The sequence below is a fragment of the Pseudoxanthomonas spadix BD-a59 genome (assembly GCF_000233915.3).
Taxonomy (GTDB): Bacteria; Pseudomonadota; Gammaproteobacteria; order Xanthomonadales; family Xanthomonadaceae; genus Pseudoxanthomonas_A; species Pseudoxanthomonas_A spadix.
In genome coordinates, this window is record NC_016147.2 from 3,237,106 (window position 1) to 3,292,379 (window position 55,274).

Consider the following 55,274-nt stretch of genomic DNA (forward strand, 5'->3'; position numbering starts at 1 on the left):
TCGGATCGAAGCCGGCCTTGACCCGCAGCGGGCGCCCGGCCTGCAGGCGCTGCTGCAGTTCTTCGCGCTTGAGGATTTCATCGGCACCGCGGCCGATCAGTTGCAGTGCTTGCGCCTGTGACACGTGACTTCCCACTCAAGGTGAATACGACAGACGTGCAACGACAAAGTTGAACGCCTGGTTAAAGCAAGGTTAACGATGCGATGCAGAAAAAAATCAAACGCCTCAAGGGTTTGACCTGCCCGACATGCCTGACTATGGTAGCCCGATTGGGCCTTCCACTTGGGCCTCAGGGTGAAGACATCGATGCAGACACACGGGGATGGCGGCCGCCGCAAGCAACGGTTCCGCGAACGACTGGACGTTCTTCGAGAGTCGGCGCTTCATCACCACGTCAGGCAGCACCTTCCCAGCGGGCGCTGGACGCGGCGGCAGTGGATCCACGCTTCGCTGTTCACCACCATCGGCATCATGGTGGCCACGATCGTGCCGGGTTTCTCCACTGCCCTGCAGCCGCAGATCAAGCCGCTGGCCACCGTGCCGCTGATGCTGCCGCAACAGGATGCGCACAAGCTCACCAGCGCCCCGGTCGACAACTGGCGGACGGTCAATGTGCGCCCGGGCCAGACCCTGAGCGCGATGTTCGCCGAGATGGGCGTACCGGCGGCCACCCTGCACCGCATCCTGCAGAACAAGGACGCCGCACGCACGCTGCACAGACTGCATCCCGGCGACGAATTGGCCTTCGACCTGCCCGACGGCGGCGCGTTGCGCGCCCTGCGCTATGACCGCGACATGGCCACGCGCATCCAGCTGGACCTCACCGATGACGGTGTCCGTGAGAAGCTCATCAAGCGCGACGTCAGCATCCGCACCGCGGTGCTCAGCGGCAAGGTCGGCAGCTCGCTCAACCGCGCTGCGCGCAAGGCCGGCCTGACCGCGGCCAACATCAACGCGCTGACCGACGACATCTTCAAGTACGACATCGACTTCGATTCGGATCTGAGCCCGAATGATCGCTTCAGCGTGGTGGTCGAACAAACCTGGCGCGAAGGCCAGCTGGTGGCCACCGGCCCGGTGCAGGCGGCGACCTTCACCGTCAATGGCAAGCTGCATTCGGGGTTCCGCTTCGCCCGGCCGGGCGGGCGGGCGGAATACTTCACCGCCGCCGGCAAGCCACTGAAGAAGAGCTTCATCCGCATGCCGATCCCGTACGCGCGCCTGAGCTCGCGCTTCGGCGCGCGCAAGCACCCCATCCTGGGCAGGATGCGCATGCACAAGGGCGTGGATTACGCCGCCGCGACCGGCACGCCGATCATGGCCGCCGGCGACGCGCGGGTGCAGTTCGTCGGCCGCCAGAATGGCTACGGCAACGTGGTGATCCTGGACCACGGGCAGGGCCGCACCACCCTTTACGGGCACCTGTCGCGCTTTGCCAGGATCCAGCGCGGTGACCGTATCGCCCAGGGCACCCTGATCGGCTACGTCGGTTCGACCGGCATGGCCACCGGGCCGCACCTGCACTACGAATTCCGCGTCAATGGTGCGCATCGCAATCCGCTGCAGGTAACCCTGCCGCCGCCCGAGCCGCTGGGCGGGCCGGTGCTGGCGCAGTTCAAGACCCAGACCTCCAGCGCGCTGGCGCGTATCCGCACGGTAGAGAGTGCAATCTACGCCGACGCCGCCCCGGCCCCCCGTGCTGGCGCCAAGATGACGCTGGCCGAGGCGCTGGATGCCTCGCGCGTGCCCAGCAGCAAGCAGTGACGCCGGCGGGCGGGCGCCGTTCCGGCGGGCCGCTGGCGCGCAAGCCGGCGCTTGGTGACCTGTACCTGGGCATGATTTCCGGCACCAGTGCCGACGGCATCGACGTGGCGCTGGTGCGCTTCGATCCCGAGCCCCAGCTGCTGCTGGGCCGCACCTACCGCTGGGACGACCAGCTGCGCAACCGGCTGATCGAGCTGGGCCAGGGTGGCCAGGCGACCTCGCTGGACGAACTGGGCGAACTGGACGTGCAGGTCGGCCAGGCCTTCGCCCACGCCGCCGGCCGGCTGATCACCCAGTCCGGGCTGGACCGGACCCAGGTGCGGGCGATCGGCTCGCACGGCCAGACCGTGCGGCACCGGCCCGATGGCACCTTTCCGTTCACCTGGCAGATGGGCGATGGCAACGTCATCGCCGAGCGCACCGGCATCGCCACCGTGGCCGACTTCCGTCGGCGCGATGTCGCCGCCGGTGGCCAGGGTGCGCCGCTGATGCCGGCCTTCCACGCGGCGATGCTGCACGCCCCGTCCGAGGACCGGGCAGTCCTCAACCTGGGCGGGATCGGCAACCTGACCCTGCTGCCGGCCAGTGGCGCGGTGCGCGGCTTCGACACCGGTCCGGCCAATGCACTGCTGGATGCCTGGTGCGAGCGCCATACCGGTCAGGCCTTCGATGCCGGCGGCGCGTTCGCGGCCAGCGGCCAGGTCGATGGCGCCCTGCTGGACACGCTGCTGGGCGAGCCGTGGTTCGCCCTGCCGCCGCCCAAGAGCACCGGCCGCGAACAGTTCCACCTGGCCTGGGTACAAGCCAAGCTGGGAAAATCCGGGGCCGCTGCGGCCGACGTGCAGGCCACGCTGCTGGAGCTGAGCGCGGTCACCGTGGCCGACGCCCTGCGCGCCACCCAGCCGGACACCAAGCGGGTCATGGTCTGCGGCGGCGGCGTGCACAATCCGCTGCTGATGCAGCGCCTGGCCACGCACCTGTCCGGGATCACGGTCGAGTCGACCCAGGTCCACGGCCTGCATCCGGATTATGTGGAAGCCATGGGCTTTGCCTGGCTGGCCCGCGAAACCCTGGCCGGCCGTCCCGGCAACCTGCCCAGCGTCAGCGGCGCCAAGGGCCTGCGCGTGCTGGGCGCGCTTTATCCGGCTTGAGGCGCCTCATCAAGCCCCGGCGGCGTCAGGCCCAGTCACGCAACTTGGAGGTCTTGCCGATGCCGGGATTGAAGGCGTTGTGCGGGTCCAGCTGGCGAAAGAACGCCACCTGCGATTGTGGTGCGTGATACAGGTGGCCGACGTTGTGTTCGGCCGGGTAGCGCGCGCCGCGCGCATCGAGTACCGCCAGCATCTGCTGCTCCAGCGCATGGCAGTCGGTGCCGGCCTTGACGATGTAGTCCTGGTGCAGGACGTGGCAGAAAAAGTGCCCGTAGTAGAGCTTGTGCAGTACCGGCGCATCCAGCTCCGGCGGCAGGCGCTCGAACCAGTCGCGCTCGTTGCGGCGCAAGGCGATATCCAGCGCAACGATGTCCTGGACCTGGGCCGGATGCACGGCGCGATAGCGCACCGCGGCGCCGGCTACGGCAAAGCGCAGCAGGAAGGCCCTGGCGCCCTCGCCCGGGGTGCAGGCAAACCAGTCGCCGCTGGCGCCTGAAAAAAAGCGTTTCAGATAGGCCGCCGCTTCATCGATCCCGGTGCCGGACATCCTCAGCAGCAGGTGGTGTTCATAGCGCTGGCGGAAGTCGCGCATGCGCCTGGGCAGGTGATCGGGGAAGCGTCCGGACAGCCACTGCAACGCGCGGTCGCTGAAGTGTTCGGGGAAAACCCGCAGCCGCTCCAGAAGCGCGTCCAGCCGCGACTTGGCCGCGAAGAAGCTGGGCAGGCGCTGGGTGCCGAGGGTCCGGATGGCGAGGAAGGTGTCCTTGCCGTAGCGATCGCCGATGTCGAAGGCATCGCGGTGCAGGTATTCGCCGGCCACCGGCAAGGACTGGAACCCGGACAGGATGTCGCGGCGGATCCGGGTCAGCTCGTCCGGGTCGTTGCTGCCGATGTAGAAGACCGCGGTCCTGTCGTGGCGGGGGAAGGTATCCAGGCGCACGGCGAACACCGCCAGGTGTCCGGCCGAGCCGGCGGCCTCGTGCAGGCGCCGCGCATCGGCGTTGAACCGCGCCGGCGTGTCGGCCTCGATGTCACGCACGTAGGTGGCGTAGTCGTGGTCCGAGGCGCAGCCGCCGGGGGTGACATCGCGGGCATGGTAGTGGCCACGTTCCAGCCTGGACAGCGCGATTTCCGGGTCATCGCCCAGCACGATGCCCAGGTGGTTGACCAGTTCCAGCGCGCCGTGGGCGTTGACCCGCGCGAACAGCGCCATCTCGGTGTACGCCGGCCCGCGATGGATCAGCGCCCCGCCGGAGTTGTTGCAGATCCCGCCCAGCACCGAGGCGCCCAGGCACGAGGAGCCGATCACCGAATGCGGCTCGCGCCCCAGCGGGGCCAGCAGCCGTTCCAGCTGATGCAAGGTGGCGCCAGGCAGGCACAGCACCTGGCGGCCTTCGTCAAGCAGCTGCACCTGGCGCATGCGCAGGGTATTGATGATCACCACCGGCCGATCGTAGTCGGCGCCATCGGGGGTCGAGCCACCGGTCAAGCCGGTATTGGCCGCCTGCATGATGACGATGACATCGGCCGCCACGCAGGCGACCAGTACCCGCCACTGTTCGACCAGCGAGCCGGGCCGCACCACTGCCAGCACCGGCCCGCCGCCGAAGCGGAATCCAGTGCGGAACCGGCGGGTGGGGCCATCGCCGGTGAGCAGGTGGCGCCGCCCGACCACCCCGCGCAGCGTCTCCAGCAGGGCAGAACGATCGAACGAGACAGACATGCGGCGCGGGACGTCCATGCGGGGCCGATCAGCAAGCCTGATCAGGGGAGGGTTGCCCCAGGTTGGCATTGAGCTCAGGCTGCACGATCTCGATCCAGTAGCCATCCGGATCCTTCACGAAGGCCACGTTCTTCATCTTGCCCTGCTCCGGGCGCTTGACGTATTCCACGCCGTTGTCGTCGAGCCACTTGACCGCCTTGACCAGGTCCGGCACGGCAAAGCAGATATGGCCGAAGCCCTGCGGCTGGGTGTTGCCGTCGTGGTAGGCAAAATCGGCCTGATCCTCGGTGCCCCAATTGTGGGTCAGCTCCAGGATGCCGCGTTGGGAAAAGGTCCAGCCGGTGCGCGCGCCGGTCTCCTCGGGCACCTGGTCGGTGTCGTTGAGCTTGGCCAGGAAGAACAGCGAGAAGCGCATCTCCGGGAAGTCGAGCTTGCGCAGCAGGACCATGCCGAACACGTGGGTATAGAAGCCCAGCGACACCACCGGATCCTTGACCCGCAGCATCGTGTGGTTGAGGACAAAGCCGTCGGTGGCGGCCGGTGGCGGCCTGACGCCGGGGTGCGGTTCGGAGGTGAAGGTCATGGGGGCCTCGTGTGGAAGTACCTGCAGTGCCCTGCGCACGGCAGGGCGACAATCTACCGCAGCCATCCCCAGGGCCGTCAGCGCCACGGACCGCTTCTCCGGGTTCAGAAACTGGCGCCCTGAGGCACCGCGCGCAGCGCGGCGATGGCATCGGCCAACGCGTCCACTTCCGGGTCGCTGAACCCGCCGCGCACCTCGGCTTCCATCGCGAACAGGCCGTGCTCGATCAGCCGCGAAATGGTTTCGTCGATACTCCAGCCGCGCGCCGCCGAGAGCCGCTGGATGCGCTCGGTCAGGATCGAATCGAGATCACGGATGAGCAGGTCGGTCATGGGCGTGGGCTGAACCAGCAGTCCTGGGCACGGGCTCCTTGATACGACGCCACAGCCAGGCGAGCAAGCCCAGGGTCGGCACGACCGTCAGTGCACTCAGGGTAAAAAAGGCGGAATACGAGGTCGCCTCGACCAGGTAGCCCGACACGCCACCGGCGAACTTGCCCGGCAGGTTGGCCAGCGACACCAGCAGGCCGTACTGGGTGGCGGTGAAGTTGCGGTCGGTCAGCGAGGACATGAAGGCCACCAGCACCGTCCCGGCAAACCCCTGGGCGACATTGTCCGCGCTCAGTGCTGCATAGAACGCCCACAGATGGCCGGGATTGTGCGCCATCAGCAGGAAGGCCAGGTTCGACAGCGCCACCGCCAGCGCCGCCACCAGCAACATGCGCCGGAAACCGAATGCGGCAATGGCCAGCCCGCCGCCAAAGGCGCCCAGGATGCTCATCCAGATGCCAAACAGCTTGGACACCGTGGCGATATCGGCCTTGGTGAACCCCGAGTCCAGATAGAACGGCCCGGCCATCACCCCGATCACTTGGTCGGGAAACTTGAACAGCCCCACGAACAGCAGCAGCCCCAAGGCCAGCTTCCAGCCATTGGTGGTGAAAAAACTCACGATCGGCTGCCAGAACGCGCCGAGGAAGTCGATCCGCCGCACCACCGTGGCTTGCGGCCAGACCGGTTCGGGGCTGAGCAGGGTGGTCACGATCGGCACCAGCATCAGCGCTGCCATGCAGAAGTAGGAAACGGTCCAGGATTGGAACTGGGCCAGGTACAGCGCCCCAGCGCCAGCGACGATCAGGGCGATGCGGTAGCCCAGGATGTAGGTCGCGGCCAGCGCGGCCTGCGCGCTTTCCGGGGCGATCTCGATGCGGTAGGCATCGACCACCGAATCCTGGGTCGCACCGGCGAAGGAGCCGACCAGCACCCAGCCGACCAGCCCGGCCACGCCCAGCTCCGGGCGCATGCTGCCCAGCGCGAACAGGCTGACGGTCACCAGCACCTGCGCGGCCAGCAGCCACGAGCGCCGGCGTCCCAGCCACGCCAGCAGCGGCAGCGCCGAGCGGTCGATCAGCGGCGCCCACACGAATTTCAGCAGATAGAAGAAGCTGGCCAGGCTGATCAGGCCGATCTCGCCCAGCTGCAGGCCCACGTCGCGCAGACGCGTGGACAGGGTCTGCGAGGCGATCAGCAGGAACGGCAGCCCGCTGCCGAATCCGAGCAGGGCCATGGTCAGCGCCGAAGGCGTGGCAAAGGCGGCACGGATGCCGCGCCAGCCCCGGTAGGACAGCTTTTCTGCAGATTCGCCCGCCTGGTTCATCCGGCGTAGTCCACGATGAAGGGCGCGTGGTCGGAAAAGCGCCGCTCGCGATGGATCGAACACCCCTGCAGCCGCGCGCGCAGGCCCGGGGTCAGCAACTGATAGTCGATGCGCCAGCCCACATTGTTGGCACGCGCCGCGCCGCGGTTGGACCACCAGGTGTAGTCCTGGCCGGTCGGATGCAGCACGCGGTAGGCGTCGACCCACCCGCGGCCGCTGGCGATGTCCGCCTCGCCAGTCGCATCGGCGCACAGGCCGTTGAGCCAGTCGCGCTCGGCCGGCAGGCAACCGGAGTTGTTCTGGTTGGACTTCCAGTTCCTGATGTCCAGCGCGGTGCGCACGATGTTCCAGTCCCCGCACAGCACGTAATCGCGGCCGCTGGCCAGCCACTGGTCCAGGATCGGCCGCAGCCAGGCCATGGTCTGGAACTTGTAGTCCTGGCGCAGCTGGCCCGACGAGCCGGACGGGATGTACAGCGACACCACGCTCAGGTTGCCGAACCGGGTCTCCAGATAGCGGCCTTCCTCGTCGAATTCCGGCCTGCCCAGCGCGGTGCGAATTTCGTCGGGTTCGACCTTGCTGTAGATCGCCACGCCCGAATAACCCTTTTTGGTGCTGGCGTCACGGAAGTACGCCCTGTAGCCGGCGGGGAGGAAATCCGGGCCGGCCAGCTGGTGCTCCTGGGCCTTGGTTTCCTGCACGCACAGCAGGTCCGCGTCCTGATCGGCGAACCACGAAAAAAATCCCTTGGAGGCGGCCGAGCGCAGGCCGTTGGCGTTGAAACTGATGATGCGCATGGACGAAGAGCGGGTCTTGCAGCCAGACAAGAGGGCAGCATACCGCCAGGGCCGGCCTGCGCCGCCTGTTACCCTGTGCCATCCCACCGGTCCATTGCCTGCCCATGTCCGACTACCGCGCACGTTTCCTGCAGCTGGCCCTGCATGCCCGTGCATTGCGCTTTGGCCAGTTCACGCTCAAGTCCGGGCGCCTGAGTCCCTACTTCTTCAACGCCGGGCGCTTTGACAGCGGCGCGGCGCTGGCCGAGCTGGCCGGCTGCTATGCCGATGCGATCGAGGCGTCGGGCGTGCAGTTCGACCTGTTGTTCGGCCCGGCCTACAAGGGCATCCCGCTGGCCACAGCGATCGGGGTGGAGTTCGCCCGCCGCGGCCGCGACCTGCCGCTGGCCTTCAACCGCAAGGAAGCCAAGGACCATGGCGAAGGCGGCACCCTGATCGGCGCGCCGCTGGACGGGCACCGGGTGCTGATCGTGGACGATGTGATCACCGCCGGCACCGCCATCGGTGAGGCGCTGGGCCTGATCGCCGCCGCCGGCGGCCGCCCGGCCGGGATCGTGGTGGCACTGGACCGCCAGGAAGTGCTGGGCGAAGGCGGCCAGCGCCAGTCGGCGGCCCAGCGCGTTTCCGAGCAGGCCGGCGTGCCGGTGATCGCGGTGGCCAGCCTGGACGACCTGCTTGCATTGGCCGGGGAAAACGCCGAACTTGTCGGCCATCGCGAGCAGTTGCTGGCCTATCGGGCCCGCTACGGCTCGGCCGCGAGGTAACCGACAGCAGGGGGCTGTCCATGGCCAGGTCCGCACTTCATTTGTTGCTGGTTCCGCTCGCCGCCGCGGCCCTGACCGCCGCGGCGCAGGACCCGCCCAAAGCCAAGAAACTCTACTGCTGGAATGACCCCGACAGCGGGCGCACCTGCAGCGATGCGCTGCCGCCTGACCGGGTCAACAGCGCGCGCGACGAATTCAGCGTCAACAGCGGCGCGCGGGTGGGCGCGGTCGATGCGGCAATGACCGCCGAGCAGCGCGCCGATGCAGCCGCAGCCGCCATCCAGGCGCGCGCCGACCAGGCCGCGGCCGACACCCGTAAGCGCACCGAACAGGCCATGCTGCTGTCCTACGCCAGCGAGGACGACCTCAAGCGCGTGTTCACCGAACGCAGCACCCTGGTGGACAACAGCGTGGACACCGCCCGCTACAACGTGGCCAGCATGCGCGCCGCGCTGATCACCAAGCTGCAGCAGGCCGGTGACGCCGAACTGTCCGGCCGCCAGGTCGATGCCAAACTGGCCCAGGACATCGGCCAGCGCCACGCCGAGCTGGTCCGTCAGCAGCGCCTGTTGAACAGCTTCGAGCAGCAACGCGCCCAACTCAGCAGCGAAGTGCAAGACACCCTGCAGCGCTACCGCACCCTGAAGGGCGCCGCGCAGCCGCCCGGTTGAGCCACGGCACCTGCACAGGGCGCCCGCATCGAACTCAGAAGGTGAGCTTCAGTTCCGGCGCCACGGCCTGCAGCTGGCGGCGGAACACATCGCGCACCCGGTCCAATGCGGCCTGGTCGTCGGCCTCGAAGCGCAGCACCAGCACCGGGGTGGTGTTGGATGCGCGCAGCAGACCCCAGCCGTCGTCCCAGTCCGCGCGCAGGCCGTCGATGGTGGAGATGCGCGCGCCATCGAAACGCGCCATCTCGATGAACTGCTCGACGATGGCGTGGGCCAGCCCGCTGGGCACCTCGACCTTGATCTCCGGCGTGGACACGCCATCAGGCAGCGCGTCGAGGACTTCGCTGGGCGTCTGCTCACTGGCGGCCAGGATTTCCAGCAGGCGCGCGGCCGCATAGAGGCCGTCGTCGAAGCCGTACCAGCGTTCCTGGAAGAAGAAATGGCCGCTCATCTCGCCGGCCAGCTCGGCGCCGGTCTGGCGCATCTTGGCCTTGATCAGCGAATGCCCGGTCTGCCACATCAGCGGCGTGCCGCCGTTGCGCAACACCCAGCCCTGCAGCTTGCCGGTGCACTTGACGTCGTAGATCACCATCGCGCCCGGGTTGCGCTCCAGCACGTCGGCGGCGAACAGCATCAGCAGGCGGTCGGGGAAGATGACATGGCCTTCCCTGGTGACCACGCCCAGGCGGTCGCCGTCGCCATCGAAGGCCAGGCCGAGGTCGGCGTCGAAGCGCTTGACCGTCTGCTCCAGGTCCTTGAGGTTGTGCGGGTCGCTGGGGTCGGGATGGTGGTTGGGGAAGGTGCCGTCGATGTCGCAGTACAGCGGGATCACCTCGGCGCCGATGGCCTCCAGCAGCCGTGGACCGATCTCGCCAGCCACGCCGTTGCCGGCATCGACCACCACCTTGAGCGGGCGCGCCAGCTGCACGTCGTCGCAGATGCGCTGGATGTAGTCCCCGGCGACCTCGCGCTGCTGCAGGCTGCCGCGTTCGGCCTCGTGCAGGCGCGACTGGCTGATGCGGGTGTAGAGGTCGGTGATCGCCGCACCGGACAGGGTCTCGCCGCCGATCACGATCTTGAAGCCGTTGTAGTCCGGCGGGTTGTGGCTGCCGGTGACCGCCACGCAGGTGCCGGTGCGCAGGTGGACGGCGGCAAAGTACGCCACCGGTGTGGGCACCATGCCGATGTCGATCACATCGCGCCCGGCCTTGCGCAGGCCTTCGATCAGGCCCGAGGTCATCTCCGGGCCGGACAGGCGGCCGTCGCGGGCCACGACCACTTCGGTCAGGCCCTGCTCGGCCATCACCGAGCCGATCGCCTGGCCGATCAGCTCGGCCACCGGCACGCTCAGGGTCTTGCCGACCACGCCGCGGATGTCGTACGCGCGGAAGATGCCCGGATCGACGCTGACCTCGCGCGCGGCCTGGGCCACCGCGGCGGCTTCGGTGTTGTTCACCGGCGATGCGTCGCCGTCTGCGGCCAGCGGTTGCGCGGCCACGGCGGGCCCGGCGCGCAGCGCCTGGCCCAGGGTCAGGCCGCTGTCTTCGCCTGCGCCGGCGCCCTTGCCGCGCAGGCTGGACAGCTTGAGGCGACCGACCGACAGCAGCGCCAACGACGCGGCCAGGCCCAGCAGCAGCACCGCCACGATCAGGCACGGCCCGCTGCCCAGGCCGATTGGCCCTTCGCTGCCGTCGGGCACGCCCGCCACCACGCGCAGACCGGTGTCACCGACCGGGCGCGAGAGCGCATCGGCGCTGCGCGACAGCGAGGCCTCGCCCACTTCGCGCAAGGTGTAGCCCCCCTGGCGCAGGCCCAGATATGCGCCGGAAACATGCGCCTGGTCGATCGGACCGGTCAGCAGGCGCATCGGCAGGCGCACGTACAGCAGCCGCGACTGCACCGGCACGGCCATGCCCAGGCCGGTTTGCCTGCCGTCGCGGACCGCGCGCACCACCGCGCCTCCGGCAAGCTGCGCCGCCTCGAGCAGGGCCAGCTTGCTGTAGCCAAAGCCGGCCGCATTGGCATAGGCCTGCTGCAGGTCCACCGGCAGCAGCTCCACGTTTTCCACTTCCGGCCAGCCGGTCTTGATCGCCGCGCCCACCGCCGCGGTGTCATCGGCGGCGACCGCGGCCTGCATGGCCGGCGCGGCCACCCGCTGGTCCAGCCTGGCGGTCTGGACCTGGATGTTGTGCAGCACCCCGTCCACCGCGGCATCGCGCGCCCCGATCAGGGCCTGACGGCGGGCGCCTTCCTGGTGCTGCACCCAGCCGCCCCAGGCAAACCAGGCCGCCAACACGACCAGCAATGCGGCCAGCAGCAGGAGCTTGTTCCCCGAATCCTGCTTGCCTGTCCCCATCTTGAATCCGGCCATGCCTGGTCTTGCCCCTGTTTTCAGCGAACGCCGGTGTGGCCGAAGCCCCCTTCGCCACGTGCGCTTGCAATGAAAGTATCCACGATCTTCAACTGAACCCGGGCGATGGGCAACACCACCAGCTGGGCGACCCGGTCGCCGGGCTGGACCACGAACGCCTCGGCGCTGCGGTTCCACAGGCTGATCAGCAGCGGGCCCTGGTAGTCGGCGTCGATCAGGCCGGTGCCATTGCCCAGCACGATGCCGTGGCGATGGCCCAGGCCCGAACGCGGCAGCACCAGCGCGCACAGGTTGGGATCGGCCAGGTGGATGGCGATGCCGCTGGGGACCAGCGACGATTGGCCCGCGCCCAGGGTCAGCGGCGCCTCCAGCGCGGCGCGCAGGTCCAGGCCGGCGGAGGATTCGGTGGCATAGGCCGGCAGCGGCCAGCGGTCGCCGAAGCGCGGATCCAGCAGCTTGACTTGCAGCGGCAGGCTCATGCGCGCAGGCGCTCGCCGATCAGTTCGACCAGCGCCTCGGCCAGCTCGGTCTTGGGCGCGCACGGAAACTCGCGCTGCCCCTCCTTCCAGAAGGCGGTCATGGCGTTGCGGTCGCTTTCGAAACCGCCGTCGGGGATGCCCACGCGGTTGGCCACGATCAGGTCCAGGCGCTTGGCGATGAGCTTGCCGCGGGCGTACTCGGCCACGTTTTCGGTTTCGGCCGCGAAGCCGACCACCAGCTTGAGCGGCTGCTCGGAGGCGGCGACCTCGGCCAGGATGTCCGGCGTACGCACCAGGTCCAGGGCCAGCGATTCGCTGGACTTCTTGATCTTGTTCGGCGCCGGCATCCGCGGGGTGTAGTCGGCCACCGCGGCCGCACCGATGTAGATATCGGCGGGAAAGGCGCCGAACACCGCCGCGCGCATCTGCGCGGCCGAGCGCACGTCCACCCGGGTCACGCCTGGTGGGGTTTCCAGGGTCACCGGACCTGCGACCAGGGTCACCGCCGCGCCGCGGCGCGCGGCGGCCTGGGCCACGGCAAAGCCCATCTTGCCGCTGCTGCGGTTGCCCAGGTAGCGCACCGGATCCAGGTCTTCGTAGGTCGGGCCGGCACTGACCACCACATGCAGCCCGGCCAGCGGACCTTGCACCGGCGCGTCGGCCGGCACGGCGCCGGCCAGCGCGGCGACGATGGCGTCCGGTTGCGAAAGGCGCCCGGGGCCGGATTCGCCCTCGGCCAGCGGCCCGTCTTCCGGGCCGATCACCTGCACGCCGCGGGCGCGCAGGGTGGCCAGGTTGGCCTGGGTCGCCGGGTGCTTCCACATGATGTGGTTCATCGCCGGGCACACGCTGATCGGCGCAGTGGTGGCCAGGGCCAGGGTGGTCACCAGATCGTCGGCCAGGCCGTGCGCCAGGTGGGCCAGCAGGTCGGCGGTGGCCGGGGCGATCAGCACCCGGCTGGCCCAGCGCGCCAGTTCGATATGGCCCATCGCGGCCTCGGCCGCGCTGTCCCACAGGCTGGTGCGCGTGGGCTGGCCGGACAGGGCCTGGAAGCTCAGCGCGGTGACGAACTGCTGCGCACCGGCGGTCATGGCCACCTGCACCTGCGCACCGGCATCGCGCAGGCGACGCACCAGCTCCAGTGACTTGTAGGCGGCGATGCCGCCGCCGACGCAGAGCAGGATGCGTTGTCCTTTCAGGGCCTGGGACACGTCAGATTTTTCCGAACCAGAAGTGGGGCGACAGCTTACCCGACGGGCCGGTGCCGGCTGATATCGCCCAGGCATGAGCAGCGCAAGACTGGCCATGAAGCGCGGCGCGGGCTGACGGCCGGGCTTGACTTGGCTGGCGGAAATTCCGCACCGCGCTCCCTCCTTCTTCCTGGCCTCACCCCATGCATATCCGCGACTGGCCCGCCGACGAACGCCCCCGCGAGAAGCTGCTGGCCCGCGGCGCCGGCGCGCTGTCCGATGCCGAGCTGCTGGCGATCTTCCTCGGCTCGGGCCTGCCCGGACGCGATGCGGTGCAGACCGCGCGCGAGCTGCTGGGCGCCCACGGCCCGCTGCGCGGCCTGCTCGATCGCACGCCCAAGGCAATGGCCCAGCTGCCCGGACTGGGCCCGGCCCGCGCCTGCCAGCTGGCCGCGGCGCTGGAACTGGGCCAGCGCCACCTGGCCGCCGGTCTGGAACGCGGCGAGGCGATGACCGACCCGCACGCGGCCGGCCGCTATTTCGCACTGAAGCTGCGCAGCCAGTCGCGCGAGGTGTTCGCCGCGCTGTTCCTGGACACCCGGCACCGGGCACTGGCCTACGAGGAGCTGTTTTCCGGCAGCGTGGATTCCTCCGAAGTCCACCCGCGCGAGGTGGTGCGCCGCGCCCTGGCGCACAACGCCGCGGCGGTCATCGTAGGCCACAACCACCCCTCCGGCAATCCGGAACCTTCGGCCGCAGACCGCGCCGTGACCGCACGCCTGAAGCAGGCGTTGGCGCTGGTGGAGGTGCGTCTGCTGGATCATTTCGTGATCGCCGACGGGCCGCCGGTGTCGCTGGCCGCGCGCGGCTGGGTGTGAGGGGTCGGGACTCGGGACCCGCGAGAGCCGGGACCCGGGACCCGGGACCCGGAAAGATCAAGAGCAGGAGCTAGCCCCGCCATCGATCTTGGGGCCCTGGCCCTGGCCCTGGCCCTGGCCTTGGCTCTCCGGGTCCCGGGACCCGGAAGGATCAAGAGCAGGAGCTAGCCCCGCCATCGATCTTGGGGTCCTGGCCCCTGGCCCCTGGCCCCTGGCCCCTGGCCCCTGGCCCCTGGCTCTCCCGGGTCCCGGGTCCCGAGTCCCGGGTCCCGGCTCTCGCGGGTCCCGGGTCCCGAGTCCCGGGTCCCGGCTTTCCCGAGTCCCGGCTCTGCCGAGTCCCGGCTCCTGCCCCGCCAGGGCCGCCGCCTGCCCGGGTCGGTTAAAATCCTGCGTTTCCCGGCTCCAGGCAGACCTGTCCACGTGAAATCCGACCTCCGCGCCCTCATCGCCCAGGGCATCGACGCCCTGCGCCAGGCCGGCACCCTGCCGGCCGCGGCCGCCACCCCGGACTTCACCGTCGAGCGTCCCAAGACGCGCGAACACGGCGACTTCGCCACCAATGCGGCGATGCTGCTGGCCAAGCCGGCGCGCAGCAATCCGCGTGCCCTGGCCCAGGCGCTGGTCCAGGCGCTGCCAGCCAGCACCGACATCGCCAGGGTCGAGATCGCAGGCCCGGGCTTCATCAACTTTCATCTGGCCAATGCCGCCTACCAGCGCGAGGTGGTCACCGCGCTCACCCAGGGCGCCAGTTACGGCCGCAACGCCTCCGGCGCCGGCCGGACCGTGGGTGTGGAATACGTGTCGGCCAACCCGACCGGGCCGCTGCACGTGGGCCATGGACGGGCGGCGGTGATCGGCGACTGCCTGGTGCGGGTGCTGGCGGCCAATGGCTGGAACACCCGCCGCGAGTTCTATTACAACGACGCCGGCGTGCAGATCGAGAACCTGGCCCGCTCCACCTTTGCCCGCCTGCACGGCCTCAAGCCCGGCGACGCGCAGTGGCCGCAGACCGCCTACAACGGCGACTACATCATCGAGGTGGCCGACGCCTACCGGCGCGGCGAGTGCGTGGAGGTCGAAGGCCACACCGTCACCGCGGCCGGGGACATCGAGGACCTGGACGCGATCCGCCGGTTCTCGGTGGCCTATCTGCGCCGCGAACAGAACGCCGACCTGGCCGCGTTCGGGGTGGGATTCGACGTCTATTTCCTGGAAAGCTCGCTGTATGCCAGCGGCAAGGTCGCCGAGACCGTCGAGCTGCTGATCAGGTCCGGCCACACCTACGAGCAGGACGGCGCGCTGTGGCTGAAGTCCACCGACTACGGCGACGACAAGGACCGGGTGATGCGCAAGTCCGACGGCACCTACACCTACTTCGTCCCGGACGTGGCCTACCACCTGTCCAAGTGGCAGCGCGGCTACCAGCGCGCGATCACCGAGCTGGGGGCGGACCATCACGGCTCGCTGGCGCGGGTGCGCGCCGGCCTGCAGGCACTGGATGTCGGCATCCCCAAGGGCTGGCCCGAGTACGTGTTGCACCAGATGGTCACGGTGATGCGCGGCGGCGAGGAAGTGAAGCTCTCCAAGCGCGCCGGCAGCTACCTGACCCTGCGCGAGCTGATCGAGGAAGCCGGCGCCGATGCCACGCGCTGGTTCCTGATCGCGCGCAAGCCCGATTCGCAGCTGACCTTCGACATCGACCTGGCCCGCGAGCAGAGCAAGGACAACCCGGTCTTCTACGTGCAGTACGCCCATGCGCGCGTGTGCAGCCTGCTGCGCCGGGTCACCGAGAAGGGCTTTGCGGCCTATGACCAGGCCGCCGGCATCGCTGCGCTGCCGACCCTGACCGATGAGGCCTCACTGACCTTGATGGTGGAGCTGTCGCGCTATCCGGAAGTGGTCGAGGCGGCCGGCCTGGCGCTGGAGCCCCACGCCATCGCCCAATACCTGCGCGAACTGGCCTATGCTTTCCAGGCTTGGTACGACGGCGAACCGATCCTCATCGAGGATGCCGATGCGCGCAACGCGCGCCTGGCGCTGGCGATGGCCGTGCGCCAGGTCCTGGCCAACGCACTTGACCTGCTGGGCATTGGCGCGCCCGAGCGCATGTAACGACGACTTCGACGAGATCAGTAGACAGATGCCGGCACGACGCGGGAAATCACAGGCCAGGCGCACGACCAGCAACGGCACGCCCGGCTGGGTGTGGCTGATCGCAGGCCTGGTGCTGGGCGCGGCGGCGTTCTTCATCGTGCCGGACCTGATGAAGAAGGACGGCGACAACTTCCTGCGGCCCAGGCCCAACCCCGATGCGCGCCCCGCGCCGGTGGCCAGCGATGACGACGACGCACCGGCCGCCGGCGACGCGTCGACACCGGCCACCCCTGCGGCCACGGCCCGCGAGCCCGCGCCGGAAAAACCGACCCAGTACGACTTCTACACGCTGCTGCCAGGCCGCGAAGTGCAGATGTCCGATGCCGAGCTGGCCGCCAGCGCGCGCGCCGAGCAAGCGCGCAAGGCCAGGGAAGCCGCCGCCGCGCAGGCCGAGGCCGCCAGGGATGCGGCCGCCAATCCGGCCGCCAATCCCGATGCCGCCGCCCTGGCCGGCCAGCAGCCCACCGCGCTGGACGAGATGACCAAGACCCCGTCGGCCACGCCTGCGCCGACCAGCGTGGCGGCCGCGGCCGCTTCCAATGCCGTGGCCAGCGCCGCCGGTGACGTGAACTACCTCCTGCAGGCCGGCAGCTTCAGCGCCTCCGGCGACGCCGAGGCGGTCAAGGCCAGGATTGCGATGCTGGGGCTGAGCGCCCGGGTCGAGTCCGGCGATTCGGGCGGCAAGACCGTCTATCGCGTGCGCATGGGCCCCTATCGCACCGCCGGCGAGCTGGCCGAGGCCAAGCAGAAGCTCGCCAGCGGCGGCCTGCCCGCCATGGCGATCAAGGCGCGGTGATCGGTCCGGCAAGCCCGCGGCAGCGCCTGATCCTGGCGGCGGCGGTGGCGTTCGTGCTGGATTTTGCGCCGGGATTGCTCGCCGCACGCCTGCTGCCGGCGCGACTGCAGGCCTTCACCGCGCACGGCAACGGCTTCATCCAGCCGGCGACCTGCGTGGTGCTGGCGATCAGCCTGTTGCTGGGCGGCTGGATCGGCGGCCGACGCTTCCTGCCGATCGGCGTGGCGCTGGTGTTGTTGCTGCAGCTGATGGCGCTGGCGCTGCTGGTGCAGATCGCCCACGGCGCCATGCCGCAGCGCCCCCTGTCCGTGACCGCCGCCTCGGTGGTGGCCGGCAATGTGCCGGGCCTGGGCCTGCAGCTGCTGGCTGCCGCGCTCGGCGCCCTGGCCGGTGCCGCCGTGCACCGGCGCCGTCCCCTTCCCCCGCTGCCCATCCAGGAGTCCCCATGAGCAAGACCGCCCTGATCACCGGTGCCACCTCCGGTTTCGGCGCCGCCGCCGTGCGCAGGTTCGCCGCCGCCGGCTGGAAAGTCATCGCCACCGGCCGCCGCGCCGAGCGCCTGGCGCCGTTCGTTGACGAGTTCGGCAGCGAGGCGGTCCACACCGCCGCCTTCGACATCCGCGACGGCGATGCGCTGAACGCGGCCATCGATGCGCTGCCGGCCGACTTCGCCGGGATCGACCTGCTGGTCAACAACGCCGGCCTGGCCCTGGGCACCGCCCCGGCCCAGCAGGCCGACCTGGCCCAGTGGCAGCAGATGATCGACACCAACATCACCGCGCTGGTCACCCTGACCCGCCGCGTGCTGCCCACGTTGATTGCGCGCAAGGGCGCGGTGATCAACATCAGCTCGGTGGCGGCCACCTATCCCTACACCGGCGGCAACGTGTACGGCGGCACCAAGGCGTTCGTCAAGCAGTTCTCGCTGGGCCTGCGCAGCGACCTGCACGGCACCGGCGTGCGGGTGACCTCGATCGAACCGGGCATGGCGCAAACCGAGTTCACCCTGGTGCGCACCGGCGGCAACCAGGCGGCATCGGATGCGCTCTACGGCGACGCCCACCCGATGACCAGCGAAGACATCGCCGAGCAGATCTTCTACGTGGCCACCCTGCCGGCGCACCTGAACATCAATCGGCTGGAGATCATGCCGGTGACCCAGTCCTTTGCCGGGTTCCAGGTCGCGCGCGGCTGACGCGCCATGCAGGTGCTCCGCTACAGCGGGCTGCTGCCCGGGAAATTCCAGGCCAAGTACGACAAGGTCGTGCAGGCGATCGAGCGCAACGATTTCCGCAGCGTGGACCTGAAGAAGCTCGCGCCCACGCCCTATTACCGCGCCCGGCTGGACGATGCCAGCCGGCTGCTGCTGCAGTTCGTGCGCCACGGCGACCGCACCGCGTGCCTGGCCCTGGAGATCGTGCCCCATCATGCCTATGAGAAGTCGCGCTTCCTGCGCGGCGCGCACGTGGACCCCTCGCGAATCGAGGATGCCACCCCCGAGCAGGTGGCACGGACCGCCGAGCCGGTGCGCTACCTGCACCCGGGGCGGGGCGAGTTCCACCTGCTGGACAAGCCGATCTCCTTCGACGATGCACAGGAGGCGGTCTACTGGATGCCGCCGCCGCTGATCCTGGTTGGCTCGGCCGGGTCCGGCAAGACCGCGCTGACCCTGGAGAAGCTGCGCCAGTGCAGCGGCGAGGTGCTGTACATCACCCAGTCGCCATGGCTGGCGCAGAACGCCCGCGCGCTCTACGACGCGCACGGCTACCAGAACGACGACCAGCAGGTCCAGTTCCTGTCCTATCGCGAATTCCTGGAAACCCTGCGGGTCCCGGCCGGGCGGGAGGTGACCTTTGCCGATTTCCGCGCATGGTTTGAACGGCACCGCCAGCAATACCGCTTCACCGACGCGCACCCGTGCTTCGAGGAGTTCCGCGGCGTGATCGGCAGCCAGCCCGAAGGGGTGCTCGACCGCGACGCCTATCTGGCCCTGGGACCGCGCCAGTCGATCTTCGAACCCGACCAGCGCCAGGCCATCCATGCGCTGTTCGACAAGTACCGGCAGTGGCTGGCCGACAGCGGCCTGTACGACAGCAACCTGGTCGCCCATGCCTGGCAGCCCCTGGCCCAGCCGCAATACGACTTCGTGGTGGTCGACGAGGTCCAGGACCTGACCAATGCCCAGCTGGCCCTGGTCCTGGCCACGCTGCGCAGCGCCGGACAGTTCCTGCTGTGCGGCGATTCCAACCAGATCGTGCATCCGAACTTCTTTTCGTGGGCCGCGGTCAAGAGCCTGTTCTGGCGCAGCCCCGAGCTGGCCGAGCGCCAGCGCCTGTCGGTGCTGAGCGTCAACTATCGCAACACCCGGGCCATCACCGCCGCGGCCAATGCCCTGCTCAAGATCAAGCACGCCCGCTTCGGCTCCATCGACCGCGAAAGCAACCACCTGGTGCGCGCGGCCAGCGACAGCGATGGCCAAGTGCGCCTGCTGCCCGACCAGGAGGCGGTCAATCGCGACCTGGACGCGCGCACACGCGGCTCCACCCAGTTCGCCGTGCTGGTGTTGCGCGACGAGGACAAGGCCCAGGCGCGCACCGTGTTCCACACCCCGCTGGTGTTCTCGGTGCACGAGGCCAAGGGGCTGGAATATCCCAACATCATCCTCTACCGATTCGTCTCCGGGCAGCGCCGGGCCTACGCCGAGATCTGCGAAGGCGTCAGCGCGCAGGACCTGGCGCGCGAGGATCTGGACTACCGCCGCGCCAAGGACAAGCAGGACCGCTCGCTGGAGTTGTGGAAGTTCTACGTCAATGCGCTGTACGTGGCGATGACCCGGGCGGTGGAGCGCCTGTACCTGGTCGAAAGCGATCTGACCCATCCGCTGCTGCAACTGCTTGGCATCCACCAGCGCAACGACAAGCTCGAGGTGCCCGCAAGCCAGTCCAGTCGTGAGGATTGGGAGCGCGAAGCACACCGGCTGGCCTTGCAGGGCAAGCAAGAGCAGGCCGATGCGATCCGCCAGTCGGTGCTCAAGACCCGCACCGTCCCCTGGCCGGTGTGGGACGCGGCGCTGCTGCAGGCCAGCATCGAGCGCGCCTACGATCCGCGCGAGGTGTCCAACAAGCCGCGCCAGCTGCTGGCGGACATGGCGCTGTGGCACTTCCTGGATGGCCACCTGGTGGCCCTGCACACCGAACTGGCGTGGCCGGGCATGCGCGGGCTGCTGCTGGAAGATCCCTTCCACGCGCTGCACTTCGACCATGCGCGCCTGAAGCAGGCCCGCGCGAACCTGGCCGCACGCCATACCTCCGGCTACGAGAAGAAGAACGTCAAGCCGATCCTGCAGCACTGCGACCAGTACGGCGTCGACCACCTCACCGTGACCGGGGCCACGCCGCTGATGCTGGCGGCCGAGGCCGGCAACGTGGCGCTGGTGGACACCTTGCTGGACCGCGGCGCCGACCTGGAGCTGCGCGATCCGTTCGGCCACACCGCGCAATCCTTCGCCCTGGCCCGCGCCGCACGCGATGCCGACTACGCCGGCGGCGCGTTCGGCGAAATCTGGCAGCGCGTGGCCGCCCCCATGCTCGATGTGGAAGTGGACGGCCGGCTGCTGCGGCTGTATCGGCAGCAGGGGGAATACCTGCTGCTGCAGCTGATGCTGACCGGCCTGAAGACGCTGGGCTCGCTGCTCTACAACTTGCCCAAACACGATGTGCGCCGCCTGCATGGGTTTGACGCGGCCTATCTGATGCGCAACATCGAGCACTTCCCCGATGCGGTGTGGCCCGCGCAGCGCCGCAAGCGCACCTACTTCAACGCGGTGCTGGCCCGGGCCGAGGTCGACAGCGCCTACCAGCCGGCGCGCAGGCTGTGGCTGCGCACCCGCAACGGCCACTACCTGCCCAATCCCGCGCTGCGCCTGCGGGTACGCGGCAGCGACGGCCAGCAGTCCTGGCAGCCGGTGTACGAAGTACTGCAACTGCCCATCATCGAACGTGGCAATGGCCGGCTCGCCTGGCAGCCCGGCCCGACCTACCGGCGGCTGATGCGCGACACCGGACTCGACCTCCAGGACGGTCCGCCTGCAATCCCGGACTGATCGGCAGACCTTTGCGGCAGTGGCCGATCAGGCTGTCACATCCGCGCGCGGCCGGAACGTGACCGATGCACCCTCCACTTCGCCACACCGCTGCCGCGACCTGCGATCAGGCGCGCCCGGTCAACGGCGGCCCTGCTGCCTGCGCAGCCAGCAAGCGCCCGCGCAGGGCCAGGAACGGCCGCTCCAGCGCGTGATGCAGCACCGACGCCGCCAACAGCGAGGCGGCGCCATAACGGCCCGGGCTGTGCGACGCCTTGGCGCGCCAACGGAAGGATTTGGCGGGTAACGTACCTCCCATCCGGTCAGGCCTCATTCGAACGTTGACTTCAAGCCCAGGTGCGCGACGAAGGGAGCGAAATCCCGATCGCTGTGCAACAGCGTCAGATCATCCATGATGCAGCGCGTGGCGATGATGCAATCGACGGTCTTGCGAACGGTGATTCCCTTTTCGCGCAATACGCGGAAGTTGCGAGCCGCCTGGATGGCGACGCCATGGCCGCCCAGTGACACCAGGTCCAGACGATCGAGCAGCCGCAGGACTTCGTTGAAATCCCTTTCGGTGCCGGTGCCCTGCAGCACTTCGGTCAGGATCAGATCGCCCACGGCCAGCGGTTCCACGCCGAGCAGGCCGTGCAGCCGGTCAGTCTGTCTGGTCTCCACCCCGCGCAGGTAATCGATCCATACGCTGGAGTCGACCAGGATCACTTGTCGGTCCTCATCCTTTCCAGGTCGCCCTGCCAGTCGATCTTGCCACGCAGGGTCTTGATCTGCTGCTGCCGCCTCAGTTGGAGCAGGGTCCGCAGGCCAAGCTCCACCGCCTCGCGCTTGGTCTTGAGCCCAGTTGCCTCAAGCGCTTCGCGCATGAGGTCATCATCGATGACGATATTGGTACGCATGTGTATGCTCACAAGAGTTCATACACATCGTATGCGCGGGCGGATCACCAAGCAACCCCCCTTACCCCAGTGGCTCGTCGCTCAGGTAGGTGTAACCGGTCAGGCCGGCTTCCAGCGCCGCGGACAGTTCCTGCGCGCGTTCGGGCGACAGGTTGGCCTCGGCCACGCGCCGGGCATAGGCCGCGCGCAGGTCGGCCAGCGCGTAGCCCACGTAGTCCAGCATCACATCGGTGGTGTCGCCGCGGCGCTGCTGGGTGATGCGGGTCGAACCGCCTTCGCAGCGCACTTCCACCGCGTCGGTATCACCGAACAGGTTGTGGATGTCGCCGAGGATTTCCTGGTAGGCGCCGACCAGGAAGAAACCGATCCGGTAGCGCTCGCCGGCGTTGAGCGCGTGCAGCGGCAACGAGCTGTCCAGGCTCTCGTTCTCGACGTAGGTCTTGACCATGCCGTCCGAGTCGCAGGTCATGTCGCAGATGATGCCGCGCCGCTGCGGACGCTCGTCGAGGCGCTCGATCGGCACGATCGGAAACACCTGGTCGATCGCCCACACGTCCGGGATCGACTCGAACACGCTGAAGTTGACGAAGTACTTGTCCACCAGCCGGTCGTTTAGCTCGTCCAGGATCGGGCGGTGGCTCTTTTCCTCATGGCTCAGGCGCGCACGCACGCCGTGGGCGATGGCGTAGAACAGGTCGTCGATGCGCGCCCTTGCGGTGAGGTCGATCTGGCCCAGCGCGTAGGCGCTCAAGCCTTCGGCGTGGAAATGCTGGGCTTCCTGGAACAATTCCACCGCCGGGCGCTCGTCCAGCTCCTCATGAATCTGGCGCAGGTGGCGCACCGCGGCCGGCTCGTCCTGGTGTGCGTCGGGCACGCGTCCCTCGGGCGCCTGCTCCACTTCGGCCACGTTGGCGATCAGCACCGCGTGGTGGGCGGTCATGGCCCGGCCGCACTCGGTGACGATGCGCGGCGGACGCAAACCATGCTGGGCGCAGGCATCGGCCAGCGGCTGGACGATGTTGCCGGCGTAGGCGTTGAGCCCGTAATTGATCGAGAAGTAGCTGCGCGAGCGGGTGCCTTCGTAGTCGATGCCCAGGCCGCCGCCGACATCGACATGGCTGATCTTCGCGCCCAGGCGCGAGAGCTCGACGAAGTAGCGCACCGCCTCGCGCATGCCGTTGGCGATGTCGCGCACGTTGGAGATCTGCGAGCCCATGTGGAAATGCAGCAGGCTCAAGGCATCGGCGAATTCGGTATCGCGCAGCGCCTTCCACAGGTCCAGCACCTGGCGCGGGGACAGGCCGAACTTGGCCTTGTCGCCGCCGCTGTTCTGCCACTTGCCCGCGCCCAGCGAAGCCAGGCGCATGCGCACGCCCAGACCGGGTTTGACCTCCAGCGCGCGGGCTTCTTCCAGCACCAGCTTCAGCTCGGAGGGTTTTTCGATGACGATGAAGGTCTCAAGCCCCAGCTTGCGGCCGATCAACGCCAGGCGGATGTATTCGCGGTCCTTGTAGCCGTTGCAGACGATCAATCCGCCCGGGCGCGACAGCGCCAGCACCGCCATCAGCTCCGGCTTGCTGCCCGCTTCCAGGCCGAACCCCTCGCCGTGATGGCTGGCCAGGGTGCCGGCCACCCCGCGGTGCTGGTTGACCTTGATCGGATACACGGCCGTATAGCCGCCGGCGTAGTCCCAGTCGGCCTGCGCCTGGGCGAAGGCGGCCTGCAACTTGCCCAGGCGCTGGCCCAGGATGTCCGGAAAGCGCACCAGCATCGGCAGCCGGGCGCCGTTGGCGCGCGCGGCATCGACCACCTCGGGCAACGCCACCACCGGCCCGCCCTGGCCCTGCGGGCGCACGATGATGCGCCCGGCCGCGTCCACGTCGAAGTACCCGTCGGCCCAGTGCGGGATCGAGTAGGTCTTGCGTGCCTGGTCGATGGACCACTCGCTCATCGGGATCAAGCCCTGTCTATAGGGAAAATGGCCGCGGATTGTAACTTCCGGGAGAGATGGGCTTGGTTACAATGCGCGCCCCGTCGAGCCCCCCTCCTGTCGGGAGAGGGGTTGGAATGGGGGACGAGGCGAAGCTGCGATGTCGCTTCAACAGCCTGGCAGCTGCGCCCGAACCCTCGTCCGCCCCCGCCGGGGCATCCCCGCTTCCGCCGGGACAGGCGCTTCTCCCAAGGGGAGAAGGGTCAACACCCGCCCACTCAGGAACACGCCCATGACCGCCACCGACGCCTGGTTCATCGAACACTTCCAGCCCACCGGCTCGGCCATCGGCTTCCGCCTGAAGGGCAAGCTGGATCAGGTGCAATCGCCGTTCCAGAAGATCGAGATCTATGACAGCACCGACTGGGGCAAGCTGATGGTGATCGACGGGGCGATGATGCTGACCAGCCGCGACAACTTCTTCTATCACGAGATGATCAGTCATCCGGTGCTGTTCACCCACCCCGACCCCAGGCGGGTGGTGATCATCGGCGGCGGCGACTGCGGCACGCTGCGCGAGGTGCTCAAGCACCCGGGCGTTGAAAGCGCCACCCAGTGCGACATCGACGAGCAGGTCACGCGCATGGCCGAGAAGTATTTCCCGGAACTGTGCCAATCCAACGACGATGCGCGCGCCGAGCTGCTGTTCGACGACGGCCTGGCCTACATGGCCAACTGCCCGGCCGGGAGCGTGGATGTGGTGATCGTCGATTCGACCGATCCGGTCGGCCCGGCCGAAGGCCTGTTCAACAAGGCGTTCTTCGAAAGCTGCTTCAGGGCGCTCAAGCCCGACGGCCTGCTGGTGCAGCAGTCCGAATCGCCGCTGGCCCTGCTGGAGCTGATCCGCGACATGCGCGCGGAAATGGGCAAGGCCGGCTTCAAGGCGTTCAAGACCCTGCCGTTCCCGCAGCCGTGCTATCCGACCGGCTGGTGGAGCGTGACCATCGCCGCCAAGGACGCCGCTGCCGATTTCGCCTTCCGCCAGGCAGATGCGCTCGCCAAGGGCTTTGACACCCTGTACTACACCGCACCGCTGCACACCGGGCTGCTGGTGTCGCCGCCGTTCGTGGCCAGGGCACTGGGCGAAACCTGACCTGCGCCTGCCTGAACCAGGCCGCGCCGCGCTTGTGCAGGTTGCATCGCCCAGCGCCACCCCGGCGATGTCATGGCCTTGCCACCGCCATGGGCCAGGCTGCAAGGTCATCACCGCCATCCATCGACCGATGGCGCTGGCCTTGGGGAGACCTGCATGATCCGTTCGACCTTGTTCCTGGCCGCCTGCATGGGCGCGTTGTTTTCTTCCACCACCTCGGCCCAGGCGCTGGCTCCGCTGCCGGCCGACAGGGCGCTGGTGATCGGCCATCGCGGCGCCAGCGCCCTGCGGCCCGAGCACACCCTGGCCTCCTATGCCAAGGCGATCGCCGACGGCGCCGATTTCATCGAACCGGACCTGGTCCCGACCAGGGACGGCGTGCTGATTTCGCGCCACGAGAACGAGATCGGCGGCACCACCGATGTGGCCGCGCATCCGCAATTCGCCTCGCGCAAGGCCACCCGGACCATCGACGGACAGACGATCACCGGCTGGTTCAGCGAAGACTTCACCCTGGCCGAGCTGAAGACCCTGCGCGCCCGCGAGCGGTTGCCGCAGTTGCGTGGCACCGCCTTCGACGGCCAATTCCAGATCGTGACCCTGGAGGAGATCATCGACTTCACCGCCGCCGAAGCGGCCGCGCGCGGCCGGGTGATCGGCCTCATCCCCGAGATCAAGCATCCGAGCTACTTCCAGCAGCGCGGCCAGGCGATGGAGGCCAAGGTGCTGGCCACGCTGCAGGCCCACGCCTACACGCGCAGCGCGCCGGTGGTGATCCAGTCCTTCGAAATCTCCAACCTCAGGCAGCTGCATGCACTGCTGGACAGCGGCCATCGCAACATCCAGCTGCTGCAACTGATCGGCGCGCCGGACGAAAGCCCCGGCGATGTGCTGGCCGCCGGCGGCACCCTGACCTACGCGGACATGCTGACGCCGGCCGGCCTGGGTGAGGTGGCGAGCTACGCGCAGATCCTGGGGCCCAACCTGCGCAGCATCATTGCCCTGGATGCGCAGCAGCACCTGGGCACGCCTTCGTCCCTGGTCGGCGATGCCCATGCCGCCGGCCTGAAGGTCATGCCCTACACCTTCCGTCCGGAGAACTATTTCCTGCCCGGCGACAAGCGCCAGGGCGAGGCGCCGACCACCCGCCACGAGGCCGGCAGCATCGCCGAGATGCGCGCCTTCCTGGATGCCGGCATCGATGGCTTGTTCACCGACGACCCGGCGCTGGGCCGGGCCGCGGTGGATGGCTGGCACGCGCCCTGAGGCCCGGGCGCGCTGTCAGCACCGGCTGGGGGGCAGACGGCAGGCACGCATGTCGCGGTCGGAGCGGTGCGGCTGCAAGAGGCCGGTCGCAGGACCTGAAAGCCCAGGCGCATGCGCCGGCCGCAGCCATTGCCCGCGGCCGGCCCGATCCTGTCCAATGAAGTCCGACCTGCACATCTGGGGCACATCGGAGTTTTCCGATGCGCCGGTGCGGCACTGGCCGATGGCCGCGCCCCGACCCTGCGTGCGAGCCTGGCCTTCAGCAACCGGAGAACTGCCCATGATCGACCTGAACCCCATCGACGAGCTGGCGCGCCGGCTCAGTGAGCTGGTCCCGCCGGGGCTGCGCGAATCGCGCGAGGACCTGCAGCGCACCTTCAAGGGCGCGCTGCAGTCGGGCCTGTCGCGGCTGGACCTGGTGACCCGCGAGGAATTCGAGGTCCAGCGCGCGGTGCTGCTGCGCACCCGCGAGAAGCTCGAGGCGCTGGAACGCGAGCTGGCCGCGCTGGAATCGCGCATCACCCCGCGCAGCTAGCAGCCTGTCGGGCTTTGGTGGTCGAGGCGAGAATTCGGCTGTGCGAGGTCAGATTTTCGACGGTTCGCCGGCCCATCGTGGTGCTATGGGCCAAGAAGCGGCGGAAAGATGGACCGCACAGGCGGATTCGCAGCCCGGCCGACCAAAGTCCGACAGACTGCTAGCTTCTGCCTCCCGACGGCGGACAAGGAGCGTCCCATGAGTCTTGCCCTGGTGCACAGCCGTGCGCGCGCCGGCGTGCATGCCCCGGGTGTCCAGGTGGAAGTGCACCTGTCCGGCGGCCTGCCCGCGACCCAGATCGTCGGCCTGCCCGAAGCGGCGGTGCGAGAGAGCCGCGACCGCGTGCGCGCGGCCATCCTGTGCGCGCAGTTCGAGTTCCCCGCCCGCCGCATCACCGTCAACCTGGCCCCGGCCGACCTGCCCAAGGACGGCGGGCGCTTCGACTTGCCGATCGCCCTGGGCATCCTGGCGGCCAGCGGCCAGATCGACCGGCAGGTGCTGGCCGAATGGGAATTCCTGGGCGAACTGGGCCTGACCGGCGAGCTGCGCCCGGTCGACGGGGTGCTGCCGGCGGTGCTGGCCGCCGCACGCCACGACCGCCGACTGGTGGTGCCGCTGGCCAACGGTGGCGAAGCGGCCCTGGTGCGCGACGGCGGTGCCTGCACCGCACGCACCTTGCTGGAGGTCTGCGCGATGCTCTCCGGCAGCAGGCCGGCCACGCCGGCACAGGCCAGCGACGCGGCCGAGGCGCCGATGCCCGACCTGGCCGACGTGCGTGGCCAGCTGCATGCACGCCGCGCGCTGGAAGTGGCCGCGGCCGGCGGCCACCATCTGCTGTTCGTCGGAAGTCCCGGCTGCGGCAAGACCCTGCTGGCTTCGCGCCTGCCCGGCATCCTGCCGCTGGCCAGCGAAGCCGAGGCCTTGGAAAGCGCCGCCGTCGCCTCGGTCAGCGGACGCGGCCTGGACCCGAGCCGCTGGCGCCAGCGGCCATTCCGCGCGCCGCATCACACCGCCAGCGCGGTGGCCCTGGTCGGTGGCGGTTCGCAGCCACGGCCCGGCGAGATTTCGCTGGCGCACAACGGGGTGCTGTTCCTCGATGAACTGACCGAATGGGACCGTCGCGCGCTGGAGGTTTTGCGCGAGCCGCTGGAGTCGGGCACGGTGGTCGTGTCGCGCGCGGCGCGCAGCTCGGAATTCCCGGCGCGCTTCCAGCTGGTGGCGGCGATGAATCCCTGCCCGTGCGGCTGGGCCGGCGATGCCAGCGGGCGCTGCCACTGCAGCGCGCAGGCGGTGGCGCGCTACCGCAACCGGATTTCCGGGCCGCTGCTGGACCGGATCGACCTGCAGGTCGAGGTCCCGCGGGTGCCGCCGCAGGACCTGCGTGGCGATGCGCCGGCAGGTGAACCCAGCGCCGTGGTGCGCGCGCGGGTGGAAGCGGCGCGCCAGCGCCAGCTGGCACGCAGCGGCCTGCTCAACGCCCGGTTGGGCCACGCCCAGACCTTTGCCTGCTGTCGGCTGTCCGCCCAGGACCAGGCGCTGCTGGAACGGGCAATCGACAAGCTGCAAATGTCGGCGCGGGCCATGCAACGCACGCTGCGGGTGGCGCGCACGATCGCCGACCTGGCCGGCGCCGCGGACATTGCCACCGTGCATCTGAGCGAAGCGCTGGGCTACCGGCGCATGGAACCGGGCAGCACCGCCCACGCCGCCTGAGCGGCGAGGGCCGCGCCGCCGGCGGGTGGATCGCGCCGCCGGCAGGCAACCGGCGCGCCCTGCTTCAGGCCGCCCGGGTGGTGAACTGTTCCTCTTCGGTCGAGCCGGTCAGGGCGGTGGTCGAGGACTGGTTCTGCTGGATCGCCTGGGTGACCGCATCGAAGTAGCCGGTGCCCACTTCGCGCTGGTGCTTGACCGCGGTGAAGCCCTTGGGTGCGGCGGCGAACTCGGCTTCCTGCAGCTCCACGAAGGCCTTCATCTGCTCGCGCGCATAACCATAGGCCAGGTTGAACATGGAGTAGTTCAGCGCATGGAAACCGGCCAGGGTGATGAACTGGAACTTGTAGCCGTAGCCTGCGATTTCCTTCTGGAACCTGGCGATGGTCGCCTCGTCCAGGTGCTTGCTCCAGTTGAAGCTGGGCGAGCAGTTGTAGGCCAGCAGCTTACCGGGGAACCTGGCATGGATCGCATCGGCAAAGGCCCTGGCAAACTCCAGGTCCGGCTTGCCAGTCTCGCACCAGATCAGGTCGGCATAGGGCGCGTAGGCCAGGCCGCGGCTGATCGCCTGGTCCAGGCCCTTGCGGGTCTTGTAGAAGCCTTCGACGGTGCGCTCGCCGGTGGTGAACGGCGCATCGTTGGGATCCACGTCGCTGGTCAGAAGGTCGGCGGCTTCGGCATCGGTGCGCGCGATCAGCAGGGTCGGCACGCCCATGACGTCGGCGGCCAGGCGCGCGGCGTTCAACTTCTCCACCGCCTCGCGGGTGGGCACCAGCACCTTGCCGCCCATGTGGCCGCACTTTTTCACCGAGGCCAGCTGGTCCTCGAAGTGCACCCCGGCCGCGCCGGCCTCGATCATCGCCTTCATCAGCTCGAAGGCATTGAGCACGCCGCCGAAACCGGCCTCGGCATCGGCCACGATCGGCTGCAGGAAGTCGATGCTGTCATCGCTGCATCCTGGTTCTCTTTCCGCATGCTGCAGCTGGTCGGCGCGCAGCAGGGTGTTGTTGATGCGCTTGACCACCGCCGGCACCGAGTCGGCCGGATACAGCGACTGGTCCGGATACATCTGCCCGGCCAGGTTGGCATCGGCGGCGACCTGCCAGCCGGACAGGTAGATCGCCTTCAGTCCGGCCTTGACCTGCTGCATGGCCTGGTTGCCGGTCAGCGCGCCCAGGGCGTTGACGAAGTCCTGGCTGTGCAGCGACGTCCACAGCTTCTGGGCACCGAGCCTGGCGAGGGAGTGCTCAACCGGGATGGTGCCGCGCAGGCGCACCACATCGGCGGCGGTGTAGTTGCGGGTGATGCCCTTCCAGCGCGGATCGGTGTCCCACTCCTTCTGGATCTGGTCGGCGGTGCGCAGCTTGCTCATGGTGGCGTCCTCGTGTGGCGCATGGGTGTTTGAAGGGTGCAGCGGCCCGTGGCCGCCTGGGGAAAGCGGTCTTGATCTTGTAGGTGTCGCTTTGTCGTCATTCCCGCGAAGGCGGGAATCCAGCGACTCTCGTTCGGACCACTAAGTCGTGATGGAAGACACTGGGTTCCCGCCTGCGCGGGAACGACGGAATTGGATCAGTCGATCAATGCGTACGCCGGCAGGGTGAGAAACTCGGCCAGCGTCTGGCTGCGCGAAAGTTCATCCAGCAGGGCGATGGCCTGGTCGACCTTGCTCGCCCCGGGCATGGCCGTGGTGTTGCCCAGCAGCGCAGGCAGCCGCGTGAGCGTGGCCTGCAGCAGTGCCTCGTCGATCGCGGTGCCGTCGTCCAGGTGCAGGCCCTCGGTGTGCAGCCATTGCCACAGCTGGGCGCGCGAGATTTCCGCGGTGGCCGCGTCTTCCATCAGCCAGTGAATGGGCACGCAGCCGTTGCCGTCCAGCCATGCCGCCAGATAGCGCACGCAGACCTCGACGTTGCCTTCAAATCCGGCGCGGCTGATCGTGCCCTGCGAGGGCCGGATCAGGTCGTCGCGGCTCACGTGCACATCGGCGCGGGTGACCGCGTGCTGGTTGGGCTGCGGCATGTGCTCGTCGAAGATCTGCATCGCCACCGGGATCAGCGCCGGGTGCGCGACCCAGGTGCCGTCGTGGCCGGCGCTCACCTCGCGCAGCTTGTCGGCGCGCACCCGGGCCATGGCCTGTTCGTTGGCGACCGGGTCGTCGTTGATCGGGATCTGCGCGGCCATGCCGCCCATCGCATGGGCGCCGCGCCGGTGGCAGGTCTGGATCAGCAGCTCCGAATAGGCCTTCAGGAACGGCTGGGTCATGGTGACCTGGCCGCGCTCGGGCAGCACCCGGTCCGGATGGGCGCGCAAGGTCTTGATGTAGGAAAAGATGTAGTCCCAGCGGCCGCAGTTCAGGCCGACGATGCGGCTGCGCAGCGCATGCAGGATCTCGTGCATCTCGAACACCGCCGGCAGCGTCTCGATCAGCACGGTCACCTTCATCTGCCCCTGCGCCAGGCCCAGCACCGCCTCGATATGCGACAGCGCCGACTCCCACAGCGCGGCCTCTTCCATCGACTGCAGTTTGGGCAGGTAGAAGTACGGGCCGCGATCCCTGGCCTGCAGCGTGCGCGCGTTGTGGAAGGCGAACACCGCCACGTCGAACAAGCCGGCGGCGATCGGCGCGCCATCGATGAGCACGTGCTTCTCGTCCAGGTGCCAGCCGCGCGGACGCACGATCAGCACGGCCTGTTGTTCATATGGCTTCAGCGTGTAGTGCTTGCCGGGCTTGCCGCCCGTGGCTGGCGCTGCGAACTGCAGGTCGCCGGCGACCGCGCCGATCAGCGCGCGCTGGCCGGTCAGCAGGTTGCTCCAGGTCGGCGAGGTCGAATCCTCGAAATCGGCCATGAACACCTTGGCGCCGGAGTTGAGCGCATTGATCACCATCTTCGGATCGGTCGGGCCGGTGATCTCCACCCGGCGGTCCAGCAATGCGGCCGGGATCGGTGCGACGGTCCAGTCGCCTTCGCGCACGGCGGCGGTGTCGGTGCGGAAGTCCGGCAGGGCGCCGCTGTCGAACTCGGCCTGGCGGAGCTGGCGCTGGGCCAGCCGCGCCTGGCGGCCCGGCTCGATGGCCCGGTGCAGGCTCACCAGCAGCGCCAGCAGGGCCGGCGGCAGCAGCGCGTCCTGGCCGGGGTCCTGGCGGGTCAGCGCCAGCCCCGGCGTGGCCCCGGCGATGGCCGGATCACGCGGTGGCAAGGCATGGGCAGGTGCGGACATGGCGGATTCCTGTCGTGTGGACTGGGCCGTCACCGTGCTCCCGGGAGTACTATTTGACAACTGAGTTTTATCAATCTGATGCATAAGAACAACTTATAGCTTTGGGAACAATCCTGTGACCGCCCCGCCAAGCCCGCGTTTTTCCTACAAATCCGACCGGCTCAAGCCGCTGCGCGCGTTCTGCCAGGTGGTGCGCCTGGGCTCGGTTTCGCGCGCGGCCGAGGCCCTGTTCGTCAGCCAGCCGGCCATCTCGCTGCAGCTGCAGGCGCTGGAGCGCGAATACGGCGCGCACCTGTTCGAGCGCAGCGGGCGGCGCCTGTCGCCCACCCGCGAAGGTCAGCTGCTGTTCGAGATGGCCCAGCCGCTGGTCGAGGGGGTGGACGGGCTGGCGGCAAGCTTCAAGGACAAGGTCAGCGGCCTGGATGCGGGCGAACTGAACGTCGCCGCCAACAGTTCGACCATCCTGTACCTGTTGCCGCGGATCGTGGACGCGTTCCGTCGCGCGCATCCGGACGTGCGCCTGACCCTGCACAACGCGATCAGCGCCGACGGCACCGACCTGCTGCGCGAGGACGCGGTGGATCTGGCGGTCGGCTCGATGCTCGATGTGCCGGCCGACCTGAGCTACGAGCCGGTATACCGCTTCGAGCCCATGCTGATCACCCCGCACGACCATCCTTTGGCCAGCAAATCCAGGGTCACCCTGGAAGACATTTCCCCCTACGGGCTGATCCTGCCGCCGCGCCGGCAGATCACCTATCGGCTGGTGGATCTGACCTTCCAGCAGGCGCGCGTGCCTTACACAGTGGCCCTGGAAGTGGGCGGCTGGGAGGTGATCAAGCAGTACGTGGCCATGGGCATGGGCCTGTCGATCGTCAGCTCGATCTGCCTGGGCGATGCCGACCGCGGCCGCCTGGCCGCGCGCTCGCTCAGTGCGTATTTCCCTTCGCGCAGTTACGGGGTGGTGGTGCGCAAGGGCAAATACCTGTCGCCGCAGGCACGGGCCTTCATCGCGCTGATCCGGCCGGACCTGTTCCATCCGCGCGACCATGACCAGCCGGGGCATTCGGAGCGCTGACAGACGCCAAGCGCAGTGTCAGCGCCGTCCCGGGCGGCCGGCCGGCCGCCGCCCCGGGCCCTTGCCGGCGTTCTCGGCCACGCGCCTGGCCAGCTTGGCCGCGGCGGCGGCCACCTCATCCTGCAGCTTCATGTAGTTGGCCAGGCGGGCGGGGTCGAGCTCGCCGGCTTGAATGGCCGCCTGCACCGCGCAGCCTGGTTCGCCCTGGTGGGCGCAGTCGCGGAAGCGGCACTGCGCGGTCAGCGCCTGGATGTCGGCGAAGCCGCCTTCGGCCAGGTCTTCCTCGCCGGTGGGCTTGAGCTCGCGCATGCCGGGCGTGTCGATCAGGCAGGCGCCGGACGGCAGCGGGATCAGCGCGCGATAGGTGGTGGTGTGGCGGCCGCGCGAATCGTTCTCGCGCACCGTGTTGGTCTTCATCTTCTGCACGCCCAGCAGCGTGTTGGTCAGCGTGGACTTGCCCGCACCGGAGGAGCCGACCAGGACCACGGTGCGACCGGGACCGAGCCAGCCGTGCAGCTGCGCCACGCTGGCAGGATCCTTGGCGTTGACCGTGCGCAGCGGGATGTCCTGCGCGGCCAGGTCGGCCAGCACCTCCAGCGCATCATCGGCGTACTCGGTCCGGTCGGCCTTGGTCAGCACCACCACCGGTTGCGGAGCCTCCGGTTGCCCGCCACCGCCGCCGACCAGCATCAGGTAGCGCTCGATCCGGCGCGGATTGAAGTCCGCATCCAGGCCGCAGACGATGAACACGGTATCGACGTTGGCCGCGATCACCTGCTGGTGGTAGTGCTCGCCGGCGGCGGCGCGCTTGATCGCGGTGTGCCGCGGCAGCAGGGCCACGATCCGCTTGCCCTCCTCCACCAGCACCCAGTCGCCCACCGCTGGACGCGCGTGGGCGGGAAACCGCGGCCGTTGCCATTCCGGCAGCGACTCCGGGCGCAGCGCATCCTCAGGCCCGCGCGCCACCACGTAACCGGAGCGGTGCTGCTCGCTGACCCGGGCCGGAACGGCCTGCGGATGGGCCGCGCACAGCGCCTGCCAGGCGGCATCCTCCGGCGCGCCGGGCCAGGGCCAGCCAATGGCCCGCAGGGCGGCGTAGTCGGGGGCTTGATCGGTCATGGCCGCGATTCTACGGGTCGCTACCGGGCGGACGGGTTTTCGGCCTGGCAAGCCGCGTGGGCGATGGTTTCCGCTGCAACGTCTGCACGAAAAGACAGGTCATCAGGCGTATGCTGGGGCGGTTTTTTCAACCCCTTTCCCGTGCCGCCATGTCCTCCGCTCCCAGCAAGCCGCTTGCCGTCCGTGAACGCCTCTCGGAAGTCCGCTACGAAATCCGCGGCGAGCTGGCCCGGCGAGCGCGCGAGCTGGAGGCCCAGGGCCGCAAGCTGATCAAGCTCAACATCGGCAACCCCGGCGCGTTCGGCTTCCGCGCGCCCGAGCACCTGCAGCGCGCGATCGCCGACGACATGGGCCGCACCGATCCCTACACCCACCAGCAGGGCCTGCCGGCCGCGCGCGAAGCGGTGGCCGCCTGGTACGCCGCGCGCAATACGCCCGATGCGCATCCGGACCGGGTGTTCATCGGCAACGGCGTGTCCGAACTGATCGACCTGTCGCTGCGCGCCCTGCTCAATCCCGGCGACGAAGTGCTGGTGCCTTCGCCCGACTACCCGCTGTGGTCGGCGGCGACCATCCTCAACGACGGCCGTCCGGTGTACTACCAGTGCAGCGCCAGCAACGGCTTCCTGCCAGATCCGTCGGAGATGGAAACCCTGGTCTCCAGCCGCACCCGCGCCATCGTCCTGATCAACCCGAACAATCCCACCGGCGCCACCTATCCGCGCGAACTGCTCAGGCGCATCGTGGCGATCGCGGCCAAGCATCGCCTGCTGCTGCTGGTCGATGAGATCTACGACCAGGTCCTGTACGACGGCGCCACCTTCGAGCCGCTCGCACCGCTGGCTGGCGAGGTGCCGTGCATCACCTTCTCCGGGCTGTCCAAGGTGCACCGGGCCTGCGGCTGGCGCGTGGGCTGGGCGCTGCTGTCCGGCAGCGCCGAGCTGATCACCCCGCTGCAGCACGCCATGGACCTGCTGGGCGCGCTGCGCCTGTGCGCCAACGTGCCCGGCCAGTACGCGGTGGAAGCCGCGCTCAACGGTCCTGACACCATCAGCGCCCTGTGCGCCGCCGACGGTCGCCTGTACGAAACCCGCCGCGCAGTGATCGAGGCCTGCGCCGCCAGCGAGCACCTGGCGCTGTGCGCCCCGGCCGGTGCGCTGTACGCCTTCCCGGCGGTGGTCGGCGATGCCGCCAGGGGCTTTGACGATTACCAGTTCGCACTGGAACTGATGGAAGACGAAGGCGTGCTGGTCGTGCCCGGCTCGAGCTTCAACGTGCCTTACCGCAACCACTTCCGGGTGACCCTGCTGCCCGACGCGGTGTCGATGCGCGAGGTGTTCGCCCGCATCGACCGCGCCCTGGCGCGCCGGGCCGAGGCCAACACCAAGGTCGTCTCGCTCAAGCCCAGGTCGCGCCCGGCCGCGGCCTGACCGGTGCACGGCGACGGCCTGCGCTACCTGGCGCTGGGCGATTCCTACACCATCGGCGAAGGCGTGCCGCAGGCCGGACGCTGGCCGGTGCAGCTGGTCCAGGCGCTGCGCGCCCAGGGCATCGCGCTGCAGTCGCCGCAAATCATCGCCACCACCGGCTGGACCAGCGAGGAACTGGCCGCCGGCATCGACGCGGCCGCGCCGGCTGGCGACTACGCGCTGGTCAGCCTGGGCATCGGCGTCAATGACCAGTATCGCGGGCGCAATGTCGATCAATATCGCGCGCAGTTCGCCGCGCTGCTGGAGCGGGCGATCGGGTTCGCCGGAAATCGCCCCGCGCGCGTGCTGGTGCTGTCGATCCCCGACTGGGGCCTGACCCCGTTCGCCATTGCCCAGCAGCGCGACGGCGCGGCCACTTCCGCGCAGATCGATGCCTTCAACGCCGCCGCGCGTGCGCTGTGCCAGGCACGCGGGGCGGCCTTCGTCGACATCACCCCGCTCAGCCGGGCCCATGGCCGTGAAGCCAACATGCTGGCCGGCGACGGCCTGCACCCGTCGCCGGCGATGTACGCGTTGTGGACCGCATTGGCGCTTCCTGCGGCACGCAATGCGCTAGCCTGAGCACTTCCCGCCGACCGCCGAAGGAACGAGGTGAGCGACGCCCCCCGACCCATGCCCGCGCAGCAGGCACTGGCCATCGCGCGCGCGTTCCTGCCCCGGCGGCCGTGGGGCAACCGCTACGACTACTACTACACCCGCGCCAAGCTGCGCACCGACCCGCTGTACCCGGGCGTGCTGGCCGCGCTGCGTGACACGCCCGGCCCGGTGCTGGACCTGGGGTGCGGCCTGGGCCTGCTGGCCCACGCGCTGCATGCCGATGGCCAGTCGCGCACCTATCACGGCGTGGACATCGACGCCGGCAAGATCCAGCGCGCCCGCCGGATCGCACGCCGCACCGGCCTGGCCGATGCGCATTTCGAAGTGCTCGACCTGGCCGCGCGCTGGCCCGAGCACGTCGGCAACATCGCCATCCTGGACGTGCTGCAGTACCTGCCCGACCACGTGCAGGGCGGCCTGCTGACCCACATGGCGCACATGCTCGCCCCCGGCGCCAGGCTGGTGATCCGCAGCGCGCTGGGCGATGACAGCGGCCGCGGCCGCACCACCAAGGTCACCGACCTGCTCGCGCACTTCGCCGGCTGGATGCAGGAAGCGCCCAAGCGCTATCCGACCCGCGAAACCCTGCAAGGCCATCTGGCCAACGCCGGCCTGACCACGACGTTCTCACCGCTGTACGGCAACACGCCGTTCAACAACTGGCTGATCGTGGCCGAGCGGTTCTAGGCCGGAGGCAGCGCGTAGGCGATCTTCCCGTCCTGGACGACGATCAGCCGCCGCGACTGGAGCTCCTTCAACAGCAGCGCGAGATCCTCATCGGAGAGCTGGCCTGTTGAAGCACAGAGCGGGTCGTTGGTCCGCATCCCTGCCATGACCGAGGACTAGCAGTCTGTCGGACTTTGGTCGGCCGGGCTGCGAATCCGCCTGTGCGGTCCATCTTTCCGCCGCTTCTTGGCCCATAGCACCACTATGGGCCGGCGAACCGTCGAAAATCTGACCTCGCACAGCCGAATTCTCGCCTCGACCACCAAAGCCCGACAGGCTGCTAGGAAAAGCCAGACTTTAAGCCGCGGCGCTCCATCGCCTCCAGCAGCCGGCGCAGGATCTGCACGTTGTGCCCATGCGCCGCGCCTTCGTGCAGCAGCACGATCGCGCCGGGTTTCAAGCCTGGTTCGATCCGCGCCAGCACCTGGTCGGGCGTGCAGCGCACGCCATCGAAGCCGCGCGCGCTCCAGGCCACGCGGGTCAGGCCGTGGCGGGCCAGCACCGGTGCGATGAAGGGATTGGTGTGGCCCACGACCGAGCGGAACCAGCGCGGCGCGGTCCCGGACAGTTCTTCCAGGGTGCGCTGGCTGGCGGCGATTTCCGCCTCCAGCGCGCCGGGCCCCAGCCGCCAGAACGCGGTTTGCGGGTGACTGTCGCTGTGGTTGCCGATACCGTGGCCGCGGCGCACGATCTCGCGCACCAGCGCCGGCCGCGCCCGCGCGCGCTCACCGACCAGGAAGAAGGTCGCCCGGGCGCCGTGGGCGTCCAGCAGCTCCAGGATCGGCATGGTGTCCTCGGAGGGGCCGTCATCGATGGTCAACCAGACCTGCGGCGCATCGCCCGGCAATCGCACCAGCGCCGGGCACAACAGCTGCGAGCGCGGATTGAACGTGGACCACAGCACCGCGCCGTGGCTCGCCGCCAACGCCGCCAGGCCGGGCTTGAAGCCGGCCAGCCACCACAGCGCGAGCACCCCCACTTGCGATAGCGCCAGCAGCCCCAACCTGAGCAGAGGCCTGCGCGGCACGTGATGCTGCATTGCGTGGCCTCTCATGCCGCCCATCATGCCACGCAGGTAAAATTTCCCATCCGCTTCCCTGTCGGTAACCGCCATGTCCCTCGACCCCGCCCTGCGTTCGCGCATCGATTCCCTGCTGCAATCCAACCGCGTGGTGCTGTTCATGAAGGGGCAGCCGAGCATGCCGCAGTGCGGCTTCTCGGCCAAGGCGGTCGGCGCGCTGTCCTCGCTGGGCGTGGACTACGCCCACGTCAACGTGCTGGCCGACCAGGAGCTGCGCGAAGGCATCAAGGCCTACGGCGACTGGCCGACCATCCCGCAGCTGTACATCGACGGCGAACTGGTCGGCGGCAGTGACATCATCGAGCAGCTGGCCAGCTCCGGTGAACTGGCCGCGGTGCTGGGCGTGGCCGCGCCGGACCGCACCCCGCCCTCGATCACCGTCACCCCGGCCGCGGCCGAGATGCTGCTCGATTCGCTGGAAGACGCCGGCCCGGGCGCGGCCCTGATCCTGGCCATCGATGCGCAATACCAGCCGGACTTCCAGCTGGGCCCGTTCGACAGCAAGGCCATCGCCGCCGAATCCAATGGCGTGCGCGTCCAGTTCGATCCGGCCAGCGCGCGCCGCGCCGAGGGGATCACGATCGACTGGGTGGACGACATCCGCGGCAGGGGCCTGGCCATCGACAACCCCAATGCGCCGCGCCCGGTCAACCAGATGCCGGTCACCGAGGCGGCCGCCAGGGTCGCATCCGGCGAGCTGCTGCTGGTGGACGTGCGCCCGGCCGAGGAGCGCGCCCTCGCCTCGGTCAACGTGCCGTTCAGGACCTTCGACGGCAGCGGCCGCGCCGTGCTGGAGGCGCTGCCCAAGGACACCCAGCTCGCGTTCCTGTGCCATGCCGGCGGGCGCAGTCAGCAGGCCGCCGAACAGTTCCGCGCGCTGGGCTTTGGCAACGTCCACAACGTGGTCGGCGGCATCGACGCCTGGTCCACCCAGGTCGACCCGAACGTCCCCCGCTACTGAGCGTGTGACCATGCCCGCAACCGGCCCGGATGCGCCTGGGCCTGGCGCCGGGGTCTAGGAGCCTGTCGGACTTTGGCCGGCCGGGCTGCAAATCCGGCTGTGCGGTCCATATTTCCGTCGCTTCTTGCCCCGTAGAACCACGATGGGGCGGCGAATCGCCAAAAATCTGTCCTCGCGCAGCCGAATTTTCGCCTCGACCGCCAAAGCCCGACAGACTCCTAGTGTAGTGTTCCATTCTGTTTGGAACTTAAGCGCTGATTGGCGCGGATCACCTTCTGCAGGATGTCGGATGGCGGCGATCAGTTCGGGCACGCTGGTGAACACCCCGCGGCGCAGCCGCTCGGTGGTGATGTCGCGGAAGAAGCGCTCAACCATGTTCAGCCACGACGCGGAGGTAGGCGTGAAGTGCATGGTGAAGCGCGGGTGCTTGGCCAGCCACTTCTGGACATTGGGATGCTTGTGGGTGTCCGCAGCCAGCAGCACCATGCGGGCGCGCTGCGCCAGCCTCACGCTCGTGCGCTTGGAGCGAACCAGTCTCGTCAACTCCGCTCGCTCCTCGTCGCTCAGCACAATCTCAGGGGCAACTCGCACTTGCACTCTCCACACTTCGTCCTCGTAGAGTGTTGGAACGATGGATTTCATATAAGTTCCATCAAGAATAGAACAGTACACTAGAAACCTCCGCCGGCGTCCAGCCAGGCCTGTTCATCCGGCGTGCTGGTGCGGCCCAGGGCGGCGTTGCGATGCGGGAAGCGGCCGAAGCGGGCGATTGCCTGATGATGGGCCACGGCGTATTCCAGCGCCTGCGCATCGCCCAGCGCCTGGAACAGGGCGAGCGATCGGGCCTGCTCGGTCAGGTCTTCGGCATGCTCGAACGGCAGGTAGAAGAACGGCCGCAGCAGCGGCTCGGTGGCCTGGTCGTGGGCACGTTCCAGCGCGCGCTTTGCACAGGCCAGGGCCAAGCCGTCGGTGGCAAAGGCATGGCCGCTGTCCCGAAAGCAATTGCGTGGAAACTGGTCCAGCAGCAACAACAGGGCCAGCGCGTCATCGGCCGTGTCCAGCCAATGGGCGTATTCGCCGCGCGCGGCGGCGCAATGATCCTGGAGGAAATGCTGGCCGAAGCGGGCGTCGAAGGCGTCATCGCGCGCGAACCAGCGCGCAGGCCCGGCCTGGCGCCAGAAGGCCAGCAGCTCCTGCTGGACGCTGCGGCCGGGCCTGATGGTCATGCAGGCACCGCCGGCATGGCCGTTGCATTGCGCTCGCTGCCAGCCCACCCCGGCGCGACAGCCAGGGCAGTGCCCTCCCGGCCGGCGGTGGCGATGAAGGCGCCTGGCAGGGCGCACATGGGCACGGCATGAGCCGGCAGGCGCATGGATCCTCCGGGGTTCAAAGTGTCTGCTCGCACCGGAGCATTGGCCGGTCGGTATGAACGGGCCGTGCAAAGGCCGGCTCGCAAGGCAGGCCGGCCATCCAGATATCGCCGGCGCAGCCCGGCCGACCAAAGTCCGACAGGCTGCTAGGCGCGCCGGGCGCGGGCGCTGCGGCAAGGCCGCACACCTTTTCGGGCATGAACACGGCCCGCTGACAGCATCCAGCCTAGCGTGGGCGCCTTCAAGCACCCGTGGAGGATCGCCCATGCCCCGTTACTACATCGCCCTGCCCGACCCGGACAAGGCCCGCGGACCGCAGGCCGAATACAGCTTCAACGCCAGCGGCGCCGAGGGCTTCGCCCAGCAGCTGCAGGATGCGCTGCGCACCGACTGGCTGTTCGCACGCTGGCGCGATGCCCAGGACGAGCCGGACGAGGTCGATCCGGCGCTGGGCGCGGTCGACCCGGCCGCGGTGGTGACCGGCCAGGTGGACGATCTGCACATCGATCTGGTGGCCCAGACCAGCATCCCCGGCGAGGTGCTCAAGCATCGCCTGCGCCTGCTGGCCGGCAGCGGCTGGCAGCTGCGCGACGTGCGCTGAGCCTGGAAGCGGCGGCAGAGCCTCCCGGCCGGGATTCGGCCTGGATGCTGCACGTGCTGCACCAGCGCGATGAGGCCGACGTCGTCGCGTTGACCACCTCACCGCCGGCTGGGTGCGCCCTCGACGCAGGCCGGGCGGCGCGCGGCCTTATCCATTCAGGGCACGGGCGTGGTGGGCGAGGTGTTCGCCGATGAAGCTGGCGATGAAGTAATAGCTGTGGTCGTAGCCAGGCTGCATCCGCAACCGGATCGGATAACCGGCCTGGGCGGCGGCGGCCTCGAACAGCTGCGGCCTGAGCTGGCTGTGCAGGAACTCATCGCCATCGCCCTGGTCGATCAGCAGCGGCAGCGAGGGCGTGGCGGTCTTCACCAGCTCGGTGGCATCCCACGCCGTCCACGCGGCGCGGTCCTGGCCCAGATACGCGGCGAAGGCCTTTTGCCCCCACGGCACCTGGGTGGGCGCCACGATCGGCGAGAACGCCGACACGCTGCGATAGCGGCCGGGATTGCGCAGCGCGATCACCAGCGCGCCATGGCCGCCCATCGAATGACCGCTGAGCCCGCGCGCATCGGTGGCCGGGAAACTGGCTTCGATCAGCGCCGGCAGTTCGTCCAGGACGTAGTCGTACATGCGGTAGTGCGCCGCCCAGGGTGGCTGGGTGGCGTTGAGGTAGAAGCCCGCGCCCTGGCCCAGGTCATGGCCTTCGGCATCGGCCACCTGCGCGCCGCGCGGGCTGGTGTCCGGGGCGACGAGGATCAGGCCGTGCTCGGCGGCGTAGCGCTGGGCGCCGGCCTTGGTGATGAAGTTCTGCTCGGTGCAGGTCAGGCCGCTGAGCCAGTACAGCACCGGCAGCCTGCGCGTGGCGGCCTGCGGCGGCAGGTACACCGCGAAGGTCATCTCGCAGGCCAGCACCTGCGAGCTGTGCCGGTACACGTCCTGCCAGCCGCCGAAACTGGCCCGGTGTTCAATCCGTTGCATGGACTTGCCTCGATGGAGGTGGATGGGTGGCACGCACGGCGCGTGCCATCGCGCCGGTGATGAGCCCGGGCCCGGCCCGCCGATATCAGAAGTGCACCACTGAGCGGATCGACTTGCCTTGGTGCATCAGGTCGAAGGCCTCGTTGATCTGGTCCAGGCCCATGGTGTGGGTGACGAAGGGCGCCAGCTCGATCTCGCCCTTCATGGCATCCTCGACCATGCCCGGCAGCTGCGAGCGGCCCTTGACGCCACCGAAGGCACTGCCCAGCCAGCGACGGCCGGTGACCAGCTGGAACGGGCGGGTCGAGATTTCCTGGCCGGCGCCGGCCACGCCGATGATCACGCTCTGGCCCCAGCCGCGGTGCGCGCATTCCAGCGCCGCGCGCATGACGTTGACGTTGCCGATGCATTCGAAGGTGTGGTCCACGCCCCAAGTGGTCATCTCCACGATCACCTGCTGGATCGGCTTGTCGTGATCGGCCGGATTGATGCAGTCGGTGGCGCCGAACTGCCGGGCCAGGTCGAACTTGGACGGATTGGTGTCGATGGCGAAGATCCGCCCGGCCTTGGCCTGGCGCGCGCCCTGGATCACTGCCAGGCCGATGCCGCCCAGGCCGAACACGGCCACCGAATCGCCCGCCTGCACCTTGGCGGTGTTGTGGACCGCGCCGATGCCGGTGGTCACCCCGCAGCCGAGCAGGCAGACCTGCTCGTGGTTGGCCTGCGGGTTGATCCTGGCCAGCGAGACTTCGGCCACGACCGTGTACTCGCTGAAGGTCGAGCAGCCCATGTAGTGGTAGACCGGCTCACCGTTGTAGGAAAAACGGGTGGTGCCGTCGGGCATCAGGCCCTTGCCCTGGGTGGCGCGCACGGCCACGCACAGGTTGGTCTTGCCGGACTTGCAGAACAGACATTGGCCGCACTCGGCGGTGTACAGCGGGATCACATGATCGCCCGGCTTGACCGAGGTCACGCCCTGGCCCACCTCGACCACGATGCCGGCACCTTCATGGCCCAGCACGGCCGGAAAGACGCCTTCCGGATCCTCGCCGCTCAAGGTGAAGGCATCGGTGTGGCACACGCCGGTGTGGGTGATCCTGATCAGGACTTCGCCGGCCTTGGGCGGAGCCAGGTCGATCTCGACGATTTCCAGCGGCTTGCCGGGAGCAAATGCAACGGCGGCACGGGATTTCATGGTGTGGAACTCCTGATAGCGAACTGAGGGAACGGAAGGCGCGCCGTGGGTACGCCTTATTTGAGATAGGACCGCACCAGCCCGGTCATTTCCGCCACGCGCGCTTCGCGCTGGGCCTCATCGCCTGCCGGCTGGCCGAAGGTTTCGCGGATATGGGCTTCCATCACCTCGGACATCAGCCCGTTGACCGCGCCGCGGATGGCCGCGATCTGCTGCAGCACCGGTCCGCAGTCGGCGCCGCCTTCCAGCGCGCGCGCCAGCGCCTCGGCCTGACCCTGGATGCGACGCACGCGGGCCAGGACGCGCTTTTTTTCCTCGGGCGAATGGGGCATGGACGGCTCTGGCTCGATACTGGGGTGCAGTATCGGGCCAGGCCGCCGTGGGCCGCAAGTGCGGCGCTGGGGGCACGCCGGCCCGTCGGCGCCAGGGCGCGGACAGGTCGGTCGGCTTTCAGTAGGCGAACTCGGCAAACACCGGGTCGACCTGGCCCTTCCATCGGCCGTGGAACAGGTCCAGCTTGCGCTCGGCCGGGGTCTTGCCCGATTCGGCGATCTCGGCCAGCACGTCCAGGAATGCCGATTCGTCGGCGCCATCGGCATTGAGGAAGGCGCGCCGGCGCAGGCCAGCCTGGGCGATCTTCACCGCCTCCACGGCCAGCTCGCGCACGCTGGCGCCGCGGAACGGCAGCTTGAGCGCATCGCGCGGCACGCCATCACGCAGCGCGTGGCGCTCTTGGCGGGTGAAGTCCTTGACCAGGTCCCAGGCCGCATCCAGCGCCGCGTCGTCATAGAGCAGGCCGACCCAGAACGCCGGCAGCGCGCACAGGCGATCGCGCTGCCCGGCATCGGCGCCGCGCATCTCCAGGAACTTCTTCATCCGCACTTCCGGGAAGGCGGTGGTCATGTGATCGGACCAGTCGCGCAGGGTCGGCAGTGCGCCGGGCAGGGCCGGCAGCCTGCCCTTGAGGAAATCGCGGAAGCTCTGCCCCGAGGCGTCGTGGTAGATGCCGTCGCGGTAGGAGAAATACATCGGCACATCGAGCAGGTAGTGGACATAGCGTTCGAAGCCAAAGCCATCCTCGAACACGAAATCCAGCATGCCGGTGCGGTCGGGGTCGGTGTCGGTCCAGATGTGCGAGCGGTAGCTCAGGTAGCCGTTGGGCTTGCCCTCGGTGAACGGCGAATCGGCGAACAGCGCGGTGGCGACCGGCTGCAGCGCCAGCGACACGCGGAACTTCTTGACCATGTCGCTTTCCGAGCCGTAGTCCAGGTTGACCTGGACCGTGCAGGTGCGGGTCATCATGTCCAGGCCCAGCTGGCCGACCTTGGGCATGTAGGCCTGCATGATCCGGTAGCGGCCCTTGGGCATCCACGGCATCTGGTCGCGGCGCCACTTGGGCTGGAAGCCCATGCCCAAAAAGCCCAGCTGCAGCTCGTCGGCGACCTGGCGCACCTCGTCGAGGTGGCTGCCCACCTCCAGGCAGGTCTGGTGGATGCTTTCCAGCGGCGCGCCGGACAGTTCCAGCTGGCCGGCCGGTTCCAGCGTGACCGAGGCGCCGGCGCGCAGCAGCGCGAGTGTGCGGCCGTTTTCCGGCGCCGCTTCCCAGCCGAACCGGGTCAGCCCGTTGAGCAGCGCCTCGATGCCGCGCTCGCCATCGAAGGGCGGCGGGCGCAGGTCGTCGGTGCGGAAGCCGAACTTCTCGTGCTCGGTGCCGATGCGCCACTGCGCGCGCGGACGCGAACCGGCGGCGGAATACTCCACCAGCTGCGCCAGGTCGGTGATCGGCGTATCGGCAGTGAGGCTGGGACTGGACAAGGGGCAACTCGCAATGACCGTGGGTGGCGCAGGGCGCGGCGAAACCAAAGCGCGGCGGCGCGCAAGGGCCGCACTATACCGGGCACCACCGGGCCGCCGCGCCGGCCTGGAACGGCCTGCAGCATTCCATCGCCGGGGCGCGCCGCCGCTGCAGGCCCGCGCCGCGGCCAATGGCCAGCGGACGCACCGCATTCGCGGGTGAATCGCAATTCGCCATTCCCGCCCGGCACCGGCTAGGCTGGCACTTCCTCGACATCGCATTGACCCGCATGCGCATCCGCCATCCCGAAATCCATCGCAGCGACCGTACCGGCTGGCTGCGCGCCTCGGTGCTGGGCGCCAACGACGGCATCGTTTCGACCGCCGGCCTGCTAGTGGGCGTGGCCGCCAGCGGCGTGAGCGCGCAGGCCTTGCTGGCCACCGGCGTGGCCGGCCTGGTCGCCGGCGCAATATCGATGGCCGCCGGCGAATACGTGTCGGTCAGCTCGCAGGCCGATACCGAGCGCGCCGACCTGACCCTGGAGAAACGGGAACTGGCCGAGGACCCGCACAACGAGCTGACCGAGCTGGCCCTGATCTACGAACGCCGCGGCCTGACCGCCGCCCTGGCCCATCAGGTGGCCGAGCAGCTGACCGCGCATGACGCATTGGGGGCCCACGCCCGCGACGAACTGGGCATCACCGACACCTTTCGCGCCCGTCCGGTGCAGGCGGCGCTGGCCTCGGCCGGGGCGTTCTCGGTCGGCGCCCTGATGCCGCTGCTGGTGGCCTGGGCGTTCGCCGCGCAGGCCACCGTGGCGGTGGTCGCGGCCACCCTGATCGCGTTGCTGGTGTCAGGCGCCCTGGCCGCCTGGGCCGGCGGGGCGCCAATGCTGCGCGGTGCGCTGCGGGTGGTGTTCTGGGGGGCCCTGGCGATGGCCATCACCCATGCGGTCGGCCTGCTGTTCAACGTCAGGGTGTAGGGCGGGTCTTGACCCGCCTTCCATGACTTGATGACCGCTGCAATGGCGGGTCGGGACTGCATTCCGTGGCTTGATGGCTGCCGCAATGGCGGGTCGAGACCCGCCCTACGTGTGCAATGGCGGGTCGAGACCGCCTTCCATGACTTGACGGCTGCTGCAATGGCGGGTCGAGACCCGCCCTACGCTGCGATGGCGGGTCGAGACCCGCCCTACGTGTGCAATGGCGGGTCGAGACCCGCCCTACATCATGGTTTCGGCGGGATCGGTCGGCAGCAGTCCCAGCCACTGCTGCACCACCTCGCGCGCCTGGTCCACGCCCAGCCTGGATTCGGCTGAGAACACCTGCACGCCCACGCTGTCGCCATAGGCCGCGTGCAGTTCTTTCTTCACCGCAGCCAGGGTCTGCAATTGCTGGCCGCGGCCGAGCTTGTCGGCCTTGGTCAGCAGCGCATGCGCCGGCAGGCCGCGCTGCACGGCGTAACCGAGCATCTGCCGGTCGTAGTCCTTGAGCGGATGGCGGATGTCCATCACCACCACCAGCCCGCGCAGCGCCTGGCGGCTGGCGAAGTACTGGTCGATGAACGCCTGCCAGTGCGCCTGCAGGTCCATGGGCACCTTGGCGTAGCCGTAGCCGGGCAGGTCGACCAGGCAGCGCTGCGGCTTGACCTCGAAGAACACCAGCTGCTGGGTGCGGCCCGGGGTCTTGGACACCCGGGCCAGCGCGTTGTGCCCGGCCAGCGCATTGAGCGCGCTGGACTTGCCGGCGTTGGAGCGGCCGGCAAAAGCCACTTCGAAGCCTTCGTCGACCGGCAGCTGGCCGGTGTTGTGGGCCGACAGCAGGTAATGGGCGGCATTGAGATAGTTGGAGACGGCCATGGGCATAGGATCGCACGGGCGCGCGGCCGGCGACCGCCACGCGTGCTGCAGTGCGCCACGGGGTGCGTGCATCCGCCTGCGATTTTCGTGCGGAAGGCTGATTTGACGCGGCTTGGACCGTGGTCGCATTGACCGCCTGAGCGCGCCATGCCGATAATCGGCCGGCTTCGCGCCAGCGCCATTCGGCAGTACGCGATCCAAAAGGAACCACGGAGCTCCAGCTAATGCGCCATGCTCGTGTCTTGGGACTGTCCAGCCTTGCCATCCTTGCGGTGGGCGCCCTCGCCTATGCGCAGACCAGCGTGACCGCGCTGCCGGACGCCGCGCCGGTGCAGGCGCAGCCACTGGAGATCGACCTGACCAAGACCCAGTGGGGCGATCCCACGGCCGGTCAGGCCAAGGCCGCCGCCTGCGCGGCCTGCCACGGCGCCGATGGCAACTCGACCGCACCGATCTATCCGCGCCTGGCCGGACAGAGCGAGCGCTACATCGCCCGGCAGCTGGCGTTGTTCGCCACCGGCCAGCGCACCACCGGCATGGCCGCGGTGATGGTGCCCTTCGCCCAGAGCCTGAACCCGCAGGACATGCGCGATGTCGGGGCCTACTTCGCCACCCAGAAGGCCGGCGCCGGGGTGGCCGACGACAGCCTCATCGCCGATGGCCCGTACAAGGGCATGAAGTTCTACGAGCCCGGCCAGCAGATCTTCCGCGGTGGCGATGCCGAGCGCGGCATCCCGGCCTGCATGTCCTGCCACGGCCCCAGCGGCGCCGGCAACCCGGGCCCGCCGTACCCGCACATCGGCGGCCAGCCACAGGAGTACGTGGCCCGCCGCCTGCAGGAGTACCAGGCCGGCACGACCACCTACACGGACCCGGCGCACTTCCAGATCATGGCGCAGGTGGCCAAGCCGCTGACCGAGCAGGAAATCCATTCGCTTGCCAGCTACATCCAGGGCCTGCATGACAGCAGGGCCGATGCCGCCGCGGCCAAGGCCGGCCCCGCGCCGGCACCAGCATCGGCACCGACGACGCCTGCAGCGGCGGCGCCTGCAGCGGCTGCGGAACCTACCCCGCAATCGTAGGGTCGAAGGCCTGCCGGCAGCGTCCGGATGTCAGCCCCGCCATTGCAGCACGCCGGCCCGCCATGGCCGGCGTTGTCGTTTTTGCCGGACAATCCCTTATCCCCACGCCCCTTGGAAGGACGCCTCCCGCATGAAACCCCGCCTGCTGCTGTTTGTCCTGCTCGCCCTGCTGCCGCTGGCGGCCTGCGCCTCGCCTGCCAATCCGGTCGAGGGCCAGGATTACGAGGTGATCCCCAATGGCCAGCCCTTTGCCCCGTTGACTGGCGGCAACAAGGTCGAGGTGGTGGAGGTGTTCGGCTATGTGTGCATCCACTGCGCGCGTTTCGAGCCGCAGTTCGCAGCCTGGCAGAAGCGGCAGCCGGCCACGGTGCGCGTGACCCCCGTCCCGGCCGCGTTCGGCGGGTACTGGATCCCCTACGCCAAGGCCTATTACGCGGCGCTGTCGATGGGCGTGCTCAGGCAGAGCCACGCGGCGGTGTTCAAGGCCCTGCACGACACCCACCAACTGCCGATCCAGAACGCCAGCAGCCAGGAAATCGCCGCGTTCTATGCGCGCTTCGGGGCTGATCCGGACAAGTTCGCCGCGACCATGGACGCACCGCAGGTGGCCGCCGAGCTGGACAAGGCCCGCGCCTTCGGCATGGCCACCGGCATCACCGGCACCCCGACCCTGGTGGTCAACGGCAAGTACCGGATCAAGCTGGCCGATCCGGACGGGATGCTCAAGGTGGCCGACTTCCTGGTCCAGCGCGAGCTGGCCGCGACCAGGTAAGCCATCCACATCCGCAATGAACAGGCAGGCCGGCATCCTGTCGGCCTGTGTCCCGCCCATCGTTCGAGCTTGAGGAGTGTGTTGCCCATGAAGATCCGTTTCGTCCTGGCCCTGCTGGCCCTGCTGTCCGTGCTGGCCGCCTGTTCCAAGCCAGAAGCCGCCGCCCCGGTGGCCAGCACGCCGAGCGCCAACGCGCCGGCCGCCACCGAGGCCGCCACCGGCGCGCCTGCCGCCTCCGCCCCGGCCCAGGCCGCCGCCGAGGCGCCCAATACCAATGCGCCGGTGGCGCCGGAAGGCCCGGCCCCGGTGGAGGGCACCGACTACACCGTGATTGCCGACGGCCAGCCATTCGAGCCGGCCGACGGCAAGATCGAGGTGGTCGAGGCGTTCAGCTACATCTGCCCGGCCTGCGCGCAGTTCGAGCCGCTGTTCAACCAGTGGAAGGCCAGGCAGCCGGCCGACGTGCGGGTGGTCTACGTGCCGGCGCAGTTCCGCCCGGACTTCCGCGAGTACGCCAAGGTCTACTACGCCGCCCAGGCACTGAACATCGACAGGCAGAGCCATGACGCGGTGTTCAAGGCGATCCACCAGGACAGGACCCTGCCGGGCGAAGGTGAGCCCTTCGATGCGGCCAAGGTGGCGCAGTTCTATACCCAGTACGGCGTGAGCGCCGAGCAGTTCCTGCAGACCATGGGCAGCTTTGCGGTGGCCGCCAGGCTGAGCAAGGCCAACCAGTTCCTGGTGCGGGCACAGATCGGTGGCACCCCGTCCTTGATCGTGGCCGGCAAGTACCTGGTCAAGGGCAGGACCATGGCCGACATGTTGCGCATCACCGACCACCTAATCGCCCAAGAGCGCCAGGCGACCAGGTAAGGCGATGGACGAGGTCCCTGCCGTGCCGCAGCGGCTGCGGATGTTGAGCGCCAACATCCAGGCCGGCTCCAGCACCCGCCGCTACAGCGACTACTTCACCCGCAGCTGGTCGCACGCGCTGCCGGTGGGCGCCAAACGCACCAGCCTGGATGCGATCGCCGAACTGGCCGGCGGACATGACATCGTCGGCCTGCAGGAAGCCGATCCGGGCAGCCTGCGCTCGGGCTTCACCAACCAGACCCAGTACGTGGCCCGGCGCGCCGGCTTCGCGTACTGGAGCCACCAGCCCAACCGCAACGTGGCGCGCGTGGCCGGCAGCGCCAACGGCCTGCTGAGCAAGCTCGAACCGGTGAAGGTGGCCATGCATCCGCTGCCCGGGCGCATCGCCGGGCGTGGCGTGCTGCTGGCCCATTTCGGCCAGGGCGACGACGGCCTGGTGGTGGCCGTGGCGCACCTGTCGCTGGGCAACGGTTCGCGGCGCATGCAGCTGGGCTTCATCGCCGAGCTGCTGGCTGCGCACCGGCATTCGGTGCTGATGGGCGATTTCAACTGCGTGCCCGACGTGCCGGAGATGGACCTGCTGTATTCGCGCACGCACCTGCGTCCGCCGGGCTTCTGTGTGCCGACCTTCCCATCATGGCGCCCGCAGCGGGCGATCGATCATATCCTGGTCACCGACCACCTGGTCCCGACCAATGCGCGGGCGCTGCCGGCTGCGTTTTCCGACCATCTGGCCCTGGCGCTGGAGATCGACGTGCCGGCCGAAGCGCTGCGCCAGTAGGAGCGCACCTTGGGGCGCGATGGGGCTCTTCCGGTAAGGCCCCTCGCGGCCCTGCGGTCCGCTCCTACAAACACCCTGATCTCTGGTGAAATTCCGCTTTTCGTAGGAGCAACTGTCTACTCGACGCGTTCGGCCCCCTCTCCTCCGCTTGCGGGGGAGAGGGGCAAAAAGCCCCCGCGATGCGGCGCCGGGCCATGCAAAATCCGATTCATCCGGGCCTGCCTATCATCGGTGGCATGATCCGCCCCGCCCTGCTCTCTGTTTTGATCGCCCTGTGCGCCGCGGCTGCGTTGGCCGGCGCACAGGACCTGGACGCCCAGCGTCCGCTGGTGCGCAGCGCACTGGAGGCGGCCGAACGTGGCCAGGCCCCGCCATCGCAGGACCCGACGCTGGCCCATCATCCGCTGCGTGGCTGGATCGAGTTCGCCCAGCTCAAGCGCGACATCGACCGTGTCGGCAACGCACAGGCGCAGGAGTTCCTGCAGCGCAACGCCGGCCAGGCGGTGGCTGCCGCGTTCCGCAGCGTCTGGTTGCCGGCGCTGGCACGGCGCAAGGACTGGGACGCGCTGCTGGCCAACTGGCAGCCCACCGACAACATCGGCTTGCGCTGCGCACGCCTGCAGGCGCAATGGGTGCAGGGCAAGGCCGATGCGGCCTGGACGCGCCAGGCACAGGAGCTGTGGCGCGCCGCGGCCAGGCCGTTGCCCGATGGCTGCGATCCGGTGTTCGCCGCGCTCACCGCGCAGGGCCAGCTGGACGATGCGCTGCGCTGGGAACGCATCGACGCGGCCGCCGCGGCCGGCCAGAGCGCGGTGATGCGCGCGGCGGCCAATGGCCTGTCCAGCGGCGAACGCGCCCAGGCGGTGGCCTATGCCGGCTTCCTCGATGCCCCGGCCGCGCAGGGGCTTGGCTGGGAGAAATCCGATCGCAGCCGGCGCATCGCCAGCAACGGCCTGGCGCTGCTGGCGCGCAAGGATCCCGACGCGGCCGAGCGGCTGCTGCCGCAGTACGCCCAGACCCTGGGCCTGAGCGCCGAACAGCAGGCCCAGGTGCGCTACCAGATCGCGCTGTGGACGGTGGCGTCCTACCTGCCCGATTCGGCCCGGCGCCTGGCCGCGGTCCCCGCCAGTGCCTATGACCCGCGCCTGCACGAATGGCAGGTCCGCGAGGCACTGGCGCGCGGCGACTGGCCGGCGGCGCTGAAGGCGATCCAGGCGATGGACCCGGCCCAGCGCAGCCAGGTGCGCTGGAAGTGGTTCCAGGCGCGCATGCTGGACAAGGCCGGCCAGCCCGATCAGGCCAGGCGCCTGTATGCCGAGGCGGCCCGGACCGCGACCTTCCACGGTTTCCTGGCCGCCGACAGGCTCGGCCAGCCCTACGCGCTGTGCCCGCGCGAACCGCAGGACAGTGCGCAGGCCAGGGCGGCCGTGGCGCGCGATCCGGCCCTGATCCGGGCGATGGAGCTGTGGAAACTCGATCGCGCCGCCTGGGCCACGGCCGAGTGGAACGACGCGCTGACCCGCTTCAACGACGACCAGCGCCGGATCGCGGTGGAGGTGGCGCACGACAACGGCTGGTTCGACCGCGCGGTGTTCGCCCTGGGCAGGACGCCCGAGGAGCTGCAGCTGTACCGCCTGCGGTTTCCGCTGCAGCACCAGGGCGCCATCCGCCGCCAGGCATCGAACAACGCCATCGACCCGGCCTGGCTGGCCGCCCAGATCCGCGCCGAAAGCGTGTTCAACCCCAATGCGCGCTCGCCGGCCAACGCAATGGGCCTGATGCAGGTGCTGCCCGGCACCGGCGCCGAGGTGGCCCGGCGCAACGGCATCGCCTATGGCGGTGCGCAGAGCCTGTATGACCCGCAGACCAACATCGCCATCGGCAGCGCCTACCTGCGCGAGCTGCTCGATACCTACGGCACGCCGTATGTGACCATCGCCGCCTACAACGCCGGCCCGGTCCCGACCGCGCGCTGGCAGTCACAGCGCCCGGGCCTGGAGCCGGACGTGTGGATCGAGACGATCAGCTACAAGGAAACGCGCGACTACGTGGCCCGGGTGCTGGCCTTCAGCGTGATCTACGACTGGCGCCTGAATGATGACGCGCTGTCGCTGACCGACCGCATCCACGGCCGCCTGGACGGCCAGCGCAAGCGTCTGGCCTGCGCGGAACAGCCAGGAACGAGAAATGAGGAGTGAGAAACGAGGGAGGAGCAGCGCATGATCCTGGCGTCGGTGTCTGGAGCAATCATGCTGCCCCTCGTTTCTCACTTCTCAACACTCACCCCTGCCCCATGAAGACCTATCTGGTCGGCGGCGCGGTCCGCGATGCCCTGCTCGGCCTGCCGCCCGGCGATCGCGACTGGGTCGTGGTCGGCGCCACCCAGGCGGACATGGAAGCGCGCGGCTTTCGCGCGGTGGGCCGTGATTTCCCGGTGTTCCTGCATCCGCACACGCAGGAGGAATACGCCCTGGCGCGCACCGAGCGCAAGTCCGGGCGCGGCTATCGCGGCTTCGTGGTGGACGCCGACCGTTCCGTGACCCTGGAACAGGACCTGCAACGCCGCGATTTCACCATCAACGCCATCGCCCAGACCGAGGACGGCATGCTGGTCGATCCCTACGGCGGTGCGCGCGATATCCAGGCGCGCGTACTGCGCCATGTCGGGCCGGCCTTCTGCGAGGATCCGCTGCGCGTGCTGCGCGCGGCGCGCTTCATGGCGCGCCTGGCGCCCCTGGGCTTCACCGTGGCGCCGCAGACGCTGGTGCTGATGCGGCAGATGGCGGCCAGCGGCGAGCTGTCGGCCCTGGTGCCCGAGCGCGTCTGGCAGGAACTGCGCCGTGCCCTGGCCGCCGCGCAGCCCAGCGCCTTCCTGCGCACCCTGCATGACACCGGCGCGCTGGCCCAGGTATTGCCGGAAGTGGACGCGCTGTACGGCGTGCCGCAGCGCGCACAGTTCCACCCCGAGATCGACACCGGCGTGCACCAGGAACTGGTGTGCGACATGGCCGCACGGCTGGCGCCGGGCGATGATCTGATCGGTTTTGCCGCACTGACCCATGACCTGGGCAAGGCACTGACGCCGGCCGAGCTGTTGCCGCGCCATCTCGGCCACGAGCAGGCCGGTCTGAGGCCGCTGCAGGACCTGTGCCAGCGCCTGAAAGTGCCGGCCGAACACCGCGAGCTGGCGATGATGGCCTGCCGCGAGCACCTCAACGTGCATCGCCTGGCCGAACTGCGCGATGCCACCGTGCACGACCTGCTGGCGCGCTGCGATGGCTTTCGCAAACCCGCGCGCATCGCCCAGCTGGCGCTGGTCTGCGAATGCGACATGCGCGGCCGTGCCGGCAGCGCCGAGGACGATTACCCGCAGGGCCGCGAACTGGTCCGCCTGCACGCCGCCGCCTGTGCGGTCAGCGCACGCGACCTCGCACAACAGGGCCTGAGCGGCCCGCAGATCGGCCAGGCCGTGCGCAGCGCGCGCATCACGGCGATCGCGCAGGCGCGGGCGGCAAACAACCGCGCTTGATCCTTCTCACCCGCCAGCGGGATGCGGACAAGGCACGGCATGGATGCCCTGAAGCACCCACGCTGCTGCGTGTTCGCCCCCTCTTCCCCGCTTGCGGGGCGAGAAGGCACAGCTTGCGCGCCGCTGGCGCGCGTGGCTTGGAGTGCCCGCAAGCGGGGCAGAGGGAGCAGAGCTGGCTGGTGTCGAGAGGTCAGCCGCTGCCTGCAAGCTGGGCCAGGAATGCTTCCAGCGCCGGTGAACGCGGCCGGTTGGCCAACTCCAGCCGATAGAGCGGGCGCTGCAGCGGCGGGCCATCGGGCAGGCGCAGGGTGCGCAGCTTGCCGACCGCAATCAGATCGGCCACCACCGCGGCCGGCAGGATCGCCACCCCGACCCCGGCAGCCACCGCGCGGGCGATGGCCTCGTTGCTGCCGATTTCCAGCGTCTGCGCAGGCTCGATGCCGCGGGCCTGGAGCAGGTCCCGGGCGACCTCGCGCGTGCCCGAGCCGGGCTCGCGCACCAGCCAGCGCTGCGCGGACAGCTGTCTTGCGCTGGCACGTCGCTGCGCGCCCAGCGACGACGATGCCGACACCACCGCCTGCAGCGGTTCCTCGCGCCAGCGCGTGGCGACGATGCGCTCGTCATGCGCCGGGCCTTCGACGAAGCCGGCATCGATGCGGCAGTCCACCAGCGCATCGGCGATCTCGCCGGTGTTGCCGACCACCAGCGCGCTGTCCAGTTGCGGGTAGCGCGCCGCGTGGCGGGCGAAGACCTCGGCGAGCCAGTACGCCGCCACCGTGGTGCTGGCGCCGATGCGCAGGCCGCCACGGCGCAGGCCGACCCGTTCGCGCACGTCTTCCAGTGCCGCCCGTTCCAGCGCGAAGATGCCGCGTGCGTGCTGGTACAGCGCCTGGCCGGCGCCGGTCAGATGCACGCCGCGCCCTGCGGAACGGTCGATCAGTGGCAGGTCCAATTGCGACTCCAGCTCACGCACTGCCTTGGACACCGCCGACTGGCTGACGAACAGCGCCTGGGCCGCGCGCGAGAAGCCCGCGTGCTCGACCACTGCGGCAAACACGCGCAGCAGGTGCAGGTTCAAGCCATGAGCTGAAGTCATGCTTTGTTGAGAATGATGTATTGGACGCATTCTAGCCACCGGCGGAGCATGGCGGCATCTTCCTGAAATCCGGATGGGCCATGGCCGATGCGGCCACGCTTTCACGACCCGCCATGATCCGCAGGCCAGGCTTCTGGCCGGGATTGATCCTGGTGCTGGCCATCGCCCTGGCCGGCATTGGCCTGTCCAACATCCCCTGGGCCAAAACGACCGGACTCAGCGCGCTGACCCTGGCCATCGTGCTCGGCATCGCGCTGGGCAACACCGCCTTTCCCGCCATCGCGCCACGCACCGGCACCGGCGTGGACTACGCCAAGGACATGCTGCTGCGCGCCGGCATCGTGCTGTACGGCTTGCGGGTGACTTTCCAGGATGTGATGGGGGTCGGCCTGGCTGGCGTGGTGATCGACGTGATCGTGGTGGCCGGCGTGTTCTGCGCGGCCACCTGGATCGGCACGCGCGTGCTGAAGCTGGATCGCGACACCTCGATGCTGATTGGCGCAGGC

General features: G+C 69.1%; 53 protein-coding genes and 1 pseudogene (2 of these 54 only partly in view). 28 read left to right on the forward strand and 26 right to left on the reverse strand.

The features are described from left to right. Positions 1 to 124, reverse strand: the 5' portion of a protein-coding gene (gene tyrS / locus DSC_RS14615; RefSeq protein ID WP_014161975.1) for a tyrosine--tRNA ligase. Its footprint begins 1,085 nt before the window's first position; only the first 124 of its 1,209 coding nucleotides appear in the window; it begins with the start codon at positions 122 to 124; its stop codon lies beyond the left edge, outside the window. A 183-nt stretch (positions 125 to 307) separates the two neighbouring features. On the opposite strand from tyrS, the gene DSC_RS14620 reads away from it, so the two are divergent. Both DSC_RS14620 and DSC_RS14625 read left to right on the forward strand, forming a co-directional pair. After that, positions 308 to 1,765, forward strand: a complete 1,458-nt coding sequence (locus tag DSC_RS14620; protein WP_014161976.1) for a peptidoglycan DD-metalloendopeptidase family protein — start codon at positions 308 to 310, stop codon at positions 1,763 to 1,765. 32 nt (positions 1,766 to 1,797) lie between these two features. Then, positions 1,798 to 2,916, forward strand: a complete 1,119-nt coding sequence (locus DSC_RS14625) for an anhydro-N-acetylmuramic acid kinase (protein ID WP_425476626.1) — start codon at positions 1,798 to 1,800, stop codon at positions 2,914 to 2,916. A 25-nt stretch (positions 2,917 to 2,941) separates the two neighbouring features. Here the strand turns inward: DSC_RS14625 and dld are convergent, their stop codons facing one another. From dld to DSC_RS14650, 5 genes are all read right to left on the reverse strand, one after another. Beyond that, on the reverse strand, positions 2,942 to 4,657 hold the full coding sequence (gene dld / locus DSC_RS14630; RefSeq protein ID WP_014161978.1) for a D-lactate dehydrogenase: 1,716 nt from the start codon (positions 4,655 to 4,657) through the stop codon (positions 2,942 to 2,944). A gap of 10 nt (positions 4,658 to 4,667) precedes the next feature. Then, positions 4,668 to 5,222 (reverse strand): lactoylglutathione lyase, encoded by a 555-nt coding sequence (gene gloA, locus DSC_RS14635; protein ID WP_014161979.1) that lies wholly within the window; start codon positions 5,220 to 5,222, stop codon positions 4,668 to 4,670. A 104-nt stretch (positions 5,223 to 5,326) separates the two neighbouring features. Further along, on the reverse strand, positions 5,327 to 5,554 hold the full coding sequence (locus tag DSC_RS14640; protein ID WP_014161980.1) for a hypothetical protein: 228 nt from the start codon (positions 5,552 to 5,554) through the stop codon (positions 5,327 to 5,329). After that, the gene (locus DSC_RS14645; protein ID WP_014161981.1) at positions 5,532 to 6,878 is read right to left on the reverse strand and encodes an AmpG family muropeptide MFS transporter; all 1,347 of its coding nucleotides are present in this window, start codon (positions 6,876 to 6,878) and stop codon (positions 5,532 to 5,534) included. The genes DSC_RS14640 and DSC_RS14645 overlap by 23 nt, the downstream gene beginning before the upstream one ends. Next, complete coding sequence (locus DSC_RS14650) at positions 6,875 to 7,675, reverse strand: exodeoxyribonuclease III (protein WP_014161982.1); 801 nt, start codon at positions 7,673 to 7,675, stop codon at positions 6,875 to 6,877. Before DSC_RS14650 ends, DSC_RS14645 begins: the two co-directional genes overlap by 4 nt. Positions 7,676 to 7,779: 104 nt before the next feature. On the opposite strand from DSC_RS14650, the gene pyrE reads away from it, so the two are divergent. Together pyrE and DSC_RS14660 are read left to right on the forward strand one after the other, a co-directional pair. After that, positions 7,780 to 8,439, forward strand: a complete 660-nt coding sequence (pyrE, locus tag DSC_RS14655) for an orotate phosphoribosyltransferase (RefSeq protein ID WP_014161983.1) — start codon at positions 7,780 to 7,782, stop codon at positions 8,437 to 8,439. A gap of 41 nt (positions 8,440 to 8,480) precedes the next feature. Continuing rightward, positions 8,481 to 9,110, forward strand: a complete 630-nt coding sequence (locus tag DSC_RS14660) for a hypothetical protein (RefSeq protein ID WP_014161984.1) — start codon at positions 8,481 to 8,483, stop codon at positions 9,108 to 9,110. Between the two features lie 34 nt (positions 9,111 to 9,144). On the opposite strand, the gene DSC_RS14665 is transcribed toward DSC_RS14660, so the two are convergent. From DSC_RS14665 to coaBC, 3 genes are read right to left on the reverse strand one after another with little or no spacing between them, the layout of a single operon-like run. Next, entirely contained in the window at positions 9,145 to 11,481 is a 2,337-nt protein-coding gene (locus tag DSC_RS14665; protein ID WP_014161985.1) for a phosphomannomutase/phosphoglucomutase, read from the reverse strand. A gap of 20 nt (positions 11,482 to 11,501) precedes the next feature. Then, on the reverse strand, positions 11,502 to 11,960 hold the full coding sequence (gene dut, locus DSC_RS14670; RefSeq protein WP_014161986.1) for a dUTP diphosphatase: 459 nt from the start codon (positions 11,958 to 11,960) through the stop codon (positions 11,502 to 11,504). After that, positions 11,957 to 13,171 carry a bifunctional phosphopantothenoylcysteine decarboxylase/phosphopantothenate--cysteine ligase CoaBC gene (gene coaBC, locus DSC_RS14675; protein ID WP_014161987.1) on the reverse strand — a complete coding sequence of 405 codons (1,215 nt, stop codon included), beginning with the start codon at positions 13,169 to 13,171 and terminating at the stop codon, positions 11,957 to 11,959. The genes dut and coaBC overlap by 4 nt, the downstream gene beginning before the upstream one ends. A 182-nt stretch (positions 13,172 to 13,353) precedes the next feature. Here coaBC and radC point away from each other — a divergent pair, with 182 nt between their 5' ends. From radC to DSC_RS14705, 6 genes are all read left to right on the forward strand, one after another. Beyond that, positions 13,354 to 14,028, forward strand: coding sequence for a RadC family protein (gene radC, locus DSC_RS14680; protein WP_014161988.1), 675 nt, complete (start codon positions 13,354 to 13,356; stop codon positions 14,026 to 14,028). Between the two features lie 420 nt (positions 14,029 to 14,448). Continuing rightward, entirely contained in the window at positions 14,449 to 16,140 is a 1,692-nt protein-coding gene (gene argS / locus DSC_RS14685; RefSeq protein ID WP_014161989.1) for an arginine--tRNA ligase, read from the forward strand. Positions 16,141 to 16,168: 28 nt separating this feature from the next. Beyond that, positions 16,169 to 16,978, forward strand: coding sequence for an SPOR domain-containing protein (locus DSC_RS14690; RefSeq protein WP_014161990.1), 810 nt, complete (start codon positions 16,169 to 16,171; stop codon positions 16,976 to 16,978). Beyond that, entirely contained in the window at positions 16,975 to 17,427 is a 453-nt protein-coding gene (locus DSC_RS14695; protein ID WP_014161991.1) for a hypothetical protein, read from the forward strand. The genes DSC_RS14690 and DSC_RS14695 overlap by 4 nt, the downstream gene beginning before the upstream one ends. Next, a complete protein-coding gene (locus DSC_RS14700) occupies positions 17,424 to 18,173 on the forward strand; it encodes an SDR family NAD(P)-dependent oxidoreductase (protein ID WP_014161992.1) in 750 nt (249 codons plus the stop codon). The genes DSC_RS14695 and DSC_RS14700 overlap by 4 nt, the downstream gene beginning before the upstream one ends. 6 nt (positions 18,174 to 18,179) lie before the next feature. Next, positions 18,180 to 21,080: a hypothetical protein gene (locus tag DSC_RS14705; protein WP_014161993.1), complete on the forward strand. Its 2,901-nt coding sequence runs from the start codon at positions 18,180 to 18,182 to the stop codon at positions 21,078 to 21,080. Positions 21,081 to 21,186: 106 nt separating this feature from the next. Here DSC_RS14705 and DSC_RS14710 read toward each other — a convergent pair whose 3' ends face one another. The 4 genes from DSC_RS14710 to speA all read right to left on the reverse strand — a co-directional run bounded on the left by DSC_RS14710 (position 21,187) and on the right by speA (position 23,927). After that, positions 21,187 to 21,378, reverse strand: coding sequence for a hypothetical protein (locus DSC_RS14710; protein WP_014161994.1), 192 nt, complete (start codon positions 21,376 to 21,378; stop codon positions 21,187 to 21,189). Between the two features lie 11 nt (positions 21,379 to 21,389). After that, positions 21,390 to 21,785, reverse strand: coding sequence for a type II toxin-antitoxin system VapC family toxin (gene vapC, locus DSC_RS14715; RefSeq protein WP_014161995.1), 396 nt, complete (start codon positions 21,783 to 21,785; stop codon positions 21,390 to 21,392). After that, the gene (locus tag DSC_RS14720; RefSeq protein ID WP_014161996.1) at positions 21,782 to 21,976 is read right to left on the reverse strand and encodes a type II toxin-antitoxin system VapB family antitoxin; all 195 of its coding nucleotides are present in this window, start codon (positions 21,974 to 21,976) and stop codon (positions 21,782 to 21,784) included. The genes vapC and DSC_RS14720 overlap by 4 nt, the downstream gene beginning before the upstream one ends. Positions 21,977 to 22,037: 61 nt before the next feature. Continuing rightward, on the reverse strand, positions 22,038 to 23,927 hold the full coding sequence (speA, locus tag DSC_RS14725) for an arginine decarboxylase (RefSeq protein WP_014161997.1): 1,890 nt from the start codon (positions 23,925 to 23,927) through the stop codon (positions 22,038 to 22,040). 271 nt (positions 23,928 to 24,198) lie between these two features. On the opposite strand from speA, the gene speE reads away from it, so the two are divergent. The 4 genes from speE (at position 24,199) to DSC_RS14745 (ending at position 28,573) form a co-directional block, all read left to right on the forward strand. Further along, positions 24,199 to 25,059: a polyamine aminopropyltransferase gene (gene speE, locus DSC_RS14730; protein ID WP_014161998.1), complete on the forward strand. Its 861-nt coding sequence runs from the start codon at positions 24,199 to 24,201 to the stop codon at positions 25,057 to 25,059. A 156-nt stretch (positions 25,060 to 25,215) separates the two neighbouring features. After that, positions 25,216 to 26,325, forward strand: a complete 1,110-nt coding sequence (locus tag DSC_RS14735) for a glycerophosphodiester phosphodiesterase (protein ID WP_014161999.1) — start codon at positions 25,216 to 25,218, stop codon at positions 26,323 to 26,325. Positions 26,326 to 26,605: 280 nt separating this feature from the next. After that, on the forward strand, positions 26,606 to 26,860 hold the full coding sequence (gene ubiK, locus DSC_RS14740; protein ID WP_014162000.1) for a ubiquinone biosynthesis accessory factor UbiK: 255 nt from the start codon (positions 26,606 to 26,608) through the stop codon (positions 26,858 to 26,860). A gap of 198 nt (positions 26,861 to 27,058) precedes the next feature. Continuing rightward, a complete protein-coding gene (locus DSC_RS14745; RefSeq protein WP_014162001.1) occupies positions 27,059 to 28,573 on the forward strand; it encodes a YifB family Mg chelatase-like AAA ATPase in 1,515 nt (504 codons plus the stop codon). 64 nt (positions 28,574 to 28,637) lie between these two features. Here the strand turns inward: DSC_RS14745 and aceA are convergent, their stop codons facing one another. Further along, positions 28,638 to 29,942 (reverse strand): isocitrate lyase, encoded by a 1,305-nt coding sequence (aceA, locus tag DSC_RS14750; RefSeq protein WP_014162002.1) that lies wholly within the window; start codon positions 29,940 to 29,942, stop codon positions 28,638 to 28,640. Positions 29,943 to 30,139: 197 nt separating this feature from the next. Further along, entirely contained in the window at positions 30,140 to 31,786 is a 1,647-nt protein-coding gene (aceB, locus tag DSC_RS14755) for a malate synthase A (RefSeq protein ID WP_014162003.1), read from the reverse strand. A gap of 115 nt (positions 31,787 to 31,901) precedes the next feature. Here aceB and DSC_RS14760 point away from each other — a divergent pair, with 115 nt between their 5' ends. Continuing rightward, complete coding sequence (locus DSC_RS14760) at positions 31,902 to 32,864, forward strand: LysR family transcriptional regulator (protein WP_014162004.1); 963 nt, start codon at positions 31,902 to 31,904, stop codon at positions 32,862 to 32,864. 18 nt (positions 32,865 to 32,882) lie between these two features. On the opposite strand, the gene rsgA is transcribed toward DSC_RS14760, so the two are convergent. Next, the gene (gene rsgA / locus DSC_RS14765; RefSeq protein ID WP_014162005.1) at positions 32,883 to 33,983 is read right to left on the reverse strand and encodes a ribosome small subunit-dependent GTPase A; all 1,101 of its coding nucleotides are present in this window, start codon (positions 33,981 to 33,983) and stop codon (positions 32,883 to 32,885) included. 149 nt (positions 33,984 to 34,132) lie between these two features. Here rsgA and DSC_RS14770 point away from each other — a divergent pair, with 149 nt between their 5' ends. The 3 genes from DSC_RS14770 to DSC_RS14780 are packed head-to-tail and all read left to right on the forward strand — an operon-like array spanning position 34,133 to position 36,757. Continuing rightward, entirely contained in the window at positions 34,133 to 35,413 is a 1,281-nt protein-coding gene (locus DSC_RS14770) for a pyridoxal phosphate-dependent aminotransferase (RefSeq protein ID WP_043290754.1), read from the forward strand. A 3-nt stretch (positions 35,414 to 35,416) separates the two neighbouring features. Continuing rightward, on the forward strand, positions 35,417 to 36,034 hold the full coding sequence (locus DSC_RS14775; protein WP_014162007.1) for an SGNH/GDSL hydrolase family protein: 618 nt from the start codon (positions 35,417 to 35,419) through the stop codon (positions 36,032 to 36,034). Between the two features lie 51 nt (positions 36,035 to 36,085). Next, positions 36,086 to 36,757, forward strand: a complete 672-nt coding sequence (locus tag DSC_RS14780) for a methyltransferase domain-containing protein (protein ID WP_014162008.1) — start codon at positions 36,086 to 36,088, stop codon at positions 36,755 to 36,757. Here DSC_RS14780 and DSC_RS16955 read toward each other — a convergent pair. After that, positions 36,754 to 36,903, reverse strand: a complete 150-nt coding sequence (locus DSC_RS16955; protein ID WP_158308249.1) for a hypothetical protein — start codon at positions 36,901 to 36,903, stop codon at positions 36,754 to 36,756. The two genes, DSC_RS14780 and DSC_RS16955, sit on opposite strands and share 4 nt — an antisense overlap. 173 nt (positions 36,904 to 37,076) lie before the next feature. After that, entirely contained in the window at positions 37,077 to 37,859 is a 783-nt protein-coding gene (locus DSC_RS14785) for a polysaccharide deacetylase family protein (RefSeq protein WP_425476596.1), read from the reverse strand. Positions 37,860 to 37,908: 49 nt separating this feature from the next. Between DSC_RS14785 and grxD the strand changes: the two genes are divergently transcribed. Next, entirely contained in the window at positions 37,909 to 38,838 is a 930-nt protein-coding gene (gene grxD / locus DSC_RS14790) for a Grx4 family monothiol glutaredoxin (RefSeq protein ID WP_014162011.1), read from the forward strand. A 288-nt stretch (positions 38,839 to 39,126) separates the two neighbouring features. Here grxD and DSC_RS17450 read toward each other — a convergent pair. Together DSC_RS17450 and DSC_RS14800 are read right to left on the reverse strand one after the other, a co-directional pair. Further along, positions 39,127 to 39,480: pseudogene (locus DSC_RS17450) on the reverse strand (transposase); the annotation flags it as partial. Between the two features lie 29 nt (positions 39,481 to 39,509). Further along, entirely contained in the window at positions 39,510 to 40,064 is a 555-nt protein-coding gene (locus tag DSC_RS14800; protein WP_014162013.1) for a DUF924 family protein, read from the reverse strand. 409 nt (positions 40,065 to 40,473) lie between these two features. Here DSC_RS14800 and DSC_RS14805 point away from each other — a divergent pair, with 409 nt between their 5' ends. Next, the gene (locus DSC_RS14805) at positions 40,474 to 40,809 is read left to right on the forward strand and encodes a hypothetical protein (protein WP_014162015.1); all 336 of its coding nucleotides are present in this window, start codon (positions 40,474 to 40,476) and stop codon (positions 40,807 to 40,809) included. 147 nt (positions 40,810 to 40,956) lie between these two features. Here DSC_RS14805 and fghA read toward each other — a convergent pair whose 3' ends face one another. The 4 genes from fghA to DSC_RS14825 form a co-directional block, all read right to left on the reverse strand. Next, positions 40,957 to 41,787 carry an S-formylglutathione hydrolase gene (gene fghA / locus DSC_RS14810; protein WP_014162016.1) on the reverse strand — a complete coding sequence of 277 codons (831 nt, stop codon included), beginning with the start codon at positions 41,785 to 41,787 and terminating at the stop codon, positions 40,957 to 40,959. An 85-nt stretch (positions 41,788 to 41,872) separates the two neighbouring features. After that, positions 41,873 to 42,982 carry an S-(hydroxymethyl)glutathione dehydrogenase/class III alcohol dehydrogenase gene (locus DSC_RS14815; protein WP_014162017.1) on the reverse strand — a complete coding sequence of 370 codons (1,110 nt, stop codon included), beginning with the start codon at positions 42,980 to 42,982 and terminating at the stop codon, positions 41,873 to 41,875. Between the two features lie 56 nt (positions 42,983 to 43,038). Then, complete coding sequence (locus DSC_RS14820; RefSeq protein WP_014162018.1) at positions 43,039 to 43,314, reverse strand: metal/formaldehyde-sensitive transcriptional repressor; 276 nt, start codon at positions 43,312 to 43,314, stop codon at positions 43,039 to 43,041. Positions 43,315 to 43,432: 118 nt separating this feature from the next. Further along, positions 43,433 to 44,812 carry a glutamate--cysteine ligase gene (locus tag DSC_RS14825; protein WP_337998586.1) on the reverse strand — a complete coding sequence of 460 codons (1,380 nt, stop codon included), beginning with the start codon at positions 44,810 to 44,812 and terminating at the stop codon, positions 43,433 to 43,435. Between the two features lie 254 nt (positions 44,813 to 45,066). On the opposite strand from DSC_RS14825, the gene DSC_RS14830 reads away from it, so the two are divergent. Beyond that, positions 45,067 to 45,759 carry a VIT1/CCC1 transporter family protein gene (locus tag DSC_RS14830; RefSeq protein WP_043290756.1) on the forward strand — a complete coding sequence of 231 codons (693 nt, stop codon included), beginning with the start codon at positions 45,067 to 45,069 and terminating at the stop codon, positions 45,757 to 45,759. A 240-nt stretch (positions 45,760 to 45,999) separates the two neighbouring features. Here the strand turns inward: DSC_RS14830 and yihA are convergent, their stop codons facing one another. Beyond that, positions 46,000 to 46,635, reverse strand: a complete 636-nt coding sequence (gene yihA, locus DSC_RS14835; RefSeq protein WP_014162021.1) for a ribosome biogenesis GTP-binding protein YihA/YsxC — start codon at positions 46,633 to 46,635, stop codon at positions 46,000 to 46,002. Between the two features lie 224 nt (positions 46,636 to 46,859). Between yihA and DSC_RS14840 the strand changes: the two genes are divergently transcribed. The 6 genes from DSC_RS14840 (at position 46,860) to DSC_RS14865 (ending at position 53,672) form a co-directional block, all read left to right on the forward strand. Continuing rightward, positions 46,860 to 47,717, forward strand: coding sequence for a c-type cytochrome (locus DSC_RS14840; RefSeq protein WP_014162022.1), 858 nt, complete (start codon positions 46,860 to 46,862; stop codon positions 47,715 to 47,717). Positions 47,718 to 47,847: 130 nt separating this feature from the next. Then, entirely contained in the window at positions 47,848 to 48,489 is a 642-nt protein-coding gene (locus DSC_RS14845) for a thiol:disulfide interchange protein DsbA/DsbL (RefSeq protein ID WP_014162023.1), read from the forward strand. 87 nt (positions 48,490 to 48,576) lie between these two features. Further along, entirely contained in the window at positions 48,577 to 49,362 is a 786-nt protein-coding gene (locus tag DSC_RS14850; RefSeq protein ID WP_014162024.1) for a thiol:disulfide interchange protein DsbA/DsbL, read from the forward strand. A 40-nt stretch (positions 49,363 to 49,402) separates the two neighbouring features. Then, positions 49,403 to 50,143: an endonuclease/exonuclease/phosphatase family protein gene (locus DSC_RS14855; RefSeq protein ID WP_014162025.1), complete on the forward strand. Its 741-nt coding sequence runs from the start codon at positions 49,403 to 49,405 to the stop codon at positions 50,141 to 50,143. Between the two features lie 236 nt (positions 50,144 to 50,379). Further along, positions 50,380 to 52,341 carry a transglycosylase SLT domain-containing protein gene (locus DSC_RS14860; protein WP_043291475.1) on the forward strand — a complete coding sequence of 654 codons (1,962 nt, stop codon included), beginning with the start codon at positions 50,380 to 50,382 and terminating at the stop codon, positions 52,339 to 52,341. 95 nt (positions 52,342 to 52,436) lie between these two features. Beyond that, positions 52,437 to 53,672, forward strand: a complete 1,236-nt coding sequence (locus DSC_RS14865; RefSeq protein WP_014162027.1) for a multifunctional CCA addition/repair protein — start codon at positions 52,437 to 52,439, stop codon at positions 53,670 to 53,672. A gap of 190 nt (positions 53,673 to 53,862) precedes the next feature. Here DSC_RS14865 and DSC_RS14870 read toward each other — a convergent pair whose 3' ends face one another. Next, the gene (locus tag DSC_RS14870) at positions 53,863 to 54,768 is read right to left on the reverse strand and encodes a LysR family transcriptional regulator (RefSeq protein ID WP_202944895.1); all 906 of its coding nucleotides are present in this window, start codon (positions 54,766 to 54,768) and stop codon (positions 53,863 to 53,865) included. 113 nt (positions 54,769 to 54,881) lie between these two features. Between DSC_RS14870 and DSC_RS14875 the strand changes: the two genes are divergently transcribed. Continuing rightward, a protein-coding gene (locus DSC_RS14875; RefSeq protein WP_083833578.1) for a YeiH family protein crosses the window boundary here: on the forward strand, positions 54,882 to 55,274 show its beginning. Its footprint extends 624 nt past the window's final position; the window shows 393 of its 1,017 coding nt (coding positions 1-393); the start codon lies at positions 54,882 to 54,884; its stop codon lies beyond the right edge, outside the window.

What these genes read in the sequence shown, in the direction of transcription:
- DSC_RS14780 (WP_014162008.1), top strand. Translation starts at nt 36,086, where the DNA reads ATGCCCGCGCAGCAGGCACTGGCCATCGCGCGCGCGTTCCTGCCCCGG.
- DSC_RS14815 (WP_014162017.1), bottom strand. Translation starts at nt 42,982, where the DNA reads ATGAAATCCCGTGCCGCCGTTGCATTTGCTCCCGGCAAGCCGCTGGAA.
- DSC_RS14700 (WP_014161992.1), top strand. Translation starts at nt 17,424, where the DNA reads ATGAGCAAGACCGCCCTGATCACCGGTGCCACCTCCGGTTTCGGCGCC.
- DSC_RS14830 (WP_043290756.1), top strand. Translation starts at nt 45,067, where the DNA reads ATGCGCATCCGCCATCCCGAAATCCATCGCAGCGACCGTACCGGCTGG.
- DSC_RS14820 (WP_014162018.1), bottom strand. Translation starts at nt 43,314, where the DNA reads ATGCCCCATTCGCCCGAGGAAAAAAAGCGCGTCCTGGCCCGCGTGCGT.
- speE (WP_014161998.1), top strand. Translation starts at nt 24,199, where the DNA reads ATGACCGCCACCGACGCCTGGTTCATCGAACACTTCCAGCCCACCGGC.
- DSC_RS14845 (WP_014162023.1), top strand. Translation starts at nt 47,848, where the DNA reads ATGAAACCCCGCCTGCTGCTGTTTGTCCTGCTCGCCCTGCTGCCGCTG.
- DSC_RS14620 (WP_014161976.1), top strand. Translation starts at nt 308, where the DNA reads ATGCAGACACACGGGGATGGCGGCCGCCGCAAGCAACGGTTCCGCGAA.
- DSC_RS14770 (WP_043290754.1), top strand. Translation starts at nt 34,133, where the DNA reads ATGTCCTCCGCTCCCAGCAAGCCGCTTGCCGTCCGTGAACGCCTCTCG.
- DSC_RS14785 (WP_425476596.1), bottom strand. Translation starts at nt 37,859, where the DNA reads ATGGGCGGCATGAGAGGCCACGCAATGCAGCATCACGTGCCGCGCAGG.
- DSC_RS14640 (WP_014161980.1), bottom strand. Translation starts at nt 5,554, where the DNA reads ATGACCGACCTGCTCATCCGTGATCTCGATTCGATCCTGACCGAGCGC.
- DSC_RS14650 (WP_014161982.1), bottom strand. Translation starts at nt 7,675, where the DNA reads ATGCGCATCATCAGTTTCAACGCCAACGGCCTGCGCTCGGCCGCCTCC.
- radC (WP_014161988.1), top strand. Translation starts at nt 13,354, where the DNA reads ATGCATATCCGCGACTGGCCCGCCGACGAACGCCCCCGCGAGAAGCTG.
- fghA (WP_014162016.1), bottom strand. Translation starts at nt 41,787, where the DNA reads ATGCAACGGATTGAACACCGGGCCAGTTTCGGCGGCTGGCAGGACGTG.
- DSC_RS14840 (WP_014162022.1), top strand. Translation starts at nt 46,860, where the DNA reads ATGCGCCATGCTCGTGTCTTGGGACTGTCCAGCCTTGCCATCCTTGCG.
- DSC_RS14745 (WP_014162001.1), top strand. Translation starts at nt 27,059, where the DNA reads ATGAGTCTTGCCCTGGTGCACAGCCGTGCGCGCGCCGGCGTGCATGCC.
- rsgA (WP_014162005.1), bottom strand. Translation starts at nt 33,983, where the DNA reads ATGACCGATCAAGCCCCCGACTACGCCGCCCTGCGGGCCATTGGCTGG.
- ubiK (WP_014162000.1), top strand. Translation starts at nt 26,606, where the DNA reads ATGATCGACCTGAACCCCATCGACGAGCTGGCGCGCCGGCTCAGTGAG.
- DSC_RS14850 (WP_014162024.1), top strand. Translation starts at nt 48,577, where the DNA reads ATGAAGATCCGTTTCGTCCTGGCCCTGCTGGCCCTGCTGTCCGTGCTG.
- pyrE (WP_014161983.1), top strand. Translation starts at nt 7,780, where the DNA reads ATGTCCGACTACCGCGCACGTTTCCTGCAGCTGGCCCTGCATGCCCGT.
- gloA (WP_014161979.1), bottom strand. Translation starts at nt 5,222, where the DNA reads ATGACCTTCACCTCCGAACCGCACCCCGGCGTCAGGCCGCCACCGGCC.
- aceB (WP_014162003.1), bottom strand. Translation starts at nt 31,786, where the DNA reads ATGTCCGCACCTGCCCATGCCTTGCCACCGCGTGATCCGGCCATCGCC.
- DSC_RS14720 (WP_014161996.1), bottom strand. Translation starts at nt 21,976, where the DNA reads ATGCGTACCAATATCGTCATCGATGATGACCTCATGCGCGAAGCGCTT.
- DSC_RS14705 (WP_014161993.1), top strand. Translation starts at nt 18,180, where the DNA reads ATGCAGGTGCTCCGCTACAGCGGGCTGCTGCCCGGGAAATTCCAGGCC.
- aceA (WP_014162002.1), bottom strand. Translation starts at nt 29,942, where the DNA reads ATGAGCAAGCTGCGCACCGCCGACCAGATCCAGAAGGAGTGGGACACC.
- DSC_RS14860 (WP_043291475.1), top strand. Translation starts at nt 50,380, where the DNA reads ATGATCCGCCCCGCCCTGCTCTCTGTTTTGATCGCCCTGTGCGCCGCG.
- dld (WP_014161978.1), bottom strand. Translation starts at nt 4,657, where the DNA reads ATGGACGTCCCGCGCCGCATGTCTGTCTCGTTCGATCGTTCTGCCCTG.
- DSC_RS14870 (WP_202944895.1), bottom strand. Translation starts at nt 54,768, where the DNA reads ATGACTTCAGCTCATGGCTTGAACCTGCACCTGCTGCGCGTGTTTGCC.
- dut (WP_014161986.1), bottom strand. Translation starts at nt 11,960, where the DNA reads ATGAGCCTGCCGCTGCAAGTCAAGCTGCTGGATCCGCGCTTCGGCGAC.
- yihA (WP_014162021.1), bottom strand. Translation starts at nt 46,635, where the DNA reads ATGGCCGTCTCCAACTATCTCAATGCCGCCCATTACCTGCTGTCGGCC.
- DSC_RS14855 (WP_014162025.1), top strand. Translation starts at nt 49,403, where the DNA reads ATGTTGAGCGCCAACATCCAGGCCGGCTCCAGCACCCGCCGCTACAGC.
- DSC_RS14735 (WP_014161999.1), top strand. Translation starts at nt 25,216, where the DNA reads ATGATCCGTTCGACCTTGTTCCTGGCCGCCTGCATGGGCGCGTTGTTT.
- grxD (WP_014162011.1), top strand. Translation starts at nt 37,909, where the DNA reads ATGTCCCTCGACCCCGCCCTGCGTTCGCGCATCGATTCCCTGCTGCAA.
- speA (WP_014161997.1), bottom strand. Translation starts at nt 23,927, where the DNA reads ATGAGCGAGTGGTCCATCGACCAGGCACGCAAGACCTACTCGATCCCG.
- DSC_RS14690 (WP_014161990.1), top strand. Translation starts at nt 16,169, where the DNA reads ATGCCGGCACGACGCGGGAAATCACAGGCCAGGCGCACGACCAGCAAC.
- DSC_RS14665 (WP_014161985.1), bottom strand. Translation starts at nt 11,481, where the DNA reads ATGGCCGGATTCAAGATGGGGACAGGCAAGCAGGATTCGGGGAACAAG.
- DSC_RS14800 (WP_014162013.1), bottom strand. Translation starts at nt 40,064, where the DNA reads ATGACCATCAGGCCCGGCCGCAGCGTCCAGCAGGAGCTGCTGGCCTTC.
- DSC_RS16955 (WP_158308249.1), bottom strand. Translation starts at nt 36,903, where the DNA reads ATGGCAGGGATGCGGACCAACGACCCGCTCTGTGCTTCAACAGGCCAG.
- DSC_RS14710 (WP_014161994.1), bottom strand. Translation starts at nt 21,378, where the DNA reads ATGGGAGGTACGTTACCCGCCAAATCCTTCCGTTGGCGCGCCAAGGCG.
- DSC_RS14865 (WP_014162027.1), top strand. Translation starts at nt 52,437, where the DNA reads ATGAAGACCTATCTGGTCGGCGGCGCGGTCCGCGATGCCCTGCTCGGC.
- DSC_RS14645 (WP_014161981.1), bottom strand. Translation starts at nt 6,878, where the DNA reads ATGAACCAGGCGGGCGAATCTGCAGAAAAGCTGTCCTACCGGGGCTGG.
- DSC_RS14805 (WP_014162015.1), top strand. Translation starts at nt 40,474, where the DNA reads ATGCCCCGTTACTACATCGCCCTGCCCGACCCGGACAAGGCCCGCGGA.